At 72.0% G+C, this 57,175-nt stretch carries 49 protein-coding genes and 2 pseudogenes (1 of these 51 running past the window's edge); 28 read left to right on the top strand and 23 right to left on the bottom strand.

Translation table 11 applies throughout. The annotated features are described in order from the left end of the window. The 3 genes in view from F9C41_RS40790 to F9C41_RS23720 are tightly spaced (at most 52 nt apart) and all read left to right on the top strand, a layout consistent with a single transcriptional unit that may run on beyond the window. On the top strand, positions 1-150 hold the 3' portion of the coding sequence (locus F9C41_RS40790) for a DUF6104 family protein (protein WP_196279910.1). 27 nt of this gene lie to the left of the window's left edge; the window shows 150 of its 177 coding nt (coding positions 28-177); the start codon falls outside the window, past its left edge; its stop codon occupies positions 148-150. 52 nt (positions 151-202) lie between these two features. Then, a complete protein-coding gene (gene pta, locus F9C41_RS23725; protein ID WP_155389012.1) occupies positions 203-2,281 on the top strand; it encodes a phosphate acetyltransferase in 2,079 nt (692 codons plus the stop codon). After that, on the top strand, positions 2,278-3,372 hold the full coding sequence (locus F9C41_RS23720) for an acetate kinase (protein WP_155389011.1): 1,095 nt from the start codon (positions 2,278-2,280) through the stop codon (positions 3,370-3,372). The genes pta and F9C41_RS23720 overlap by 4 nt, the downstream gene beginning before the upstream one ends. Before the next feature lie 70 nt (positions 3,373-3,442). Here F9C41_RS23720 and F9C41_RS23715 read toward each other — a convergent pair whose 3' ends face one another. Further along, positions 3,443-3,883: a LysM peptidoglycan-binding domain-containing protein gene (locus F9C41_RS23715; protein ID WP_155389010.1), complete on the bottom strand. Its 441-nt coding sequence runs from the start codon at positions 3,881-3,883 to the stop codon at positions 3,443-3,445. Positions 3,884-4,025: 142 nt separating this feature from the next. Between F9C41_RS23715 and F9C41_RS23710 the strand changes: the two genes are divergently transcribed. Both F9C41_RS23710 and F9C41_RS23705 read left to right on the top strand, forming a co-directional pair. After that, on the top strand, positions 4,026-4,571 hold the full coding sequence (locus F9C41_RS23710; protein WP_155389009.1) for a GNAT family N-acetyltransferase: 546 nt from the start codon (positions 4,026-4,028) through the stop codon (positions 4,569-4,571). Between the two features lie 83 nt (positions 4,572-4,654). Beyond that, positions 4,655-4,897, top strand: coding sequence for a hypothetical protein (locus tag F9C41_RS23705; protein ID WP_155389008.1), 243 nt, complete (start codon positions 4,655-4,657; stop codon positions 4,895-4,897). Positions 4,898-4,907: 10 nt separating this feature from the next. Here the strand turns inward: F9C41_RS23705 and F9C41_RS23700 are convergent, their stop codons facing one another. From F9C41_RS23700 to F9C41_RS23690, 3 genes are all read right to left on the bottom strand, one after another. Next, positions 4,908-5,879 (bottom strand): zinc-binding dehydrogenase, encoded by a 972-nt coding sequence (locus tag F9C41_RS23700; protein ID WP_155389007.1) that lies wholly within the window; start codon positions 5,877-5,879, stop codon positions 4,908-4,910. A gap of 54 nt (positions 5,880-5,933) precedes the next feature. Continuing rightward, entirely contained in the window at positions 5,934-7,058 is a 1,125-nt protein-coding gene (locus F9C41_RS23695; protein WP_155389047.1) for an NAD(P)-dependent malic enzyme, read from the bottom strand. A gap of 233 nt (positions 7,059-7,291) precedes the next feature. After that, complete coding sequence (locus tag F9C41_RS23690; RefSeq protein WP_269058963.1) at positions 7,292-7,651, bottom strand: S24/S26 family peptidase; 360 nt, start codon at positions 7,649-7,651, stop codon at positions 7,292-7,294. 46 nt (positions 7,652-7,697) lie between these two features. On the opposite strand from F9C41_RS23690, the gene sodN reads away from it, so the two are divergent. Together sodN and F9C41_RS23680 are read left to right on the top strand one after the other, a co-directional pair. Beyond that, positions 7,698-8,108, top strand: coding sequence for a superoxide dismutase, Ni (gene sodN / locus F9C41_RS23685; RefSeq protein WP_155389005.1), 411 nt, complete (start codon positions 7,698-7,700; stop codon positions 8,106-8,108). Positions 8,109-8,227: 119 nt separating this feature from the next. Beyond that, positions 8,228-8,638 (top strand): ATP-binding protein, encoded by a 411-nt coding sequence (locus tag F9C41_RS23680; RefSeq protein WP_407924731.1) that lies wholly within the window; start codon positions 8,228-8,230, stop codon positions 8,636-8,638. 64 nt (positions 8,639-8,702) lie between these two features. Here F9C41_RS23680 and F9C41_RS23675 read toward each other — a convergent pair whose 3' ends face one another. After that, a complete protein-coding gene (locus F9C41_RS23675; RefSeq protein ID WP_155389004.1) occupies positions 8,703-9,107 on the bottom strand; it encodes a hypothetical protein in 405 nt (134 codons plus the stop codon). Positions 9,108-9,198: 91 nt separating this feature from the next. On the opposite strand from F9C41_RS23675, the gene F9C41_RS23670 reads away from it, so the two are divergent. Beyond that, the gene (locus tag F9C41_RS23670; protein ID WP_155389003.1) at positions 9,199-10,140 is read left to right on the top strand and encodes a diacylglycerol/lipid kinase family protein; all 942 of its coding nucleotides are present in this window, start codon (positions 9,199-9,201) and stop codon (positions 10,138-10,140) included. A gap of 409 nt (positions 10,141-10,549) precedes the next feature. After that, the gene (locus F9C41_RS23665; RefSeq protein ID WP_120318209.1) at positions 10,550-10,804 is read left to right on the top strand and encodes a WhiB family transcriptional regulator; all 255 of its coding nucleotides are present in this window, start codon (positions 10,550-10,552) and stop codon (positions 10,802-10,804) included. Positions 10,805-10,958: 154 nt separating this feature from the next. On the opposite strand, the gene F9C41_RS23660 is transcribed toward F9C41_RS23665, so the two are convergent. From F9C41_RS23660 to F9C41_RS23640, 5 genes are all read right to left on the bottom strand, one after another. Then, complete coding sequence (locus tag F9C41_RS23660) at positions 10,959-11,702, bottom strand: sirohydrochlorin chelatase (RefSeq protein ID WP_155389002.1); 744 nt, start codon at positions 11,700-11,702, stop codon at positions 10,959-10,961. Next, positions 11,692-12,402: a phosphoadenylyl-sulfate reductase gene (locus F9C41_RS23655; RefSeq protein ID WP_155389001.1), complete on the bottom strand. Its 711-nt coding sequence runs from the start codon at positions 12,400-12,402 to the stop codon at positions 11,692-11,694. The genes F9C41_RS23660 and F9C41_RS23655 overlap by 11 nt, the downstream gene beginning before the upstream one ends. Before the next feature lie 311 nt (positions 12,403-12,713). Then, positions 12,714-14,417: a nitrite/sulfite reductase gene (locus tag F9C41_RS23650; RefSeq protein WP_155389000.1), complete on the bottom strand. Its 1,704-nt coding sequence runs from the start codon at positions 14,415-14,417 to the stop codon at positions 12,714-12,716. A gap of 341 nt (positions 14,418-14,758) precedes the next feature. Further along, a complete protein-coding gene (locus F9C41_RS23645; protein WP_155388999.1) occupies positions 14,759-16,285 on the bottom strand; it encodes a sensor histidine kinase in 1,527 nt (508 codons plus the stop codon). A gap of 24 nt (positions 16,286-16,309) precedes the next feature. Next, a complete protein-coding gene (locus tag F9C41_RS23640; protein ID WP_155389045.1) occupies positions 16,310-17,344 on the bottom strand; it encodes an SIS domain-containing protein in 1,035 nt (344 codons plus the stop codon). Positions 17,345-17,593: 249 nt separating this feature from the next. On the opposite strand from F9C41_RS23640, the gene F9C41_RS23635 reads away from it, so the two are divergent. Then, positions 17,594-19,426 carry a tetratricopeptide repeat protein gene (locus F9C41_RS23635; protein WP_155388998.1) on the top strand — a complete coding sequence of 611 codons (1,833 nt, stop codon included), beginning with the start codon at positions 17,594-17,596 and terminating at the stop codon, positions 19,424-19,426. Positions 19,427-19,517: 91 nt separating this feature from the next. On the opposite strand, the gene F9C41_RS23630 is transcribed toward F9C41_RS23635, so the two are convergent. Further along, positions 19,518-21,032, bottom strand: a complete 1,515-nt coding sequence (locus F9C41_RS23630; protein WP_155389044.1) for an MDR family MFS transporter — start codon at positions 21,030-21,032, stop codon at positions 19,518-19,520. Between the two features lie 218 nt (positions 21,033-21,250). Here F9C41_RS23630 and F9C41_RS23625 point away from each other — a divergent pair, with 218 nt between their 5' ends. Next, the gene (locus F9C41_RS23625) at positions 21,251-21,829 is read left to right on the top strand and encodes a TetR/AcrR family transcriptional regulator (protein WP_155388997.1); all 579 of its coding nucleotides are present in this window, start codon (positions 21,251-21,253) and stop codon (positions 21,827-21,829) included. On the opposite strand, the gene F9C41_RS23620 is transcribed toward F9C41_RS23625, so the two are convergent. Together F9C41_RS23620 and F9C41_RS23615 are read right to left on the bottom strand one after the other, a co-directional pair. Beyond that, complete coding sequence (locus tag F9C41_RS23620; protein WP_155388996.1) at positions 21,826-22,326, bottom strand: GNAT family N-acetyltransferase; 501 nt, start codon at positions 22,324-22,326, stop codon at positions 21,826-21,828. The genes F9C41_RS23625 and F9C41_RS23620 overlap by 4 nt on opposite strands. A 14-nt stretch (positions 22,327-22,340) precedes the next feature. Continuing rightward, positions 22,341-22,556, bottom strand: coding sequence for a biotin/lipoyl-binding carrier protein (locus F9C41_RS23615; RefSeq protein ID WP_120318199.1), 216 nt, complete (start codon positions 22,554-22,556; stop codon positions 22,341-22,343). Positions 22,557-22,685: 129 nt separating this feature from the next. On the opposite strand from F9C41_RS23615, the gene F9C41_RS42205 reads away from it, so the two are divergent. From F9C41_RS42205 to F9C41_RS23600, 3 genes are read left to right on the top strand one after another with little or no spacing between them, the layout of a single operon-like run. After that, a complete protein-coding gene (locus tag F9C41_RS42205; protein ID WP_120321693.1) occupies positions 22,686-22,760 on the top strand; it encodes a 50S ribosomal protein bL37 in 75 nt (24 codons plus the stop codon). Between the two features lie 42 nt (positions 22,761-22,802). Further along, complete coding sequence (locus F9C41_RS23605; protein ID WP_155388995.1) at positions 22,803-23,864, top strand: ATP-binding protein; 1,062 nt, start codon at positions 22,803-22,805, stop codon at positions 23,862-23,864. Next, positions 23,861-25,708 (top strand): vWA domain-containing protein, encoded by a 1,848-nt coding sequence (locus tag F9C41_RS23600; RefSeq protein WP_407924730.1) that lies wholly within the window; start codon positions 23,861-23,863, stop codon positions 25,706-25,708. The genes F9C41_RS23605 and F9C41_RS23600 overlap by 4 nt, the downstream gene beginning before the upstream one ends. Before the next feature lie 53 nt (positions 25,709-25,761). On the opposite strand, the gene rsrA is transcribed toward F9C41_RS23600, so the two are convergent. The 5 genes and pseudogenes from rsrA to F9C41_RS23575 all read right to left on the bottom strand — a co-directional run bounded on the left by rsrA (position 25,762) and on the right by F9C41_RS23575 (position 29,055). Then, positions 25,762-26,040, bottom strand: a complete 279-nt coding sequence (gene rsrA, locus F9C41_RS23595) for a mycothiol system anti-sigma-R factor (RefSeq protein WP_155388994.1) — start codon at positions 26,038-26,040, stop codon at positions 25,762-25,764. Further along, entirely contained in the window at positions 26,037-26,873 is an 837-nt protein-coding gene (locus F9C41_RS23590; protein ID WP_155388993.1) for a sigma-70 family RNA polymerase sigma factor, read from the bottom strand. Before F9C41_RS23590 ends, rsrA begins: the two co-directional genes overlap by 4 nt. A gap of 104 nt (positions 26,874-26,977) precedes the next feature. Further along, positions 26,978-27,643 (bottom strand): alpha/beta hydrolase family protein, encoded by a 666-nt coding sequence (locus tag F9C41_RS23585; protein ID WP_407924729.1) that lies wholly within the window; start codon positions 27,641-27,643, stop codon positions 26,978-26,980. A gap of 199 nt (positions 27,644-27,842) precedes the next feature. After that, positions 27,843-28,190 (bottom strand): annotated as a pseudogene (locus tag F9C41_RS23580) (WhiB family transcriptional regulator); the annotation flags it as partial. Between the two features lie 178 nt (positions 28,191-28,368). Then, the gene (locus F9C41_RS23575; RefSeq protein ID WP_155388992.1) at positions 28,369-29,055 is read right to left on the bottom strand and encodes an SOS response-associated peptidase; all 687 of its coding nucleotides are present in this window, start codon (positions 29,053-29,055) and stop codon (positions 28,369-28,371) included. A gap of 176 nt (positions 29,056-29,231) precedes the next feature. On the opposite strand from F9C41_RS23575, the gene aroA reads away from it, so the two are divergent. Together aroA and rsgA are read left to right on the top strand one after the other, a co-directional pair. Next, positions 29,232-30,518 (top strand): 3-phosphoshikimate 1-carboxyvinyltransferase, encoded by a 1,287-nt coding sequence (gene aroA, locus F9C41_RS23570; protein WP_155388991.1) that lies wholly within the window; start codon positions 29,232-29,234, stop codon positions 30,516-30,518. A gap of 10 nt (positions 30,519-30,528) precedes the next feature. Then, positions 30,529-31,563: a ribosome small subunit-dependent GTPase A gene (gene rsgA, locus F9C41_RS23565; RefSeq protein ID WP_155388990.1), complete on the top strand. Its 1,035-nt coding sequence runs from the start codon at positions 30,529-30,531 to the stop codon at positions 31,561-31,563. On the opposite strand, the gene F9C41_RS23560 is transcribed toward rsgA, so the two are convergent. Further along, positions 31,548-31,820 (bottom strand): DUF2087 domain-containing protein, encoded by a 273-nt coding sequence (locus F9C41_RS23560; RefSeq protein WP_155388989.1) that lies wholly within the window; start codon positions 31,818-31,820, stop codon positions 31,548-31,550. The genes rsgA and F9C41_RS23560 overlap by 16 nt on opposite strands. Before the next feature lie 172 nt (positions 31,821-31,992). On the opposite strand from F9C41_RS23560, the gene hisN reads away from it, so the two are divergent. The 4 genes and pseudogenes from hisN (at position 31,993) to F9C41_RS23540 (ending at position 36,161) form a co-directional block, all read left to right on the top strand. Then, complete coding sequence (gene hisN / locus F9C41_RS23555) at positions 31,993-32,796, top strand: histidinol-phosphatase (RefSeq protein ID WP_155388988.1); 804 nt, start codon at positions 31,993-31,995, stop codon at positions 32,794-32,796. A 105-nt stretch (positions 32,797-32,901) separates the two neighbouring features. After that, positions 32,902-33,732, top strand: a pseudogene (locus F9C41_RS23550) (hypothetical protein); the annotation flags it as partial. Positions 33,733-34,179: 447 nt separating this feature from the next. Next, a complete protein-coding gene (locus F9C41_RS23545; protein WP_230689931.1) occupies positions 34,180-35,589 on the top strand; it encodes a DUF1254 domain-containing protein in 1,410 nt (469 codons plus the stop codon). 65 nt (positions 35,590-35,654) lie between these two features. Then, positions 35,655-36,161, top strand: coding sequence for a hypothetical protein (locus F9C41_RS23540; protein WP_155388987.1), 507 nt, complete (start codon positions 35,655-35,657; stop codon positions 36,159-36,161). A gap of 88 nt (positions 36,162-36,249) precedes the next feature. Here F9C41_RS23540 and F9C41_RS23535 read toward each other — a convergent pair whose 3' ends face one another. Beyond that, positions 36,250-38,229 (bottom strand): beta-galactosidase, encoded by a 1,980-nt coding sequence (locus F9C41_RS23535; protein WP_230689930.1) that lies wholly within the window; start codon positions 38,227-38,229, stop codon positions 36,250-36,252. Between the two features lie 112 nt (positions 38,230-38,341). Here F9C41_RS23535 and F9C41_RS23530 point away from each other — a divergent pair, with 112 nt between their 5' ends. The 3 genes from F9C41_RS23530 (at position 38,342) to F9C41_RS23520 (ending at position 43,138) form a co-directional block, all read left to right on the top strand. Beyond that, the gene (locus F9C41_RS23530) at positions 38,342-40,702 is read left to right on the top strand and encodes a TIM-barrel domain-containing protein (protein WP_155388986.1); all 2,361 of its coding nucleotides are present in this window, start codon (positions 38,342-38,344) and stop codon (positions 40,700-40,702) included. Positions 40,703-40,707: 5 nt separating this feature from the next. Next, positions 40,708-42,099: a xylulokinase gene (gene xylB / locus F9C41_RS23525; RefSeq protein WP_155388985.1), complete on the top strand. Its 1,392-nt coding sequence runs from the start codon at positions 40,708-40,710 to the stop codon at positions 42,097-42,099. 277 nt (positions 42,100-42,376) lie between these two features. Next, positions 42,377-43,138: an alpha/beta fold hydrolase gene (locus tag F9C41_RS23520; protein ID WP_155388984.1), complete on the top strand. Its 762-nt coding sequence runs from the start codon at positions 42,377-42,379 to the stop codon at positions 43,136-43,138. 93 nt (positions 43,139-43,231) lie between these two features. Here F9C41_RS23520 and F9C41_RS23515 read toward each other — a convergent pair whose 3' ends face one another. From F9C41_RS23515 to F9C41_RS23505, 3 genes are all read right to left on the bottom strand, one after another. After that, a complete protein-coding gene (locus F9C41_RS23515) occupies positions 43,232-44,164 on the bottom strand; it encodes a carbohydrate ABC transporter permease (RefSeq protein WP_155388983.1) in 933 nt (310 codons plus the stop codon). A gap of 55 nt (positions 44,165-44,219) precedes the next feature. After that, positions 44,220-45,233, bottom strand: a complete 1,014-nt coding sequence (locus tag F9C41_RS23510; RefSeq protein WP_155389040.1) for an ABC transporter permease — start codon at positions 45,231-45,233, stop codon at positions 44,220-44,222. 85 nt (positions 45,234-45,318) lie between these two features. Beyond that, positions 45,319-46,989, bottom strand: a complete 1,671-nt coding sequence (locus F9C41_RS23505) for an extracellular solute-binding protein (RefSeq protein ID WP_155388982.1) — start codon at positions 46,987-46,989, stop codon at positions 45,319-45,321. Between the two features lie 241 nt (positions 46,990-47,230). Here F9C41_RS23505 and F9C41_RS23500 point away from each other — a divergent pair, with 241 nt between their 5' ends. The 5 genes from F9C41_RS23500 to F9C41_RS23480 all read left to right on the top strand — a co-directional run bounded on the left by F9C41_RS23500 (position 47,231) and on the right by F9C41_RS23480 (position 57,119). Further along, the gene (locus F9C41_RS23500; protein ID WP_155388981.1) at positions 47,231-48,442 is read left to right on the top strand and encodes an ROK family transcriptional regulator; all 1,212 of its coding nucleotides are present in this window, start codon (positions 47,231-47,233) and stop codon (positions 48,440-48,442) included. 104 nt (positions 48,443-48,546) lie between these two features. Further along, positions 48,547-49,566 carry a sulfotransferase family protein gene (locus F9C41_RS23495; protein ID WP_155388980.1) on the top strand — a complete coding sequence of 340 codons (1,020 nt, stop codon included), beginning with the start codon at positions 48,547-48,549 and terminating at the stop codon, positions 49,564-49,566. Positions 49,567-49,863: 297 nt separating this feature from the next. Beyond that, a complete protein-coding gene (locus F9C41_RS23490) occupies positions 49,864-52,689 on the top strand; it encodes a glycoside hydrolase family 3 protein (RefSeq protein ID WP_155388979.1) in 2,826 nt (941 codons plus the stop codon). A 224-nt stretch (positions 52,690-52,913) separates the two neighbouring features. After that, on the top strand, positions 52,914-53,960 hold the full coding sequence (locus F9C41_RS23485) for a LacI family DNA-binding transcriptional regulator (protein ID WP_155388978.1): 1,047 nt from the start codon (positions 52,914-52,916) through the stop codon (positions 53,958-53,960). A 384-nt stretch (positions 53,961-54,344) separates the two neighbouring features. Next, positions 54,345-57,119 carry a glycoside hydrolase family 9 protein gene (locus F9C41_RS23480; RefSeq protein ID WP_230689927.1) on the top strand — a complete coding sequence of 925 codons (2,775 nt, stop codon included), beginning with the start codon at positions 54,345-54,347 and terminating at the stop codon, positions 57,117-57,119. The last annotated feature ends 56 nt before the right edge of the window (positions 57,120-57,175 follow it).

The raw sequence follows: 57,175 nt of genomic DNA, 5'->3' as shown, positions 1-57,175 counted from the left end.
GAGCTGGTCGAACGCCGGGGCGACGAGCAGGTCACCCTGGAGTGGCTGGCCGAGCGCCTGCGCGACTTCATCGACCTGAACCCCGAGTTCGAGACCCCCGTCGAGCGCTTCGCCACCTGGCTCGCCCGCCTCGACGAGGACGAGGAGTAGATCGCCGGTTAGCCCGGGTACGGCGCGTCGGACCGCAGCCACGCCGTACGGTATGACTGTGGCTCGTGGCGTATATGTGACCGGCGTCGAGGCGGGCGGCGGCAAGTCTGCCGTGGCGCTGGGCCTCGCGGAACTGCTCAGCAGACGGGTGCGCAGGCTGGGGGTGTTCCGCCCGCTGACCCGTGACGACGGCGAGACCGACCCGATCGTGGCGCTGCTGCGCAGCCGATACGGCACCGTCGGCGCGGCCGGGCCGAGCTACCAGCACGCGTCGGAGCTGCTGGGCGCGCACCGGGCCGACGACCTGGTCGGCGAGATCCTGGAGCACTACCACGCGCTGGAGCGCTCCTGCGACGCGGTGATCGTCGTGGGCACCGACTTCGGCCGCACCCTGGGCGAGGGACACGACGAGCCCGCCCTGCCCGAGGAGCTGCAGCTCAACCTGCGCATCGCGGGTGAGCTGGGGGCCTCGGTGCTGCCCGTGGTGAACGGGCACCGGCGCGACTCCGGCGACATCGCCGACGCCGTGCGCGCCGCCTATTACGCCTGCGACGAGCTGCCGGTGCTGGCGGTGATCGCCAACCGGGTCGCCCCGGGCGCGGACTCGCGGCTGCCGTCACTGCCGGTGCCGGTGTACGCCATCCCGCAGTTGCCCTCGATCGCCGCCCCGACGGTCGCCGAGGTGGCCGCCGCGTTGCAGGCCACGCCGGTGCACGGCGCGACCCCGGGCGCGATGGCCCGGGACGTGGTCAGCGCCGTGGTGGGCGCGGCGTCGGTGCCGACCTTCCTGGAGCACCTGCGGGACAACTGCCTGGTGGTGACGCCCGGCGACCGGGCCGACCTGATCGTGGCCACGTTCGCCGCGCACCTGGGCGGCCAGGCCGCGGTGTCGGGGCTGCTGCTGACGCTGGGCGTGGAACCCGACCCGCGGGTCGTGGCGCTGGTCAGCCGGTTCCGGGTGGAGTTGCCGATCTTCACGGTGCCCTCGGACAGCTATGACACGGTCGCCGCGCTGACCGGGCTGGAGGGCCGCCTGCGCGGCGACAACCAGCGCAAGGTCGACGCGGCGCTGGGCCTGTTCGAGTCGCACGTGGACTCGGTCGAGCTGGCCGGGCGGCTGGACCTGAGCCGGCCGGACCGGGTCACCCCGCTGATGTTCGAGTACGAACTGATCGAGCGGGCCCGTGCCGACCGCCGCCACGTGGTGCTGCCGGAGGGCGTCGAGGAGCGCATCCTGCGCGCCGCCGAGGCGCTGAACCGCCGTGGCGTGTGCGATCTGACCCTGCTCGGCCCGGTGGACGAGATCGAGCAGCGGGCCCGCGAGCTGGGCCTGGACCTGGGCGATGCGCGGCTGGTGAACCCGGCGGACGCCCGCTGGCGGTCGGAGTTCGCGACCGAGTACGCCCGGATGCGCGCGCACAAGGGCATGACCCGCGACATCGCGTACGACCTGATGACCAATGTGAACTACTTCGGCACGATGATGGTGCACACCGGCCGGGCCGACGCGATGGTCTCCGGCGCGGTGCATCCGACCGCGGACACCATCCGTCCCGCGTTCGAGATCATCAAGACGCAGCCGGGGGTGGGTGTCGCGTCCAGCGTGTTCTTCATGTGCCTGGCCGACCACGTGCTGGTGTACGGCGACTGCGCGATCAACCCGGATCCGACCCCGGAGCAGCTGGCCGACATCGCGCTGTCGTCGGCGGAGACGGCGGCCCGGTTCGGGGTGGAGCCGCGGGTGGCCATGCTGTCCTACTCGACCGGCGGCTCGGGGCAGGGCGCCGAGGTGGACAAGGTGGCGCTGGCGACCAAGCTGGTCCGCGAGCGCCGCCCGGACCTGCCGGTGGAGGGCCCGATCCAGTACGACGCCGCGGTCGACCCGAGCGTCGCCGCGACGAAGCTGCCGGGCAGCGAGGTGGCCGGGCGGGCCACGGTGCTGATCTTCCCGGACCTGAACACGGGCAACAACACGTACAAGGCCGTGCAGCGCTCGGCGGGCGCGGTCGCGGTGGGCCCGGTCATGCAGGGCCTGCGCAAGCCGGTCAACGACCTGTCCCGGGGCGCGACGGTGCGCGACATCATCTCCACGGTGGCCATCACCGCCATCCAGTCGCAGGTGGTCTCATGAAGATCCTGGTCCTGAACTGCGGCTCGGCCTCGGTGAAGTGGGGCCTCTACGTCGACGGCAAGTCCGTCGACGGCGGGCTGATCGAGCGGGTCACCGACTGCGCCCAGGCGGTGCGCGAGGTGATCTTCTCGGCGGACGTGTCCGACCTGGACGGCATCGGGCACCGGGTGGTGCACGGCGGGCTGCGCTTCACCACGCCCACGCTCATCGACGACGCCGTGCTGGAGGCGGTCACCCGGCTGGTCCCGCTGGCGCCGCTGCACAACCCGGTGAACCTGGAGGGCGTCCGGATCGCCCGGGAGATGCTGCCCGGGGTGCCCCAGGTCGCCGTCTTCGACACGGCGTTCCACCGGACCATCCCGCCGGCTCAGGCGATGTACGCCATCGACGTCGAGGTGGCCCAGGAGAACGGCATCGCCCGCTACGGCTTCCACGGCACGTCGCACGAGTACGTCTCGCGCCGCACCGCCGAGCTGCTCGGCCGGGACCCGGCCGAGGTCAACGTGATCACACTGCACCTGGGCAACGGAGCCAGCGCCTGCGCGGTGCGGGGCGGGCGCAGCGTCGCCACCAGCATGGGGCTGAGCCCGCTGGAGGGCCTGGTGATGGGCAGCCGCAGCGGCAACATCGACCCCGCCGTGGTGTTCCACCTGCACCGCGTCGCCGGGATGTCCTTCGAGGCCATCGACGACCTGCTGAACCAGCGCAGCGGCCTGAAGGGCCTGTGCGGCGACAACGACATGCGCGAGGTGCTGCGCCGTCGCGACGAGGGCGACGCCGCGGCCGAGCTGGCCTTCGACGTGTACTGCGAGCGCGTCAAGATGTACGTCGGCGGCTACTACGCGCTGCTGGGCCGGGTCGACGCGATCACCTTCACCGCGGGCGTGGGCGAGAACGCCGCCCCGGTCCGGGAGGCGTCGCTGTCGGGGCTCGGCACGCTGGGCATCGTGGTGGACGCCGACCGCAACGGGTCCGCCGCGCGCGGCGAGCGCCTCATCTCGCCCGACGGCGCGTTCCCGGCCGTCTGCGTCGTACCCACCGACGAGGAACTCGAGATCGCGAACCAGACCGCGGAGCTGCTGGCCCGCTGAGCCGCGGGCTCGTCACCGGACACGACGCGGCGGCGGGCCGGTCGGCCCGCCGCCGCGTGACGTGCGCTGCTCAGTCGGGGATCTTCAGGACCACGCCGACGTTGATCAGGTTCGGGTTGGCGATGTTGTTGGCCTTCGCGATCTTCATGTACTGCCGGCCGTCGCCGTAGTACTGCGCCGCGATGTCCCACAGCGTGTCGCCGGACTTCACCTTGTACGTGCGCTCGGCCTGCGGTGCGGGCGCCTTCGGCGTCGGGGCCGCGGGCTTGGGCGCCGCCGCTGCCGGGGGCGCGGGCTTGGGCGCGGCCGCCGGTTCGGTGATCGGCGGCGCGGCCGGCGGGGGCGCGGGGGCGGCCTGCGCCTGAGCCTGGGTCTGCGCCTGGGCTTCCTGCGCCTTCTTCGCCTCCTCCTCTTCCTTCTTCTTCTTGCCCCACTTGAACGGGTTCATGAAGCCCGCGGCCTCATGCTCCAGGTCGTCCAGGCGCCCCTCTTTGTCCTGCGGCTCGCTCATCAGTCCCCCCGTGTCTGTGATTGATCACGATGCCCGACGCCAGACTAGCGCCGTTTGAAACCGTTTCGGACTGGTTCGCCGGAACCGCGGATGGGGCAGAATGGCCTCCGTTCGTGATCACCGGTACGAAAAGAGGACCAGCATGTTCGCACTCCCCCTCGGCGACGGCGCAGAGCTGCGGCCGCTGGAGCCGTGGCAGGCCGAGGAGTTCCTGGCGCACATGGACCGCGCGCGGACCGACGTCGACCCGTGGATCCCGTGGGCGAGCCGCTCCACCGATCTGGACTCGGCTCGCGCCACCCTGCAGCGCTACGCCGACATGCAGGCCGCGGGCACCGGCCGCATCCTCGGCATCTGGCTGGACGGCACACTGGTGGGCGGCACCATGCTGTTCAGCGTCAACACCGAGTTCGGCAACGGCGAGATCGGGGTGTGGCTGGAGCCGGCAGGCCAGGGCCGGGGACTCATCACCCGGGCCTGCCGGGCGCTGCTCGACTGGGCGTTCCGGGAGCGCGGCCTGAGCCGCGTGGAGTGGCAGACCCGGCCCGACAACGCGCGCAGCCTGGCCGTGGCGGCCCGGCTGGGCATGACCCGGGAGGGCGTGCTGCGCGAGTCCTACCCCTACCGCGGCAAGCGGCACGACAGCGAGGTCTGGTCGGTGCTGGCCCACGAGTGGCCGCCCGCCTGAGGGCTTGCGTATCCTGATCGGACAGAGCATCATCGACAATGTCGATGATTTTCGCCGTCGACGAGCGAGTCTGGGGAGGATGCGTGCACGAGCCGACCACGCGGCCGGGCGCTGTCGGGCAGCGCGGCGAGCGAGCCGAGCAGAGTGCGGGTGGAGGCGGCCGGGGGGCGTACCCCCGGGTCTCGCCCTGCCTGCACTGCGCACGCCCGGTGCTGCGCGACAACGACGCCCGCTGGATCCACGCGGATCTCAGCTACGTCTGCCGCGACCCGTGGGGCGGGCTGACGGCGACCACCGCGGAGCCGGCGCCGACCCCGCGGGTCTGAGGCGGCGACCTCAGGCCTGGTGGTCGAGCACGATCTTGCCGAAGCCCGCGCCCGCGGCCAGCCGCTCGAACGCCCCGCGCGCGTCGGCGAAGTCGAAGACGGTGTCCACCACCGGCGCGATCTGCCGGGCGGCCATCAGCTCCAGCAGCGCCGCCAGCTCGTCGCGGGTGCCCATGGTCGAGCCGACGACCTCCTGCTGCAGGAAGAAGATCCGGCGCAGGTCGACCGTGGCCAGGTGCCCGGAGGTCGAACCGGACACCACGATGCGGCCACCCGGCTTCGTGCTCTTCACGGAGTGGTCGAAGGTGGCCTCGCCGACGGTCTCCACGACCACGTCGACGCGCTCGGGCAGCCGCTCGCCCGGGGCCAGCACGGTCGCGCCCAGCCCGGCGGCGCTCTCCCGCTTGGCGGCGTCCCGACTGGTCGCGTAGACCCGCGCACCGAGCGCCTGGGCCAACACCACGGCCGCGGTGGCCACGCCGCCGCCCGCGCCCTGCACCAGCACGCTGCCGCCGGCCTGCAGCCGTCCGCGCGTGGTGAGCATGCGGTACGCCGTGAGCCAGGCCGTCGGCAGGCACGCCGCGTCCGTCCAGGTCATGCCCTCGGGCTTGGGCACCAGGTTGCGCCGCGGCACGGTCACCAGGTCCGCGAGGGTGCCCTGGTGGCGCTCGGAGAGCAGCGAGCGCTTCGGGTCCAGCGTCTCGTCGCCGTCCCCGGCCGCCGGATCCCCGACCACCGCGTGCACGACGACCTCGTTGCCGTCCTCGTCGACCCCGGCGGCGTCGCAGCCCAGGATCATCGGCAGCTGCTCCGCGGACAGGCCCACGCCGCGCAGCGACCACAGGTCGTGGTGGTTGAGCGCGCTGGCCATCACCCGCACGGTGGTCCAGCCCTCGGCGGCCGGCGGGTCGGGCCGCTCGCCCACCACGAGTCCCGCCAGGGGATTGTCCGGATTGATCGAGTCGGCATAGACGGCACGCATGGCCCGACGCTAACAGCCGACCCTCCCCCGTGCCGGACCACCCTGAGGGTCCGTTCAGGCGCGTACCACGCCCTCGCGGCGCGCGGCGTCGGCCACGGCGGCGGCCACCGCGGGAGCGACCCGCGGGTCGAGCGCGCTGGGCACGATGGCGTCGGCGGAGAGTTCCCCGGCGACCACGTCGGCGATGGCGGTCGCGGCGGCCAGTTTCATGCCCTCGGTGATCCGGGTCGCGCGGGCATCGAGCGCGCCGCGGAAGATGCCCGGGAAGGCCAGCACGTTGTTGATCTGGTTCGGGAAGTCGCTGCGCCCGGTGGCCACCACCGCCGCGTACCGCCCGGCCACGTCCGGGTGCACCTCGGGCGTCGGGTTGGCCAGCGCGAAGATCATCGCGCCGGGGGCCATCCCGGCCACCGCCCGCTCGGGGATCTGCCCGCCCGAGACGCCGATGAGCACGTCCGCGCCGTCCAGCGCCGCCTCGATGCCGCCGCTGACGCCGCCCGCGTTGGTGCGCTCGGCCAGCTCGGCCTTCGCCGAACCGGGCACCAGGTCGGCCCGCCCGGCGTGGATCGCGCCGCGCGAGTCGCACACGATCACCGCGGACGCCTCGACCCCGCCCGCGATCAGCATCTTCGTGACCGCGACCCCGGCCGCACCGGCCCCGGAGACCACCACGCGCAGGTCGCACAGCTTGCGGTCGAGCAGTGTCGCCGCGTTGCGCAGGGCCGCGAACACGACCACGGCCGTGCCGTGCTGGTCGTCGTGGAACACCGGGATGTCCAGCGCCTCGACCAGCCGCCGCTCGATCTCGAAGCAGCGCGGCGCGGCGATGTCCTCCAGGTTGATCCCGCCGAAGCTGGGCGCGAGCGCCTTGACGATCGACACGATCTCGTCGGTGTCCTGGGTGTCCAGGCACACCGGCACCGCGTCCACGCCGCCGAACTGCTTGAACAGGACGGCCTTGCCCTCCATCACCGGCATCGCGGCACGCGGGCCGATGTTGCCCAGGCCGAGCACGGCCGAGCCGTCGGTCACCACCGCGACGGTGTGCCCGACCCAGGTGTAGTCGTCCATCAGGGCCGGGTTCTCCGCGATCGCCTCGCACACCAGCGCGACGCCGGGTGTGTAGGCGAGGGAGAGGTCTTCTCGGGTATTCAGGGGCACCGTACTGACGACGGCCATCTTGCCGCCCCGATGCCGCTCGAAAGCTGGATGATCCACTTTGGACTCCCACGATGACAACGCACACGAGCCGGTCGGTTCAACGACGGGTCAGCGTTGACACGGCGCGGCGAGGTCACGGGGTTCTCCCGAGGTCAGGAGTCTAGACCCGGGTCCACACTTGATCAACGATCGGGGCCGCCGGTCGTGGAGCATTTCACACCTGGTGGGGACCGTGTCCGGTTCATGTTCGGTCACTCGTCGGCCACCACGGCGCGGCGGCCCAGCCGACCCGGGCGCGGCCAGTACCGGCACACCACGCGGCCGAGCACGTCGGCCACGCCGTACGCCCGGGAGTCGTCGGCGATCAGGCCGTTGTCCCCGATCAGCCACCAACCGCCGTCCTGTGCCCGCCGGACCCGCTTGACCACCAGCAGGTCGGGTCGGGACCGGAAGCGCGCGACGACCACGTCGCCCGACCGCACCGGCCGGCCGCCGCGGCGCACCAGCAGCATGTCGCCGTGGCGCAGGGTCGGCGCCATGGACGGGCCGTGCACGAGTACGGGAAACAGCGGCCAGCGCAACAGAGCCTCCTCGGCGGAGTAGGGTCGCAAGGGGATCATTGTCCCGTTCAGACCACGTACCTCATGGAGGATCCCGATGCAGTTCTTGAAAGGACGCAGCCTGAAGCCGCGCACGGTGGTCAGTGCTCACTGCGACCTGCCGTGTGGCGTCTACGACCCGGCCCAGGCCCGGATCGAGGCCGAGTCGATCAAGGCCATCTGCGAGAAGTACCAGGCCAACACCGACCCGGAGTTCCGCACCCGGGCGCTGGTCATCAAGGAGCAGCGGGCCGAGCTGGTCAAGCACCACCTGTGGGTGCTGTGGACCGACTACTTCAAGGCTCCGCACTTCGAGAAGTACCCGAACCTGCACCAGCTGTTCAACGAGGCCACCAAGCTGGCCGGCGCCGGCGGCACCAAGGGTCAGGCCGACCCGGCGGTGGCCGAGCAGCTGCTGGGCAAGATCGAGGAGATCTCCAAGATCTTCTGGGAGACCAAGCAGGCCTGAGCCTGGACGTCAGCGCCGACGTATGCCGGGTGGCCCGGACGGCCACCCGGCATCACCGGACGACGAGCGCGCACAACCGCCCGGCTATGAGCTAGGCTCCGCGCGGGGGGTTGGGCCAGGTGAGTCAGATTCTGCAACCGGCGGCGACGGCGCTTACCGACAACGTCGTCGCTGTCACCGTGCCTGCCGACGGCGGCTGGCTGGGTGTGCTGCGCACGGCGACCGCGGGGCTGGCCGCCCGGCTGCGCTTCGCCGGCGACAAGATCGAGGACCTGCGCATCGCCGTGGACGAAGCCTGCGCGATGCTGCTGGTCATCGCCCCGCCCGGCGGGCAGTTGCACTGCCGCTTCGAGATCGGCGACACCGAGCTGACGGTGGCGATCTCCGCACCGGTCAACGGCAAGCGGAAACTCCCGGACAACTCCGCGTTCGCCTGGAAGGTCCTCAGCGGCCTGACCTCACGCGTCGACGCCGAGCAGACCGACGGCCGCGCCACCATCCGCCTGGTCACCGAACTCCCCACCGCCTGACCCGCCCCGAATCCCGCGCCGGGCCGGGCCGGCAGGGACCGGCGAGGCCCCGACCAGGAGTCGGTCAGCGGGGGTTCCAGCCGAGCCAGCGGGTGGTGGCGGGGGCAAGGATCAGGGCCATCACGGCCAGCGCGCCGAGCAGGACGGTCCAGCCGAGCTGGGGCATGCCACCGTTGATCATGAAGTAGGCCGGGGCGCAGAGCATCAGCTCCAGCGCGAGCGACGGCCCGCGGGCGCCGGGCCGGCGGCGGCTCAGCGCGCGGGCGAGGCCGCCCAGGCTGCCCGCGATGACCAGCGCGAACACCGTCACCCCGAGCGCCAGCCGGAGGTCGGCCGCGTCCGCGGTGAGGTCGGCGTAGATCAGCATCGCGCCCAGCACGGTGACCGCCAGCGTCTGCAGCCCCATCAGCGCCACCGCGCCGTACAGGGTGGCGGGCGGACGGGCGGCGGTCGTTTCGGCGGCGGACATGAATGACACCCTAGCGAATCGCCGGTGGCCACCGTCTCGCCGCGTGCGGGTGCCGTAACGCGAGGTCACCGCACCCGGTACATTCCCGGTCATGCGAGGTCTGCTCGTCGTCAACCCCAAGGCGACCACCACGTCCGCCCGAACCCGGGACGTGCTGGCCGGTGCCCTGCGCAGTGAGATGGAGCTGACCGTCGGCTTCACCCGCCGCCGCGGGCACGGCTTCGACCTCGCCCGCGACGCGGCCACGGGCGGCGTCGACGTGGTCGTCGCGCTGGGCGGCGACGGGACCGTCAACGAGGTCGTCAACGGCCTGATGGCGGCGCAGCGAGGCGCGGACACCCCGGCCCTGGCCGTGGTGCCCGGCGGCTCGACCAACGTCTTCGTGCGCGCCGTGGGCCTGCCCCGGTACGCGGTCGACGCCACCTCGGTGATCCTCAAGGCGCTCCGCCGCGGCACCAGCCGCCGGGTCAGCCTGGGCCTGGCCGACGACCGCTACTTCACCTTCTGCGCCGGCCTGGGCCTCGACGCCGCGGTGGTGCGCCGGGTGGAGCAGGCGCGGCGCAAGGGCCGCCGGTCCACCCCCGGCCTCTACCTGCGCTCCACCCTCGGGCAGTACTTCGTCGAGGGCCGGCGCGCGCCGGGCATCACCCTGGAGGAGGACGGCACGGAACCCGCCGAGGGCCTGGCGAACGTGATCGTGCAGAACACCGCGCCCTGGACCTATCTCGGGGACCGGCCGATCCACGCCAGCCCCCGCGCGTCGTTCGACAGCGGGCTCGATGTGCTTGCGCTGCAAGCCCTCCACCTGCCGAGCACCCTCCATACGGTCACGCAGATGTTGGCCCACCAGCCGGACGACCCCGACGAACGGGGCGATGTCACCGGAAAGAAGATCATGGTGCGCCACGATCTGGCGGAGTTCGTCGTCCGTTGCGCCACCCCGCAGGCGTTCCAACTAGACGGGGACTACCTAGGTGAACGCGAAAAGGTGAAATTCACCGCTGTGCCCGGGGCACTGCGCGTAATCTGCTAAGAGTCGCTGTCGAAAGGCAGCGCGACGCAGATCTGTGTCAATGGGCACACGTGACACACGCTGGAAATACTGGCGGCCTATTACGCCCCGTACTACATTGATCACTGACTGTCGGTTGGCGGGGGTCAGGGTAACGCCCGGTGATCCGGACAAAACGGTCGTGAGCTTGCTCACCCGTCTGTCCTAATTTCCGGCACCCCCCTTGACATCGCGGGAGTTCGTGAAAGCATTCACAAGCGTACCGAGCGCTGAACCTGTTGCTCCTACACGCGCTGCTGATTTCGGTAGCGGTCCGTAACCAAGTGGATCGCATCCAAATCGCTTCACGCGCGTTCGCATACAGAGAAGCCCGAACGTACCAAACCAAGCGTTAGCAATTTCCACTGCCATCACAAGGAGTGTTTCCGCCATGGACTGGCGCCACCATTCGGTCTGCCGCGACGAAGACCCGGAGCTGTTCTTCCCGATCGGGACGTCTGGCCCCGCACTGCTTCAGGTCGAGCAGGCCAAGAAGGTGTGCGGGCGGTGCCCCGTCTCCACCGAGTGCCTCAAGTGGGCGCTGGAGACCGGGCAGGACGCGGGTGTCTGGGGTGGGATGAGCGAAGAGGAGCGGCGCGCCGTCAAGCGCCGCGGCGGCCTTCGGGTCCGCGCACACTCGCTCTGAGCACCCGCGAAACCGCAACGCCTCACCGAAAACGTAGAAAGCCCCGAGCGCCGCTGCTCCGGGGCTTTTACGTTGTCCGGAACCCGACGCGCAGAGCGCTCTGAACGGTCTGTGAGCTGAGGCATACGCCCCGTGAAGACCTGCGGAAACCCGCTCAGACGGCCAGCAGGGCGCGCTGCGGCGCGACGGCGTCCACGCGATGCAGCACGAGCCGAACGAGCTCCCTCGACGCCCCCAGCGGGGCGGCCGCCCCGATCGCGCCCGCGGCACGGGCGTCTGCGACCACGGCTTCGTAGAGCCGGCCGGGCGCGAGGAAGTACGACGCCACCGCCACCCGGCGTGCCCCGCGGGCCCGCAGCGCCGCGACGGCCTCGCCGCCGGTGGGTGCGGCCGCGCTGGCGTACGCCGTGCCACACGGCACGCCCAGCCGCAGCGCGAGCGCCCCGGCGACCTCGTCGACCATGGCCCGGCCCGACGCCACGCTGGTGCCGGCCGCGGCGAGCACCACCGCGTCGTAGCCGGCCACCGACTCGTGCAGCCGGCGGATCAGACCCGCCAGCAGCGGCTCGGACACCTCGCCCAGGGTGTCGGCGATGACGCAGTCGAACCCGGCGACCTGGGCCGGCAGGTCCACCCGACCGTGGTAGGCCCGGGTCAGCAGCAGCGGGACCACCACGGGTGCGGGCTCCCCCGCCGCCCGCAGCGTGCCCAGCACGTCGGCCGGGCGCGGGTCGGCCAGTTCCAGGAACGCCACCCGCACGTCCAGGCCGGGGCGGGCGGCGGCGACCGCGCGGGCCAGGGCCCGGGTCGCCGCCTGCGCCCGCGGGTCGCGGGAGCCGTGCGCCACCAGCACCACGGGCGCTGCCGCGGTGCCGGCGGCCGCCGGATCAGGCCGCATGCAGACCGCACTCGGTCTTGTCGAACATGGCCCAGCGGCCGGCGCGGGCGTCCTCGCCGGGCTGGATGCGCCGGGTGCACGGCCAGCAGCCGACCGACCCGTAGCCCTGGTTCAGCAGCTGGTTGACCGGGATGTCGTAGCGGGCGATGTACTGGTCCACCTCGGGCTGGGTCCAGTTGGCCAGCGGGTTGACCTTCACCTTGCCGCGGGCCTGCTCGAAGTGGACCACGGGAGTGTTGGCGCGGGTCGGCGACTCGTCGCGGCGCAGGCCGGCGGCCCACGCGTCGTACCCGGACAGCGCGTCCTCCAGCGGCTTCACCTTGCGCAGGTAGCAGCACGAGTCCGGGTCACGGGAGTAGAGCCGCGGGCCGAAGCGCTCGTCCTGCTCCGCGACGCTGATCTCGGGGCGCACCGTCACCACGGTCACCGGGATGGTGCGGGCGACCTGGTCACGCACCCGCAGCGTCTCCGGGAAGTGCAGGCCGGTGTCGAGGAAGACGACCTCCACGCCGGGCACCACCCGCGCGGCCACGTGGGCCAGCACCGCGTCGGCCATGGAGCTGGTGACGCAGAAGCGGGGCCCGAACGTCTCGGCGGCCCAGCCGATGATCTCCTCGGCCGGCGCGCCCTCCAGCTCGGCTCCGGCACGGCTGGCCAGTGCCATCAGCTCGTCGGTGGAACGCCGCACGTCGACGGTCATTGCGTCACCCTCCCCAGCAGTCCGATCATCTTCAGCGCGAAAACCCTGCGACATGCTCGGCACTCCCACTGCCCGTGTGTGCTGGCGGGCTCTCCGTCCTCGTTCTCGGGACCCGCGTGCGGCCGGAGGAAGGCCTCCTCGCCGCAGAACGGGCAGTAGTACGGCACCGCACGTTGCGCACCCTCGCTCATCGCGCCGCCTCCGGCGTCGTGATGAGCCGAACGGCACCTACGCGCTCGCTCCGCTCGCTCATCGCGCCGCCTCCGGCGTCGTGATGAGCCGAACGACGCCCACGCGCCCGCTCCGCTCGCTCATCGGAGCTCGTCCTCGTCGACGCGGAGCACCCATTCCGCGAACGGCTCGGACGCGTCCTTGCGGCCGTCCAGGTAGCGGCGGGCGAGGCGCTCGGCGTACTCCGGCAGCTCCGCGGCGGTGGTCTTGAGGCCGCGCAGCTTGCGGCCGAAGTTCGGGTTCTGGCCCTGCGCCATGCTCAGGCCGCCGCCCAGGTGCACCTGGAAGCCCTCGACCATCTCGCCGTCCGGGCCGGGGACCAGCTGGCCCTTGAGCCCGATGTCGGCGACCTGGGTCCGCGCGCACGCGTTCGGGCAGCCGTTGACGTTGATCGAGATCGAGCCGTCGATCCGGCCGATCGTGCGCTCCAGGTGCTCGATGGTGCGCGCCGCGGTCGCCTTGGTCTCGACGATGGCGAGCTTGCAGTACTCGATGCCGGTGCAGGCCATCGTGTCGCGCCGCCACGACGACGGCCGGGCCTGCAGCCCGATCCCGTCCAGCGCCGCGATCAGCGACTCCACCTTGTCCTCGGCCACGTCGAGCACCAGCAGCTTCTGGTACGGCGTGAGCCGCACCCGGCCCGACCCGTGGGCCTCGGCGATGTCGGCGACCTGCGCCAGCACCGTGCCGCTGACCCGGCCCGCGACCGCCGCCGCGCCCACGTAGAACTTCCCGTCGCGCTGGCGGTGCACGCCGATGTGGTCGATGGGGTGCTCGGGCAGCTCCGGCGACGGGCCGTCGACCAGCTTGCGGCCGAGGAACTCGTCCTCCAGGATCTGCCGGAACTTCGCCACGCCCCAGTCCGCGACCAGGAACTTGATTCGCGCCCGAGCGCGCAGGCGGCGGTAGCCGTAGTCGCGGAACAGGCGCGCGACGGCGGCGTACACCTCGGCCACCTCGCCCAGCGGCACCCACGCGCCCAGGCGCTGGGCCAGCATCGGGTTGGTGGACAGGCCGCCGCCGACCCACAGGTCGAAGCCGGGCCCGTGCTCCGGGTGCACCACCCCGAGGAAGGAGATGTCGTTGGCCTCGTAAGGCACGTCGGCCAGCCAGGACACCACGGACTTGAACTTGCGCGGCAGATTGGACAGCGCCGGGTCGCCGATGTACTTCTCGACGATCTCGTCGATGGCCGGGGTCGCGTCGAGGACCTCGTGCTCGCTGATCCCGGCGACCGGGCTGCCGAGCACCACGCGCGGGGTGTCGCCGCAGGCCTCCGTGGTGGACAGGCCGACCGCCTCGATCTCGCGCCAGATCGCCGGCACGTCCTCGACCCGCACCCAGTGCAGCTGGATGTTCTGCCGGTCGGTGATGTCGGCGGTGTCCCGGCCGTACTTGGCCGACACGTTCGCGATCGCACGCAACTGGGCCAGGTCGAGCTGGCCCCCGTCGATGCGGATGCGGAGCATGAAGTACTCGTCGTCGAGCTCGTGCGGCTCCAGCACCGCGGTGCGGCCGCCGTCGATCCCGGGCTTGCGCTGGGTGTAGAGGCCCCACCAGCGCATCCGGCCGCGCAGGTCGGCGGGGTCGATCGAGTCGAAGCCGCGGTGGGCGTAGATGTTCTCGATCCGGGCGCGCACGTTCAGGCCGTTGTCGTCCTTCTTCGTGCGCTCGTTCGGGTTGAGGGGCTCGCGGTGCCCGAGCGCCCACTGACCCTCACCGCGCGGTTTGCGCGCGGCCCGGCCCGGGGTGGTGGCTGGCGTACTTGCCGCCGATGCTGCCATCGCAGCGTCCTCCTGTAGTCCAGTGAGCGAGGACGCGCCTATGCGCCAGCACCGCGGTCAGCGGTTGGGATTCAAAAGAATGAATGCTCCCGGCGCGTATGCGCGCCCGGGTTTCGAAAAAACGGACGGGCGCAGTCAGCCAGCCGGACAGATGGCGCTGCGCACGCGGCCGAAATCGATGTGGCGGCGGGCGGTGAGCCCGGGCCCCATCAGGCGGCGGTTCGCAGCGGCGGTCATGCAGTCACTTTCTCACGGCGGACAGTCCCGTGCCAATCACCGTTCGCGCAACGTCCCACATTCTGACCGGAGGGTGACGCAGATCGCTCTTTGTTAAAACGGGACTACCTGTCGCGTTTCGCCAGCGGCACGAACAGCAGGGCCTCCGTGCCGCCGCCGTCCCGGTTGCGCAGTTCGATGGTGCCGCGCAGCTCACCGGTGGTCAGGGTGCGGATGATCTGCAGGCCGAGCCGCTTGTTCGTGGTGGGGTCGAAGTCCTCGGGCAGGCCCCGGCCGTTGTCGGCGACGGTCACGTGCAGCTCCCGCTTGGCTCGGTTGACGTGCACGACCACCTCGGCCCCGTCGGCGACCTTGCCCTCCAGCGACTCGAAGCCGTGCTCGACGGCGTTGAGCAGAAGCTCGTTGAGCACCATGACCAGCGGCGTGGCGATCTCCGCGGGCAGCACCCCGAAGGTGCCCTCGCGGCGGGTGCGCACCGGGGACTCCGGCGAGGCGACCTCGGCGGCCGCGTTGGCGACCCGGTCCACGATGCCGTCGAACTCGACCGCCTCGTCGGCGGACATGGCCAGCGTCTCGTGCACCAGCGCAATGGAGGCGACCCGGCGCACCGACTCCTCCAGCGCGGCCCGCGCCTCCGGGTGGTTGACCCGGCGGGCCTGCAGGCGCAGCAGGGCCGCCACGGTCTGCAGGTTGTTCTTCACCCGGTGGTGGATCTCGCGGATGGTCGCGTCCTTGGTGATCAGCGCGCGGTCCCGGCGCTTGACCTCGGTGATGTCGCGGACCAGCACCAGCGCGCCGATCGGCACGCCCGCGGGCATCAGCGGCAGCGCCCGGCTGAGCACGGTGGCGGTGCGCGCCTCGATCTCCTTGCGCGGCGGCGCGTCCCCGCGCAGCGCGCCCAGGATGCGGTTGCTGGCCTCCGAGCCCTCCAGCGGGTCCTCGGCCAGCCGGTTGAACAGCGCGGCGAGGTCCTCGCCCACCAGGTGCGCGGAGAAGCCGAGCCGCCGGATGGCGGACTGCGCGTTGGGCGAGGCGTAGGTGACCTTGCCGCTGCCGTCCAGCCGGATCAGACCGTCGCCGACCCGCGGCGCGGACGTGGTCTCGCCCGGGTGGCGTACCGACGGGAAGGTGCCGTCGGCGATCATCTGGGCGAGGTCGTCGGCCGTGGTCAGGTAGTTCAGCTCCAGCTGGCTGGGCGTGCGCGCGGTGGACAGGTTGGTGTCCCGGCCCACCACCGCGATCACCGGGCCGGCCTCGCCGTCCTCGCCGCGCAGCCGGACCGGGATGGCCTCGTGCCGGGCGGGGGTGTCGCCGTACCAGACGGGGTCGCCCTCGCGCCAGATGCGGCCCTGCTCGCGCGCGACGCCCAGATGGGCCACCTCCGCGCCGCTGGAGATGCGCCCCACCTGGTCGTCCTGGTATGCCGTCGGCGCGGTGGTCGGCCGCACCTGCGCGACGCAGAGGAAGGACAGGCCGGCGCTCGGATCGCCCTCGACCGGCACCCACAGCAGCAGGTCGGCGAAGGAGAGATCGGAGATCATCTGCCAGTCGCCGGCGAGCCGGTGCAGGTGATCGATGTCGACCGGACCGAGCGAGGTGTGCTCCTCGACGAGTTCACGCAGCGTTGACACGCTGTCAGCCTCTCACGACGCGTGCTACAGCGTGGCGGTGACCTTCTTCAGGCCGCGGGGGGCGTCGGGGTCCTCGCCGCGGGCCAGTGCCAGCGACAGCGCGAGCTGCTGCAGCGGCAGGATCTCCAGCAGCGGGGCGTAGCGCTCGTCCACTGAGGGCACGTTCAGCAGCGCCTTCGCGCCGGGCACCGCCTCGGGGCCGACCGCGACGACGTCGGCGCGGCGCTCATCGAGGCGCGCCAGCACCTCGCGCATGGCCTGCCCGCCGAGCCCGGCACCCACCATGGCCAGCACCGGCACGTCCGGGTCGGTCATCGCGAGCGGCCCGTGCAGCAGGTCCGCCCCGGAGAACGCGAGCGCGGGCAGGTACGAGGTCTCCATCAGCTTGAGCGCGGCCTCGCGGGCCGACGGGTAGGCGTAGCCGCGGCCGGTGGTGACCATGCGCGCCGCGAACCGGTAGCGCGCGGCCAGCTCGGACGCGGTGGTGTCGGCCAGCGTGCGGGTGGCCAGCTCGGGCAGCTTGGCGAGGGCGGCCCGCTCGTCCGCGGGCAGCACGCCGTCGCCGGCGCGTACGCCCTCGATCAGCATCAGCAGCGCCATCAGCTCGGCGGTGTACGTCTTGGTGGCCGCGACCGCGCGTTCGTGCCCGGCGGCGACGTCCACGGACAGTTCCGCGGTCTGCGCCAGCACCGACTCGGGGTTGTTGGTCACCGCGAGGGTGAGCGCGCCGGACTCCCGGGCGACCCGCAGCACCTCGGCCAGGTCGGGCGAGCCGCCGCTCTGCGAGACGCCGATGACCAGGGCGTGCGACAGGTCGGGGCGGGCGCCGAAGACGGTGATCGCGCTCGGCGAGGCCAGCCCGGCGGGCAGGCCGAGGCGGATCTCGGTGAGGTAGGCCGCGTAGAGGGCGGCGTGGTCGGAGGTGCCGCGCGCGGTGAACACGACGTGCTGCGGGCGGCGCTCCGCGATCACCTTCGCCACCTGCGCGATGGCGCCGGCGTGCGCGGGCTCCAGCAGCGTCGCGTAAACCTCCGGCTGCTCGGCGATGTCGGCTGCCATTCCGGTGCCACGCTGGGCCATCTCTTTCTCCTACCACTTCGCCCTGGAGTGCTGCGCGAAATCGCGCGTTCGGTGCGCAGTCTTGCACGTTCATGCCCGCTGCGGCAACACAGTGCGCACTAATGAGCAGGGGCACACAGCTTGCCCGACCGGCTCTAGCCTGTCCGGGAACACGGCCCGTATCGGCGCCGCCGCTCAGGCGGTAGCGCCTGGGGGACCCCCACGTGTTCCGCGGACCGAGGAGATCACGTGGCCGACGGCGTCAACGACCCGCATCAGGAGGCGCTGGGCGAGCTCGCCCTGGCCGGCCTCGCGCTCGACGAGCACGACCTGGACCATGCGGTGAGCCACCTGTCCGTGGCGCTGGCCCACGAACCCGGCCTGCCCGAGGCGCACGAGCTGCTGGCGAAGCTGGCGGCGCGCTCCGACGACGGCGGCCTGGCCCTGTTCCGCCCCGGCGAGCGCGCGCCGGTGGGCCGGGTCGTCGCGTTCGCGCACGTGCTGGCCCGGCACGGCGGGTACGCCGACGCGCTCAGCCTGCTGGCGCAGGCGACCGTGCACAACCCTGGCCGGCCGTGGGCCGACGTCAGCTGGGTGCAGGCCCTGGACCCGCGGCTCGTCCCCGCCGACCGCCTGGTGCGGGTGCTGCTCGCGGTGCTGGGCGCGCTGCCCGATCCGGCTCCCGTGCCCATCGCCGCCGCCACCCGGCCGTACCTGGCCCTGGCCGAGCGGGCGCTGGCCGCATACCCGCAGGACGCGCTGCTGCACGGGGCGGCCTCCGGGGTGGCGCGGCGGCTGCGCGAGGTGCCGCTGGCGCTGCGCTGGGCACAGCGCGGGGTGGAGCTGGAGTCGACCAAGCTGACCGAGATGTGGTGGGGCAACGCGCTGCGCGCCGACGGCCAGCTGGCCGCCGCGGTGCGGGCGATGCGCGCGGCGCAGCGGCACGACCCCGACGACCTGTCGGTCACCTCGGATCTCGCGCTGTGGCTCACCGAGCTCGGCCACACCGCGGAGGCGCTGGAGCTGATCGAGCAGGCCCTGGTCAAGGACCCGTCGTACGACTGCGCCGTGCACACCGCGCACCGGCTGCGCTTCCAGTCCGACGGCGACCCGGACCACCTGGTCGCGCTGGCCGACTTCATGCGGGCCACCACAGACGCCAGCCACGAGCACCACGACCTGCAGCACTGCTGCGACGGGCTGCCCTGGCTGGGCTACGTGCCGGCGGCCGTCGAGGCGTGCGTCAACGCGCTGCGCCGGACCACCGACGAGCAGCGGACGCGCCCGGGCGAGCTGGGACTGTCCTCGATGGAGTCGCCCAGCGCGCTCGCCCTGCTGCGGCGGGCCTGGCCGGGCGTGGCCGTCTCGGCGAGCGAGCCCGGCCTGCCCGACCCGCGAGTGGCGCTGCGGCCGGGGATACGGCTGTGGGACTTCGACGGCACCCGGCCGACGCCCGCGCTGGACCCGCCGACGCCGACCGCCGGCCGGGAGGTCGCCGCCATGCTGCCGCTGGGCTGGGCGCCGCCGCCGATGGCGTACGACATGGCGGTGCGGCTGTCCGGGGTGCCGGTCGACGAGCTGCTCGCGGCGCTGGTGCACCCGCCGACCGCGACGGTCGAGACAGACCCCGACCAGGTCACCGTGCCGGAGCGGCGGCTGCAGGTGTGGGCCTGCCTCGGTCTGCTGCACCACCGCACCGGGGAGCCGTGGGCGACCTCGACCCGGCGGCGGCTGCTGGTGGAGATCGCCTTCGGCGCCGAGGACTGGACCACCGAGGCCGCCCTCTACGCGCTGGTCACCGCCGCCTGGGTGGACCCGTCCTGCCGGGCCGACGTGGCGGAACTGGTCGCGGCCAGGTTGCGGGCGCTGCTCGACGCCGGGCGCACCCGTGCGGTCACCATCGGGGCGTCGGTGGCCCAGCTCGCCTTCATCACTCCCGGCATGCCCGCCGCGGTGCGCACCCTCGCCCGGGAGCTGGCCCAGGACCAGTGGCCCGCGTCCACCGCGTACGCACCGGGCCCGGCGGTGCCCCTGCCCCGCCCCCGGCGGTCCTGGCTGGACCGGCTGCTCGGCCGCGGCTGAAGACGGCGAGGCCCCGTGCCGGCTGCAGATACAGCCGGGACGGGGCCTCGCGCAGGCGCGTGCGCGGTTCAGCTCGTCGCGCGTGCGCGGATCATTCGACGGCCACCAGCGGGCGGGCAGCCGGCTCGCCGTCGGTCATCGACTCGGAGCCGCGCAGCGGCACCTCCTTGATGAACCAGGCCGCGATCGGGACCAGGATCGCGAAGCCCAGCGCCCACCAGAACAGGCCCGAAGTGGCGTACGCGATGCCGTGCAGCACCGCCTCCTTGATCGGCCCGGGCAGCTGCTCCAGCTTGTCCGGCTGCAGGCCGCCCACGTCGAGCGACATGCCGCCGGCCGGCGCGCCCGCCGGCATCGCGCCGGACAGGTCGTCCTTGAGCCGGTTGACGAAGACGGCGCCGAAGATCGAGACACCGAACGAACCGCCGATGGAGCGCACGAACGTCGCGGTCGAGCTGGAGACGCCCAGGTCCTTCTGGTCCACGCTGTTCTGCGCGATCAGCATGGTGGTCTGCATCAGGAAGCCCATGCCCACACCGAGCACGACCATGTAGATCGAGGACTCGGTGATGGAGGTGTCGACGTCGAGGCGGGTCAGCAGCAGCATCGACAGCGCCAGCGTGATGCCGCCCAGGATGGGGAACATCCGGTACTTGCCGGTCTTGGTGATGGTGCGGCCGGCCACGATCGAGGTGACCATCATGCCCAGCATCATCGGCAGCAGCAGCAGGCCGCTGTTGGTGGCCGAGGCGCCCTGCACGGTCTGGATGTAGAGCGGCAGGAAGGAGATCGCGCCGAACATCGCGAAGCCGACCATGAAGCCGATGACCGAGACCAGGCTGAAGTTGCGGTTGCGGAAGATGCCCAGCGGCAGGATCGGCTCGGCGACCCGGGTCTGCGTCCACAGGAAGAGGCCGACCATGACCACGCCCAGGACGGCCATGCCGATGATCTCCTTCGAGCCCCAGGCGTACTTGTTGCCGCCCCAGGTCGTGATCAGCACCAGCGCGGTGACGCCGACGCTCAGCAGCGCCGCGCCCAGCCAGTCGATGCGGTGCTCGGTGCGGTACTTCGGCAGGTGCAGCGTGGTGGCCAGCACGAACAGCGCGATGCCGCCGATCGGCAGGTTCACGTAGAAGGCCCAGCGCCAGTCGAAGTGGTCGGTGATGACACCGCCGATGAGCGGGCCGCCGATCATCGCGACACCCATGATCGCGGCCATCATGCCCTGGTACTTGCCGCGCTCGCGGGGGGAGACCAGGTCACCGATGATCGCCATGGCGCCGACCATCAGACCGCCTGCGCCGAGGCCCTGCAGGGCACGGAAGGCGATGAGCTGGTTCATGCCCGAGGCGGGGTCGATCTCGCCGGCCGCGCCGGACAGCGCCGAGCCGACCAGGAAGATGACGATCGAGACCAGGAAGATGGTCTTGCGGCCGTAGAGGTCGCCCAGCTTGCCCCAGATCGGCGTCGAGATCGTGGTGCCCAGCACGTACGCCGTGACCACCCACGAGAGCTTGTCGAGGCCGCCCAGCTCGCCGACGATGCGGGGCATGGCCGTACCGATGATCATGTTGTCGAGCATCGCCAGGAGGATGGCCAGCATCAGACCGGGCAACACCACCCGGAGATTCGGCTTGGGGATTTCAGGGGAGGACGTCCGGTCCTGGACTGTGGTCACGGGGGCTCCACTCGTTCACCGGTACGCTTACCTGCCGCCCGGCTAGAATATTTACTAGCCGTACGGTAAGTTCCCTACTTGCCGGCCGTCAAGTTAGTTCGCGCGACCGGATGACAGTGTGGTCGACGTAACACGGAGCAGTGATGAACGAGCCCGTAGCCAGCCGTGCCGAGCCCCGGCCCGACACCCGTGCCCGCATCCAGACCGTCGCCCTCGACCTCTTCACCGAGCAGGGCTACGACGCCACCTCGCTGCGCGAGATCGCGGAGAGCCTGGGTGTCACCAAGGCCGCCCTCTACTACCACTTCAAGAGCAAAGAAGAGATCGTCGACAGCTTCAGCGCCGACCAGCTCGTCAAGCTCAACAAGATCGTGGAGTGGGCCCGCAGCCAGCCGGACCCGCGCTCGCCGGAGTTCCGGCGCGAGCTGCTGCGGCGCTACGCCGACGAGCTCTACACCGGCCGGTACTCGAAGGTGATGCAGTTCTTCCACCAGAACCAGCCGGCCTTCAAGAACGCGCCGGCCGGCGCGAAGATGCGCCAGGCGATGATGGACCTCATCGGCCTGCTGGTCGAGCCCGAGTCGACGCCGACCGCGAAACTGCGCGCGGGCATGGCCGTGCTGGCCATCAACACCAGCTGGTTCCTGCTCCGCGACGCCGACATCAGCGACGAGGACCTGCGCGAGGCGGCCATGGAGGTCGCCTACGACCTGCTTCGTTAGGCGACCGGGTGGCGCAGGCCCAGCAGGGTCACGCCGGGCAGGGGTGACCAGTCCAGCTCGGGGGCGCGCTCGAAACCCATCCGGGCGTACAGCCGACGGGCGCCGGCGGCGAAGTCGCGTACGCAGATGACTACGCTGCGGCAGCCCAGCTCGGCGGCGCGGTCCAGGCAGGCGCGGGCCAGCGCCTCGCCCACGCCCCGGCCCTGCGCCTGCGGCGACACGGCGAGCATGCGGAACTCCGCCTCGCCCTCGGTGGCCAGCTCGGCCAGCGGGCTGCCCGGCAGCACGAAGGTGACCGAGCCCAGCACCGCACCGGTCACCTCGTCGACGGCGGCCAGCACCTCGGCGACGGCCGCGCGGGCGGCCACGTCACGCAGGTGCGGCTCGTAGGGGTGGTCTTCGCGGGTCTGCCCGTCGCCACGGTAGGCGGCGACGGACAGCGCACCGATCGCGTCGTGGTCGGCCGGCGTGGCCGGACGGACGTGGATCTCGGTCATGCCCGGTGAGGCTACTACTCGATGACCGCGATGAGGTCGCCCTCCTGGACGACGTCACCCTCGTTCACGGCGATCTTGGAGACCACGCCGTCGGCTTCCGCGATGACGGGGATCTCCATCTTCATCGATTCGAGGATGACCAGGGTGTCGCCCTCGGAGACCTCGTCTCCCGCCGCCGCCACGACCTTCCACACGTTGGCCACCATCTCGGCCTTGATCTCCTCGGCCATCGCCGGGCCCCTTTCTTGGATCGCAAGCAGGACGTTCCGTATCCAATCACGGAGCGCCTGGACAGCGCCGTTCAACCTGCGCATAGGATCTGAGGCTGCGAACCGCCGAAGACGGAAGGGGTGTTCACCATGGGTAAGAAGGCCCGTAAGAAGAAGGCTCGTAAGGGCTCGAAGGCCAACCACGGCAAGCGACCCAACGCCTAATCACGTTGCCGGGGTGCACGGCGGGGCGGATCATTTCCCGCCGTGCACTCCGCGCTCACGCTCACCCCGGCCCAGCTGCCCGACCTGCTCCTGCACGTCGCGGTGGTCCGGCCTGTCTTCGTCTGGGGCGCGCCGGGCATCGGCAAGAGCTCCCTGGTCCGCGCCTTCGCCGACTCGCTCGGCCTGCCCTGCGTCACGCTCGTCGGCACCCAGCTCGCCGCCGAGGACCTGATCGGCGTGCCCGAGCTGCGCGACGGCCGCAGCCGCTTCGCGCCGCCGGAGAGCATCGCCCGCAGCGAGCCGTACTGCCTCTTCCTCGACGAGCTCAACGCCTCCAGCCCCGACGTGCAGAAGGCGTTCTACTCGCTCATCCTCGACCGCCGCATCGGCGAGTACGAGCTGCCCCCGGGCTCGATCGTGATCGGCGCCGGCAACCGGGCCACCGACAACGCGCTCGCCCGCCCGATGGCGTCCGCCCTGGTCAACCGCCTGCTGCACCTGCACCTGCGGGCGTCGGCGGTGGACTGGCTGGGCTGGGCGGCGGGCGCGGGCATCCACCCGTGGGTGCTCGACTACCTCACCCAGCGGCCCGACCAGCTGTGGGTGCAGCCGCCGAAGACCGAGGAGCCGTTCTCCACCCCCCGCGCCTGGCACATGCTGTCCGACGCGCTGCGCTCCTACGGCGACGACATCGTCGAGGACACGCTGCGCCTGCTGGCGGGCGGCACGCTCACCCCGGCACACGCGTCGGGCTTCTGCGCCTACGTCAAGACGGTGCGCCACCGTTACGGCCTGGATGCGATCGTGCGCGGCGACGCCTCCTGGCCGCGCGCCGTCACCGACCGCGACCTGCTGTTCTTCTTCGCCGAGGCGTTCCGGGCCCGGCTGGTCCGGGACCTGCCGGACAGCCGCGAGCACGCGAGCCGGGCCGTGCGCGACTTCGCCATGCGTGCCAAGGGCCTGCTGGTCGAGCTGGCCGAGATCTCGCTGGAGTGCGCGCAGCTCGTGGTCGCCGCCGACGCCGAGGGCCGCCCGGTGCTGCCCGCCTGGTTCCTGGTGGAGGTCACCCGCGACCTGCCGCGCCTGGTCGCGGCCCGCACGTGAGCCGCCGCCGGAGCGAGCGGCGCAAGGACCCGCGGCTGGAGGCCTTCCAGACCGCCGCGCGCGCTGTCTTCGCCCAGCGCATGTTCCGCACCATGGACGACTCCTCGCACCACGGCCGGGTGCTGCGCAGCACGTGGGCCGAGGACGCCGAGCTGGGCCGCGCCCGTGGCTGGGCGCGGGTGCGCCCCGACGGCCTCATCACCGTCAACCGCAACGCCCCGGCCGATCCCGCCGAGTGGATGTGGGTGCTCGCCCACTGCACGCTGCACCTCGGCTTCGGGCACCTGGAGCCGGGCCGGATCGCAGACCACGCCGCGCAGGCCGCGGCCTGCCTGGCGGTGACCCGGTTCCAGCAGCAGCTGCGGATCGGCACGCCGCCGTTCATGGTGCCCGCCGAGCTGCCCGGCACCGACGAGGAGCGGCTGGCGGCGCTGTGGCGCGACACCGGCGTGCCCACCGAGTACGCCGCGCTGGGCGGCGGCGGCGCGTCCCCCGACCAGGACCTGGGCTTCGCGCCGGAGCCGGAGCACGGGCGCTGGGCGCGGCAGGCCGCCGCCGCGACCCCGCCGCCGACCTGGTCGGAGCTGTTCGCCGTCGGGCTGGCCGCCGCCGCCACCGAGGCCGTCGAGGAGGCCGGGCAGCAGCGGCCGCGCGCCGACGGCGAGCTCGCCCCCGACCACCCGTGGGAGCAGGCGCGGCGCTGGTTCGTGTCGTCGTACCCACTGCTCGGCGCACTGGCCGCGGGATTCCGCATCGTCGCCGACGCCGAGCTGGCGCGCACCTGGCAGATCTCCGTCGCGGCCGTCGACGCCGAGGCGGGCGAGATCTACGTGAACCCGCTGCACCGCATGTCCGGGCCGGAGCGCCGGTTCGTGCTCGCGCACGAGATGCTGCACGCCGCGCTGCGCCACGGGCAGCGGGTCGGCCCGCGCGACCCGTACCTGTGGAACGTCGCCACCGACTTCGTCATCAACGGCTGGCTGGTGCAGATGGGCGTCGGCGAGATGCCCGACGACGTGCTCTACGACCCGGCGCTCAAGGACCACTCCAGCGAGGAGGTGTACGACCTGATCACCGGCAACCTGCGCCGTTACCGCAAGCTGGCCACGCTGCGCGGGCGCGGGCTGGGCGACATGCTCGACCGGCCGATCCCCGGGGCGGGCGAGGCGCGGCGGGCGGGCGACGTCGACGACTTCTGCCGCCGGGCGCTGCTCGGCGGGCTGGCACACCACGAGCAGACCGGCCGCGGCCTGCTGCCCGCCGGGCTGGTCGCCGAGATCCGGGTGCTGGACCACCCGCCGCCGCCCTGGGACGTGCAGCTGGCGCAGTGGTTCGACCGTTACTTCACGCCGCTGGAGCCGACCCGCTCGTACGCCCGCGCCTCGCGCCGCCAGGCGTCGACCCCGGACATCCCGCGGCCCGGCCGGGCCCGGCCCGAACTGGTCGAGCGGCAGCGCACCTTCGGCGTGGTGCTGGACACCTCGGGTTCGATGAGCACCGAGCTGATGGGCCGGGCGCTGGGCGCGATCGCGTCGTACGCGCTGGCCCGCGACGTGCCCGCGGCGCGGGTCGTGTTCTGCGACGCGGCCGCCTACGACGCGGGCTACCTGCCGGTCGAGGACATCGCGGGCCGGGTGAAGGTACGCGGCCGCGGCGGCACCGAGCTGCAGCCCGGCATCCGGCTGCTGGAACGGGCCGAGGACTTCCCCGCCGACGGGCCGATCCTGATCATCACCGACGGCGACTGCGACGTGCTGCGGGTACGCCGCGAGCACGCGTACCTGATGCCCGAGCGGGCACGGCTGCCGTTCACCCCGCGCGGTGAGGTCTTCCGCCTGCGCTGAAGACGAATCGAGGCCCCGCCGACGGCGGAGCCTCGATCATGAAATTCTGCCGATCAGCCCAGTTCGCGGCTGGCCTCGACCTCGACCACGAGCTCGGACAGCTTGGCCCGGAGGCGGTCCTTCAGCTCCGCGGGCGCCTGCTCCTGCCCGCAGCACCGGTTCACCAGCGCCTTGACCTCCTGCTCGATGCCGAACTCGCGAAGGCACGGCGAGCACTCGTCGAGATGCTGCTTGATCAGCGAGCGGCGGTCGTCGGAGCACTCGAGGTCCAGGTAGAGGTATACCTCGGTGAGCACCTCGCGGCAGTCGCCGTCCTCGTGTTCCGTGGTCATGACGCCTCCCGGGCGCTGGTCGTGCCCGAGAACCCGCGCTCCGCCGCATAGCCCTCCAGGAGCTTGCGCAGGTTGCGCCGGCCGCGGTGCAGCCTGGACATCACGGTGCCGATGGGCGTGTTCATGATGTCCGCGATCTCCTTGTAGGAGAAGCCTTCCACGTCGGCGAGGTAGACCGCCAACCGGAACTCCTCCGGCAACGTCTGCAGCGCGTCCTTGACGTCGCTGTCGGGCAGCCGGTCCAGCGCTTCGGTCTCGGCCGAGCGCAGCCCCGAGGAGGTGTGCGACTCCGCCTCCGCCAGCTGCCAGTCGGTGATCTCGTCCGTCGGCGCCTGGATGGGCTGGCGTTGCCTCTTGCGGTACGAGTTGATGAAGGTGTTCGTGAGGATGCGGTAGAGCCAGGCCTTGAGGTTCGTGCCGTCCTCGAACTGGTGGAAGGCGGCATACGCCTTCAGGAAGGTCTCCTGCAGGAGGTCCTCGGCGTCAGCCGGGTTACGCGTCATCCGCAGTGCGGCCGCGTAGAGCTGGTCGAGGAAGGGCATCGCGTCCCGCTCGAAGCGGGAACGACGCTCTTCGACGCTGTCGGTGCTGGTCAACCGCGAGACCACCCTCGGAGTACGCTCTTGCCGCGGCTCCTTGACAGCGGACCGCAGCGCTGAGGCTGACTCTACCGATGCCAGGTGCACCCGCGGGGCGGGCACCGCGGTAATGCCCGAGGCCGCGTCGCCGTCCAGCGCCGCCGGCCACTCGGGAGCCGACAGCAGCCGCTCCACGGTCTTCAGCACCGGATCGTCGCCCGACCGCAGCAGGCAGCGCGTTCCCGTCCGCACCATGGACTCACCTCTCGCCGGGGCCGGAGGCTTCCGGCCTACCCGCGGTCTGTAACGCCACGCGACGGCTGTCGCATTCCGCGGGACACGCCGGGCAGTGGCGACCGTCACGCCCGATCGCCGCCACCCGCCCAGCCGCGGGCGCGCAGCCACGTGACCACGGCCCGGCCGACGGTGTCCGGCGCTTTGCGCAGGTCGTGTCGCTCCCCCTGGAGGACAACGATCTCGACCCCCGGTGCGGCATCGGGCACGCCGAACGGATCGGCGGAGCCGTTGACGACGAGCGTGGGCAGCCCGGTGAGCAGCTCCTCGGCCCGGCTGCGCGCCGGCTTGCCGGGCGGGTGCAGCGGGAACGCCAGCGCCACGATGCCGGCCGCGCCCACCGCGGCGGCGGTGCGGCAGGCGACCCGCGCCCCGCTGGAGCGGCCGCCGACGATCAGCGGCAGCCCCGGCAGGCGTTCGGCCAGCGCGTCCACGACCGTCCGCCACGCCTCGTCGAGGTGCGTCGCGGGCGCGGGCGCACGCCGACCGGCGACCCGGTAGGGCTGGGTGACCAGGGCCACCGCCACTCCGGAGGCGACCGCCGCGTCGTGCACGGCGACCAGGTCGGGCGCGTCCACGCTGCCGCCCGCCCCGTGCCCGAGCACGAGCAGCGCGACCGGGGCGGCGACTTCGCCTGCCCCGGCCGCACCGCCGGGCATCGTGACGGTTACCCCTGCCGGGCCGCGCCCGGTGTCGACCGTTTCCTTGTTGAACACCGTCTGACCTTGCATACCGCGATCATGCGGCGTGCGCGTGCTCTCTGGTCAGCAGGGGCACGGTTTGCAGCGCGGTGTCGCGTTCCGCCTCGCCGAGCGTGCACAGGGCGAGCTCGGCACGGGACTGCGTGGGGATCCGCGGCAGCTGCCGCGTCACCCCGGCCGCCCGTTGCGGCGGCGTGAGCTGACCGGCCGAGACCACCAGGTCCGGCTGGGGCCCGTACGCCGTGTACGGCAGTTCCTCCTGCTGTTCCTCGGTGCGCCAGGCGACGAGCATGGCCCGCCGCTCGCGTGCCGTCGTGCCACCCCAGACACCGTGGCAGTCGCCGACACTGAGCGCCCAGGCCAGGCAGGCCCCCGACACCGGGCATCTTCCGCACAGCTGGACGGCCGTGTCGGCCGGCTCCAGCGGCGCCGGAAAGAACGTCTCCGGGTCGACGGCCTGGCAGGCACCTCTGGTGCGCCAGGCGTTGTCATGCCGCTCCCGCACGGCCCGCACCAAACGCGGGTCCCTGCGAGCAGCGGCGACTTCGTGCGGGCGTGGAATACGCGCGCGGGTCATCCACCCACCTCCCCCGTGGGTCGGTCCCCCCGCCCCGGCGGGAGGATCCGGCTCAGACAGACGGTGACGCGCGGCACTGCCGCTTACCACCGACGCTGTGTCTTACCGCACGGTAGAAGGAACGGGCAAGGGTTTACCCGCAAACTGGTGACGCAAACTGTCACGATCCAGCGCAAAATCAGAACAGACTGATCTGAACTTCCGGCTCGGCGAGCCGCCTCGTCAATTCAGGGCCGTCATTGCGTACGTTGCCGACCGCCGCGCCCACCGGACGGATCTCCAGACCGGACAGGTACCCGGGCCCCGGCGGCGCGAGCAGTTCCGCGTCGGCCGGGCCGGTCAGCCACGCCTCCCACAGCTCCGGCTCCAGCAGCAGCGGCATGCGGTCGTGCACCCGGGCCAGCTCGCCCTGCGCCGCCGTGGTGATGATGGTGCAGCTCAGACCGAACTTCGACGCCGTCCACAGCCCGGCGAAGGCCAGCCCGCGCCCGGCGACCGGGTCGGTCATGTAGTAGGCCTGCTTGCCGTTCTCGGTGCGCACCCACTCGTACCAGCCGTCGGCCGGCACGATGCAGCGCCTGCCCGCGAACGACGGTGCGAACACACGCGAGGTGGCCAGCGTCTCGGCCCGCGCGTTGATCAGCTTCAGCCCGGTGCGCGGATCGTCTGCCCACGGCGGGACCAGGCCCCACCGCGCCAGGCTCAGCACCCGGGCCTCCCGTGTCGCGCAGACGCGAACGATCGGGGCCGGGTCGGTGGGCGCGAGGTTGTAGTCGGGGGCCAGCGACTCGGCGGTCTCGTCCTCGGCCGTGAACAGCGCGGTCAGATCCGCCGCCGTACGTGTCGTCGCGTACCGCCCACACATGGCGCCCACCCTACGCCAGCTCGCGCTGCCGGCTCGGCCCGGCGTTCCGCCTGGAACGGCGCACCACCGAGGATTGCTCACCAGCGGTCATCAGGCAGACTGTGAGGCGTAACCGAACGCACTGAGCAGACCGGGTGCGGCCGACCCGACGCCGACGAGCGCAGCGAGGAGCAGGTGTGAGCAGAGCACTCGTGCCATGGACCGCACCGACCGCGGTCGATGCGACCGACGCTGTCGTGCGCCTGCCGGGTTCGAAGTCCATCACCGCCCGGGCCCTCGTGCTGTCCGCGCTCGGCATGGGGCCGTCGACGCTGCTGGCCCCGCTGCGCGCCCGCGACACCGAGCTGATGGCGGCCGGGCTGCGCGCACTGGGTGCGCACGTGTCCACCTCCGACGACGAGCGCTGGGAGATTCGGCCCCGGCCGCCGGTCGGGCCCGCCCACGTCGACGTCGGCCTGGCCGGCACGGTGATGCGCTTCCTGCCGCCGGTGGCCACGCTGGCCAACGGCCCGATCACCTTCGACGGCGACCCCCGGGCCCGCCAGCGCCCGCTCGGGCCGCTGCTCAAGGCGCTGCGCGAGCTGGGCGCGACGATCGACGCGTCGAGCATCGACGGCCTGCCGCTGACCGTGCACGGCAAGGGCGGGCTGCGCGGCGGCGAGGTCGCCGTGGACGCCTCGCTGTCCAGCCAGCTGATCTCCGGCCTGCTGCTCGCGGCGGCCGACTTCGACGAGGGCATCACCGTGCGCCACGTCGGCGACAACCCGGTGCCCAGCGCGCCGCACCTGCGGATGACGGTGCAGATGCTGCGCGCCGCGGGCGCGGCGGTCGACGACTCGGTCCGCGACGTCTGGCACGTGGCGCCGGGCCGGCTGTCCGGGCGGGCCTGGCAGATCGAGCCGGACCTGTCCGGCGCGGCCCCGTTCTTCGGCGCGGCACTGGTCACCGGCGGCAGCGTCACCCTGGCCGGCTGGCCGCGCAGCAGCGTGCAGCCGGTGGACAAGGTCCGGCAGCTGCTCGGCGCGCTGGGTGGCACGGTCACGCTCTCCGAGCGCGGCCTCACCGTCACCGGCACGGGTGCCATCAGCGGCATCGACGCCGACCTGTCCGACGTGGGCGAGCTGACCCCGGTCGTCGCCGCGCTGGCCGCGCTGGCCGACGGCCCGTCGACGCTGCGCGGCGTCGGGCACATCCGCACCCACGAGACCGACCGGCTGGCCGCGCTGGCCCGCGAGCTGACCGCGCTCGGCGCACGGGTCGAGGAGACCCGGGACGGGCTGACCATCACGCCCGGCCCGCTGACCGGCTCGGTCTTCGAGACCTACGACGACCACCGGATGGCGCACGCCGCCGCCGTCATCGGGCTGCGGGTGCCCGGGGTCCAGCTCACCGACGTGGCGTGTACCGCCAAGACCCTGCCCGAATTCCCGGCACTATGGAGCGCGGTGGTCGCCGGACGATGAGAGGCCAGCCGTGAAGAAGAAGCGGGAGTACGACGAGGACGACGTGAAGGTGCGGGCCACCAAGTCGTCGCGTTCGCGTCCCCGCACCCGCACCCGGCCCAAGCACGACGACGCGGTGACCGGGTTCGTGGTCGCCGTCGACCGGGGCCGCTACACCTGCGTGGTGCACGAGGGCAAGAAGGTCTTCGAGGTCACCTGCATGCGGGCGCGCGAGCTCGGCCGCAAGTCCGTCGTGGTGGGCGACGAGGTGGGCCTGGTCGGCGACGTTACCGGCGACGTGGGCAGCCTGGCCCGGATCGTACGGATCGAGGAGCGGCGCTCGGTGCTGCGGCGCACCGCCGACGACGACGACACCACCGCCGAGGGCCGCATCGAGCGGGTGGTCGTCGCCAACGCCGACCAGCTCGTCATCGTCAGCGCGCTGGCCGATCCGCCGCCGCGCGAGGGCTTCATCGACCGTTGCCTGGTCGCCGCGTACGCCGCCGACATCGAGCCGCTGCTGTGCCTGACCAAGGCCGACCTGGCCGGGCCGGAGCAGGTGCTGAGCTACTACGCCGAGCTGGACCTCGACCACGTGCTGACCCGCCCCGACGGCGACCTCGACGAGCTGCGCGAGCGGCTGTCCGGCCGGCGGTCGGTGCTGGTCGGGCACTCCGGCGTGGGCAAGTCGACGCTGGTCAACCGGCTCATCCCGGATGCGCGCCGGGCGGTCGGCGTGGTCAGCGCCATCGGCAAGGGGCGGCACACCTCGACCAGCGCGGTCGCGCTGCGGCTGCCCGACAAGCGGGAATCGTGGATCATCGACACCCCGGGCGTACGCAGCTTCGGCCTGGCCCTGGTCTCCTCCGACGACCTGCTGCACGGCTTCCCCGACCTGGTCGAGGGCACCGTCGACTGCCCGCCGAACTGCGAGCACAACGGCGGCGAGTGCGCCCTGGACGCGTGGGTGGCCCAGGGCAAGGCCGACGCGCGGCGGCTGGCGTCATACCGCCGCCTGCTGTCGTCCCGGGCGGGCGACACCGAAACGGGTCAGACCTCGACGTAACCACCGGTGCGCCAGTAGAGGCCGTCGGCGCGCGCCATCAGGCCGGTGTCGATCAGGTAGCGGCGCAGCGACACCCAGTCGGTCTCGTAGAAGGCCCGCAGCACCGCGTCGACCTCGCGCTCGGGCATCTTCACCCCCGGCTCGAAGGCCGCCACGATGTGCTCCAGCAGCACCCGCCGCTTGCCCGCCTTCGCGGGCATCGAGGTCAGCCGCCCGTGCTCGTCGAGGAACGTCCGGAGCACCTTTTCCGGAGTCATGACTCCTCCTCGCTGCGCTCGTCGTCCTCATGAGCCACCGCGCCCATGATTCGCTCGCGCTGCTCGCTCATACCGTGAAATTACCCGCCCCGGCGCGGTCCACGCGTTCTCATTTACGGCGGGTCCGCCAACCCGATACCTCGCCGGTGCGGAGATCCGATAAGTTCTCGCCATGGCCCGCTACTCGGACGACCTTGGGCTTGCCCACGTGCTGGCGGACACCGCCGACTCCATCTCCATGTCCCGGTTCAAGGCGCTCGACCTCTACGTGGAGAGCAAGCCCGACCTGACGCCCGTCTCCGACGCGGACACGGCGGTGGAGAAGGCGCTGCGCTCGACCCTGGCCCGGACCCGGTCGCGGGACGGGGTGCTGGGCGAGGAGTTCGGGGTCGCCGGTGGCAGCGGCAACCGGCAGTGGGTCATCGACCCGATCGACGGCACCAAGAACTTCATCCGCGGGGTGCCGATCTGGGGCACGCTGATCGCGCTGATGGAGGGCGACGAGCCGGTCGTCGGCATGGTCTCCGCGCCCGCGCTGGGCCGCCGCTGGTGGGCCGCGCGCGGGCTGGGCGCGTTCGCGGGCCGCCACCAGGCCGCCGCGCAGCCGATCCGGGTCTCCGGCGTGCGCCGCCTGGCCGACGCGAGCTTCTGCTACTCGTCCCTGGACGGCTGGGAGCAGACCGGCCGGCTGGCCTCGGTGCTCGACCTGATGCGCAAGACCTGGCGCAGCCGGGCGTACGGCGACTTCTACGGCTACATGCTGCTGGCCGAGGGCGCGCTCGACATCATGATCGAGCCGGAGTTGATGCTCTGGGACATGGCCGCGCTGGTGCCGATCGTCACCGAGGCGGGCGGCAACTTCACCGACCTGTCCGGCCGGACCGGTGCCGGCGGCGGCTCCGCGGTGGCCACCAACGGGCAGCTGCACGACGACGTGCTGGAGCGGCTGAGCCCGGCCGGACTTCGCGCCCTGTAGTCACTCTCATTCACTCGGTGAAGTCGCCGCCGGGTAGGGCGCAGCCGACCCCTAAGGGTCTAAGCTGCGTGGGTGGTGTCCTCTGGCTGGTGGTTCCTGGTGGCGATGATCGCCGCATACGGCATCGCCAACCTGCTGCAGTCCATCGCGGCGACACGCACAGCGACGACGGACACCCTTGATCCAGGCCTGCTGCTGCGCCTGTTCGGCAACTCGACGTATCTGCTCGGGCTCGGCTGCCAGATCCTCGGTTTCTTCCTCGCCCTCGGCGCGCGGCGCGACCTTCCGCTGTTCCTCGTGCAGTCCGCGGTGACCGCGGGCCTGTGCGTCACCGCGTTCGCCGGGGTCGTGGTGCTCAAGTGGAAGCTGCCGCTGGCCGAGGTGCTGCTGCTGCTCGGGGTCATGGCGGGCATCGGCATGCTGGCCGTGTCGGCCGAGCCCGGCCACGCCGAGCCGCTGGACACCAAGGGCGTGATCTCGCTGGTGTTCGCGCTGGTCGCGATAGCCGGGGTGAGCGCGTTCGCGGGCAAGGTCAAGGGCGTGCTCGGCTCGGTGGTGCTCGGCTCGCTGGCCGGGCTCTGCTTCGCCTCGGCCGCCATCGCGGCCCGGCCGCTCGCCTCGGCGCAGACCATCGTCGAGTTCGGCCTGAACCCGCTGCTCTACCTGGTGATCGCGCACTCGCTCACCGGTCAGCTGCTGCTCGGCCTGGCCATGCAGCGCGGCTCCACCAACGCCGCGGTCGCCGCCATGGACGCCGCGGGCGCGGTGCCCGCCGCAGTGATCGGCATGCTGCTGCTGGGCGACAAGATCCGCCCTGGCATGTCGTGGGTCGCGGCGCTCGGCTTCGTGATCACGCTGGGCGCGGTCATCGCGCTCACCCGATATGCCGAACCACAGCACGACCTGGTCGCCGAGCCGGTGCCGCTGCCGGTGCGGTTCAGCTCCGCCTCCGTGCCGGGCCTGCCACCACATCCCGCGCGCGGCGTGTTCCAGGTGCCCGGCGTGGGCCCATCGCGGACCAGTGCGATCCCAGTGCCCGCCCGGACCCCCGACCCGGAGCCGGCGGCCGGCGGATATGTGCCGGTCATGGTGCCTCTCTCGACGACCACCGCCCCGGGCAACGGCCACGCGACAGGCAACGGCCACCCGCCCGCGAACGGCCACGCGACAGGCAACGGCCACGCGACGGGCAACGGCCACGGCCAGGCCGAGCCGGGCCACTCGCACCACCCCGGCGGACACCCGCCGATGACGCTGCCCGGCCCGACGCGCCGCCCGCTGCCCGTCAACGCCGACTGACCTCGGGATAACCGGGACATATCGCATCATCTCTGCGTACGGTGCGGTAAGGCGCGGCACGCGGCCGCGCGAGAGGTGCGCGCCATGTCCATTCCGAAGGAGATCCTGGCCGCCATCGGCATGCCGGAGACGCTGGACACCCCGCTCGGCCGGTTCGCCTTCCACGACGGACTGCCCGCGCAGGAGAGCGTCGACGGGCTCTTCGACGCGCTCGACCTGGTCCGCGCGGTCGAGGCGTTCCTCGTGGCCATGCCGGGCGCGTCGCTCGCGGCGATGCGGACCGGCCTGCGCAGCGTGGGCGTCACCTCGGCCCGCCAGATCGGCGTCACCGACCCGCGGTCGAACTCCGCCAGCCTCTACCTGACCCCCGACACCGACACCACGTACGGCCACACGTTCCTGGATCTGGACACCGACGGGCCGACGGTGGTCGAGGTGCCGCCGAACTCGCTGTGCGTCGTCGACGACTTCTGGTTCCGCCACGTCACCGACCTGGGGCTGGCCGGGCCCGACCAGGGCAGGGGCGGCAAGTACCTGTTCCTGCCCCCGGACCACGAGGACGAGGTGCCCGACGGCTACTTCACCTTCCGCAGCCCGACCTTCGCCAACTGGGCGATGTTCCGGGCGCTCGACGGGGTCGACGCGGTCAGGAACGTTCGGATTTACCCGTTGGCCCAGGCCGCCTACCCGCCGCCGAACGAGTTCGTCGACCTCGCCGACCGACCCCACAACACCGTGCACGCCAACGACGCCACCTTCTACGACGAGGTCGACGTCGTGGTCCAGGAGGAGCCGCTGGAGTCGCTCGACCCCGAACGGCGCGGCATCCTGGCGAGCATCGGCCTCGTCAAGGGCGACCTGTTCGCCCCCGACCAGCGCCTGCGCGCCATCCTCGCCAAGGCCGCCCCGCTCGGTGCGGGCATCGCGCGGGCGCTGGCGTTCCGCCCGCGCGATCCCGAGGCCTACTACTACCCCGACTCCTCGTGGAAGCGTGCCTTCGTCGGCGACAGCCACGAGTTCCTGCGCGAAGGCGCCCGGCTGCTCGACGCCCGCGCGATGTTCCACTACCTCGCCACGGTGGTCACGCCCGCGATGGCGGCGTCACCCGTGGGCACCGGCTCCGCCTACGCCTACACCGCCGAGGACGCCGACGGACGGTGGCTCGACGGCGGGCGCTCGTACCGGCTGCACCTGCCGCGGCACATCCCGGCGAAGACGTTCTGGTCGGTGTGCGGGTACGACTGCCAGACCCGCTCGCTGCTCGTCACCGACACCCCGTACCCGAGCGTGACCAGCCTGTCCGGCACGGTCGAGGCCAACGCCGACGGCACCACCGACGTGTACTTCGGCCCGACGCCGCCGCCCGGCCGGGAGTCGAACTGGATCCAGACCGTGCCCGGCAAGCACTGGTTCGCCATGCTGCGCCTGTACGGCCCGCTCCAGCCCTGGTACGACCAGACCTGGCGCCCCGGCGAGATCGAGCGCACCGGCTGACTCCGTCGGCTCCGTCCCCTAACATGTGCCCGACGGACGGCGGGGCGGGGGGAACCGGAGCATTCATGAGGCGGCTCAGGAAGTACTGGCGCTGGGGCATCTCCCCCGTCTGGGCCCTGCTCGCCGCCTGGCAACTCGGCGAGTCCGTACTCGGCGATCATCCCTGGTGGGGACGCATCGTCCGGCTGGTCCTCGCCGCCGGACTCCTGCATCTGGCAATCGGTCCCCTGCGCCGGAGCCGGCCGCACGGCTTCCGGGTCGATGCGCACGGTCTGTCGCTGACCCGGGGTGACTGGGCGACGGAGGTGCTCTGGTCACAGGTGGCATCCGTGATCCTGTACCGGGGACCGGCTGCCGTCGGCGACCGCCGCCGCATCGTCTGCCGGCTCCTGCTCGTGCCGGTCGCTGGCGCCATGCTCGACCGGGCGCTGGTGCACGCACCCAACCCGGTCGACGGCCGCCCCTGCCGGGTGCTGCTCGATCTGGCCCAGGTGAAGGACACACCGGACCAGATCGCCGCGATGCTCGCCACGTTCGGCGGCGATCGTTTCCTCGACCACCGCACTGCGTAGTCCCCGGTCCGTATCGCCCGAGGACACCGCCGCGCAGGATCTGACGTCGCCGACCTGACAGCAGCGATTCTTCAGGAGATGGCTGTCATCAGTCAGCGAGCCTGGCGACAGCGCCCGGGGGGAGTTGACGGCCTGCGACCTCGTGCGGTTCGTCGGTGTGGTTGAAGAGCCAGACGCCGTCCGGCGTGTGCACCGCTTCCACGCCGTCGGGCAGGCCGGGCACGATCGGCGAAGCCCCTGCGGCGGCACAGATCCCTTCGAGCAGGCGGGCGGTCGAAGCTTCGTCCAGGGCGCATGACACGTAGTACGCGACGCCCGCACCGTACTCGCGCCGGGTCACGGCCGGGCGGCCGTCCGGGTAGCGGGCGAGCACCGCCGCCCTCGGCGCGGTCAGGTGCTCCGTCCAGCCCGTGGCGACGTCGCCGGTGTCGAGGGTGACCACCGCGCCGGGCGGCAGCGGATCGAACTCCTCGACCCGGATCCCGAGCAGGTCGCGCAGCGCGCCCGGATAACCGCCGCCGCGCACCCGCAGGTGCTCGTCCACGATCCCGGACAGGTAGGTCACCACCAGGTGCCCGCCCTCGTGCACGTACTCGTCCAGGCTGCGCGCCGACTCGTCGGAGAGCAGGTACGCCGCGGGCACGACCAGCACGCGGTACCCGGCGAGCGTCGCCGCGGGCGGCACCACGTCCACGTGGTGACCACGCAGCCACAGCGCCCGGTGCCAATCCTCGACGATGCCCTGGTAGTCAACGGGTGCGGGCAGGTGCGACGCACCGACCCCCCACCCGCACACCTCGTCGAACCACACCGCCACGTCACCGCACCCGGCCTCGTGCACCTCCGCATCTCCCGCCGCGCAAGCATCGTCGGTTGGGAAGGGCACCTTCCTATACGCGGAGCGATAAGAAGGTGCCCTGCCTTCGGTTGCCAGGTTTTCGCCGAGGGCGCGGAATTCGCGGTAGGTGCGGGTGTCGGGGCCGGCGTGGCCGACGAGCGCGCTGTGCCACTGCTCTGCGCCGCCGGCGCTGGCACGCCACTGGAAGTACATGGCGCCCGCCGAGCCGCGGGCGATGTGGGCGAGGGCGATGCGGGCGAGCATGCCGGGAGGTTTGCGGCGCTGTACGCCGTCTTCGGTGACGTGCGCGGGGGCGTGCTCCATCAGCAGCCAGCGGCCGCCGCGACCGGCCGCGGCCGACCAGCCCCGCGCGGCGTCGGCCGCGAACGCGCTCTGCGCGGGCGCTCCGTCGAGCGAGGACGGGTAGTGGTCGATGGCGACCAGGTCGACCTCGGTCGACCAGCGGGCGTGGTCGACCGGCACCCAGCCGCCGAGCACGAAGTTCGTGGTGACCTGCGCCTGCGGCGCGACCTGCTTGATCGCGTCGCGCTGCGCGGTGTACGCGGCGAGCATGCGGTCGGACAGGAAGCGCCGGTAGTCCAGCTCCTGTGCGGGGTTGCCGAGATACTGCGTGGCGCGTGGCGGGAGCACCTGCGCCCAGTCGGCGTACCGCTGGCTCCAGAAGTCCGTGGTCCAGGCGTCGTTGAGCGCGTCGAGGGTGCCGTGGCGCTCGCGCAGCCAGCCCCGGAAGGCGCGGGCGCAGTGGTCGCAGAAGCACCAGGTGCCGTACTCGTTGTGCACGTGCCACAGCCGCACGGCCGGGTGCCGGGCGTAGCGCTCCGCCAGCGCGGACGCGATGCCCAGGCTCGCGGCACGGTAGGCGGGGGCGTTGACGCAGTAGGTGTCACGGGAGCCGTGGACCAGGCGGACGCCGTCACGGCGCAGCGCCAGCGCGTCGGGGTGGGCCTGGGTGAACCAGGGCGGCGGGGAGGCGGTCGGGGTGGCGAGCACCGCGTCGATCCCGTGCGCGTGCAGGCCGTCGAGGACGCGGTCGAGCCAGCCGAAGTCGTACACCCCCGGGCTCGGCTCCAGGCGTGACCAGCTGAACACGCCGACGGTGGCCGCAGTGACGCGGGCCTCGCGCATGAGGGCGAGGTCCTGCGCCCAGACCGGCTCGGGCCACTGCTCCGGGTTCCAGTCCGCACCGTGGAAGAACGACTTTGTTGGCACCTCGGCCAAATTAGAGGGAGGCGGACGGGCCGTCAACCGTTGACGTTTGTTTGGCTACACGGAAAACTAAAAGGTGTTGTACCTGCAGTAGACGCCGCACTGGGAGCCGATCATGCCGTTCCGTCCGCCACTGGTGGCCCACGAGTACTTCTCCGCCGACCCGCCGGAACTGCCCCGCCGCGCCTACGGCGAGCCCGGCCCGGAGACCGTCGTGTGGGCCGAGCTGACCGGCAAGGACTCCGTCGGCGCGACCTTCGACGCGCACACCGACGCCGGCACCACGCTGCAGCTGCACATCGGCGCGGCCGGTGACGGCATGCTGCGGGTGCGCCTGTCCGAGGAGGCCGGCGCGCGCAGCCGCAGCGCCCGGCTGCTCCCGCTCACCCAGCCCGACCCGGGCGCCGTGGCCACCGTGGTGACCGGCGAGAACACCGTCTCTGTCACGGCCGGCCCGCTGACCGCCGAGGTCACGCTGAGCCCGTGGCGGCTGTCCTTCCACGACGCCGACGGCCGCCGCCTGCTGGGCGCGGACCCCGGGCTCACCGACATCTCCGGCCGCATGCGCACCCTGCCCCTGGGCTGCTCCCGGGTGGACGGGCAGATCGTGGCGTACCACGAGAGCTTCACCATGCCCGCCGACGAGGTGCTGTCCGGCACCGGCGAGCGCTTCACCGCCCTGAACCTGCGCGGCCAGCGGCCGGTGATGTGGAACTTCGACGCCTTCGGCAGCGAGTCCGACCGGGCGTACAAGAACGTGCCGTTCTACCAGTCCAGCATGGGCTACGGCATCGTGGTCGACTCCGGCCTGCCGGTCGAGTTCGACTTCGGCGCGTCCACCGGCAGCGTCACCCAGGTGATCGTGCCCGACGACCTGATCGACTACTACGTGCTCGCCGGGCCTGCCCCGGCCGACGTGCTGGCCCGCTACAACGCGCTCACCGGCCGCCCCACCTGCCCGCCGAAGTGGGCGTTCGGCTCCTGGATCTCGTCGGGCTTCTGCCGCGACACGCAGGAGCAGGTGCTGGCCCGCGCGGCCACCATCCGCGCGCACGGCATCCCCTGCGACGTGCTGCACCTGGACACCTACTGGCAGGCCGAGGGCACCTGGTCGCACCTGCTGTGGGACCCGGTGGCGTTCCCCGACCCGGACGCCATGCTGGCCACCCTGCACGAGCAGGGCTTCCGGGTGTGCGTGTGGATGAACTCCTACCTGTCGCACCGCACCGACCGCTTCGCCGACGCCGCCGAGCGGGGCTTCCTGCTGCGCCGAGCCGACGGCGCGGTGTACGTCGCCGACTCCTGGCACGGCTCGTTCCCGGCGGGCGGCATCGTCGACTTCACCAACCCCGAGGCGACCGCCTGGTTCCAGGACCTGCTGCGGCCGCTGGCCCGGCAGGGCGTGGACGTGTTCAAGACAGACTTCGCCGAGGGCGTGCCCGCCGACGCGGTCGCCTTCAACGGCATGACCGGCACCGAGCTGCACAACGTGTACGCCCTGCTGTTCAACGACGCGGTCGCCGAGGTCACCCGCGAGGTGCACGGGCACTCCATGGTCTGGGCACGTTCCTCCTACCTGGGCGGGCAGCGTCACGCCGCGCAGTGGGGCGGCGACACCATGTGCTCATACGAGGCGCTGGCGTCGTCCATGAACGGCGGTCTCGCGCACGGGCTGTCCGGCGTGCCGTACTGGTCGCACGACAGTGGCGGCTTCTGCGGCGTGCCCAGCGACGACCTCTACCTGCGCTGGGCCCAGTTCGGGGCGCTGTCGCCGCTGGTGCGTTTCCACGGCACCACCACCCGCGAACCGTGGCGCTTCCCGGCGGTCGAAGCGGATGTGATCGAGGCGCTGCGGCTGCGCTACCGGCTGCTGCCGTACCTCTACTCGGCCGCGCTGCGCTCGGCGGAGACCGGCGAGCCGATGATGCGCGCGCTGGCCGTGGACTCGCCGGCCGACGCGGCCTCGTGGCGGGCCGAGCACGTCTACCGGCTCGGGCAGGATCTGCTCGTCGCACCGATGATCAGCGCGAGCCAGCAGCGGGACGTCTACCTGCCGCCGGGCGAGTGGGTCGACTGGTGGAGCGGCGACGTGGTCGGCGGCGGCGTCACGCTGCGGGTCGCGCCCCCGCTGACGCAGCTGCCGCTGTGGGTGCGCCGCGACGCCCTGCTGCCGGTGACCGCGCCCGCCGAGCACCTGGCCGACGGGCCGTGGGCGCAGCTCACGCTGCTGAGCTTCGGGGGCGGCGACGGCTCGTGCGTGATCCGTGACGACGGTCACGCAAGCACTGTCGCAGCGCGGCGGGACGGGGATACGCTCTCGGTGACCATCGCCGGGCCGGCCCGGGTCACGGCGATCGCGTTCCCCACCGTCGCCGGCGGCACCCCTCCGGCCACCGTGCTGATCAACGGCGTGCGGGCCACGCTGGGCCCGGTGGACGGCCTGCTCACGGCGACCTGGCAGGCACCAGGAGACTGAACCTCATGACACTCGTCGCCGGCATCGACTCCTCCACCCAATCGTGCAAGGTGGTGGTCCGCGACGCCGACACCGGTGCGCTGGTCCGCCAGGGTCGGGCGAGCCACCCCGACGGCACGTCCTGCCCGCCCGAGGCCTGGTGGCAGGCCCTCCAGACGGCGATTGCCGCGGCGGGCGGGCTGGACGACGTCGCCGCGATCTCGGTCGGCGGCCAGCAGCACGGCATGGTCTGCCTCGACGGCGACGGCCAGGTCGTCCGCGACGCCCTGCTCTGGAACGACACCCGCTCCGCGCAGGCCGCCACCGACCTGGTCGGCGAACTCGGCGGTCCGCGCGCCTGGGCCGACGCGGTCGGCAGCGTGCCGGTCGCCTCGTTCACCGTCACCAAGCTGCGCTGGCTCGCCCGGCACGAGCCGGACAACGCGGCCCGCACCGAAGCGGTCTGCCTGCCGCACGACTGGCTCACCTGGCGCCTGGGCGGCACCGGCGACCTCGCCGCGCTGGCCACCGACCGCAGTGACGCCTCCGGCACCGGCTACTGGTCCCCCAGCACCGGCGAATACCGCCGCGACCTGCTCAAGCTGGCCTTCGGCCGCGACCTGCTGCTGCCCACCGTGCTCGGCCCCGACGGCTCCCCCGGCCGCACCCCCGGCGATGCGCTGCTCGGGCCTGGTGCGGGCGACAACGCCGCCGCCGCCCTGGGCGTCGGCGCACGACCCGGTGACGTGATCGTCTCCATCGGCACCTCGGGCACCGTCTTCAGCGTCGCCACCACCCCCGCCGCCGACGACACCGGCACCGTCGCCGGCTTCGCCGACGCCACCGGCCACTACCTGCCCCTGGTCTGCACCCTCAACGCCGCCCGCGTCCTCGACGCCGCCGCGACCATGCTGGGCGTCGACCACGCCGAACTGTCCCGCCTGGCCCTGTCTGCCCCGGCGGGCAGCGACGGCCTGGTGCTGGTCCCCTACCTGGAGGGCGAGCGCACGCCCAACAAGCCCGACGCCACCGGCTCCCTGCACGGCCTGACCCTGGGGACCTCCACCGCGGCCCACCTGGCCCGCGCCGCCGTCGAAGGCATGCTCTGCGCCCTCGCCGACGGCCTCGACGCGCTGCGCGCCCAGGGCGCGACCGTCAACCGGGTCGTCCTGGTCGGCGGCGGCGCCCGCGCCGAGGCGGTCCGCCGCATCGCCCCCTCGGTCTTCGGCTGCCCCGTCGTCGTCCCCCCGCCCGGCGAGTACGTCGCCGACGGCGCCGCCCGCCAGGCCGCCTGGATCGCCACCGGCGCCGCCCCCGACTGGACCCTCGACGGTCTCGAAACCTTCGAAGCCGCACCCGCCCCCGCCATCCGCGCCCGCTACACCGAAGCCCGCGACCTCACCCTCCCCCGCCTGTGAGCAAGGAAGGGCACCTTCTTATCGCTATGCGTTGTAGAAGGTGCCCTTCTTCACGCTCGACTGCGTCTGCGCAGGTTGGGTGAGGGTCGGTCGCTTCGGGGCAGTGGGCGGGGCGGCAGGGGACAGGCGGACCGGTGAAATCGCCGATGCCGGTGTGGCGGGCCGATGCGCAGACTGATCAAGGAGCGCCGGCGGCACGTGCGCCCTGGCATCGCGTGCCCAGCGGCATAACGGCCGGGTGCGGCGGCTCACTGCCCTGACCTGATCGGAGAGCCGCATGCAGACCTTCACGTCGTTCGACGGCACCACACTCGCGTACTACACCTGGGGCGACGCCGGCGAGCTGCCGCCCGTGGCGCTGCACCACGGGTTCAGCACCTACGCGGCGGCCAACTGGCAGGCTCCCGGCATCGTCGACGCACTGGTCGCCGCGGGCCGCCGGGTGGTCGCGATCGACGCCCGCGGCCACGGCGCGTCCGAGAAGCCCCACGACCCCGCGCGGTACGGCGAGGACAAGATGGCCCGCGACCTCGCCGCTCTCTTCGACGTGCTGGAGCTGGACCGGGTGGACCTGGTCGGCTACTCGATGGGCGGCGTCGTCGCCCTGCTCGCGGCCGCCGCCGACCCGCGCGTCCGGCGGCTGGTCACCGGTGGCATCGGCGCGGGCGCGGCGGAACAGGGCGGCGTGGACCGGGCGGCGCTGCCGGGCCGGGCGCTGGTCGACGGGCTGCTCGCGGACGACCCGGCCACCATCACCGACGAGCGGGTCATGGGCTTCCGGCTGTTCGCCGACGCGTCCGGCGCGGACCGCCAGGCACTCGCGGCCCAGGCCCGGGCGAGCCACCGCACCCCGATCGCGCTGGACCGGATCACGATCCCCGCCCTGGTCCTCGCGGGCACGGACGACTGGCTGGCCACCCGCCCGGAGGTGCTGGCCGCGGCCCTGCCCGACGCCCGCTGGAAGGTCCTGGCCGGCGACCACCTCACCGTGGTCCGCAACCCCGAGTTCGCCGCCGCCATCGTCAGCTTCCTCGCCTGAGCAGCGGAACGGGTGGAGATCGCCGCGGCGAAGGGAGGGCCGCGGCGATCAGTCTTGGGAGCGCGGCGGCCGCCGGTGGGCCGCCGCGACGGGTCAGCCCTTGAGGGCGCCGGAGATGACGCCCTTGGTGAAGTGGCGCTGGATGAAGGGGTACACGGCCACGACGGGGATGAGGACCACCACGACCACGGCCATCTTGACGGCCAGGCTGGGCGGGGCGTTGAAGCCGAGCGCGGGCGGGGAGCCGATGCCCGCGGGGCTCTGCCCGGCGATGATGTACGCCTGCAGCACCTGCTGCACCACCCGGTCCTCGGCGTTGTTGAGGTAGAGGACGGCGTTGAAGTAGATGTTCCAGTAGCCGACCGCGTAGAACAGGCCCACCACGGCCACCACGGCCTTGGACAGCGGCAGCACGATCCGGGTCAGAATGGTCCACTCGCCCGCGCCGTCGATCCGGGCGCTGTCGACCAGCTCCGCCGGGATGCCCATGAAGAACTGGCGCACCACTATCAGGTTGAACGCGTTGACCGCCGTGGGCAGGATCAGCGCCCAGTGCGAGTTCTTGAGCCCGAGGCTCGTCACCACCACGTAGGTGGGCACCAGGCCGGGCCCGACCAGGAACGTGATCAGGAAGAACATCAGCAGCGGGCGGTGCCACAGGCTGCCCGGGCGCGACAGCCCGTATGCGGCGAGCACGGTGCAGACCAGGCTCAGCGCGGTGCCGACGACGGTGACGAACATGCTGTTCCACACCGCCTGCGACACCTCGCCCCGGGTGAAGATCAGCACGTACGCCGAGATGTCGAAGTCACGCGGCAGGAACACCATGCCGCCGGCGTCGGCGATCGCCTTCTGCGACGAGAAGCTGGTCACGAGCACCGACCACATGGGTATCAGCACGGCCAGCACCACGGCGGTGAGCAGCACGCCCTTGGCGAACCGCCCGGGGACCGTGGGCGGCTCCTCCCACGCCGGCCGCTGGGCGCGCCGACGGCGGGCCCTCATGGCAGGGGTCACGGTGGTCATGCCTTCTCCTCGCTGCGCTCGTCGGCGGCAGGTCCGAGCCCCCTGATTAGCTCGCTCATGTGCGGACGAACACCCCCTCCTCGCCGAACCGGCGGGCCACCCGGTTCGCGACCAGGATCAGGACCAGGCCGATCACGGCCTTGAACAGCCCGGCCGCCGCGCCGACCCCGTAGTCCTGGGTGAGCAGACCGAGGTAGTAGACGTAGGTGTCGAGCACCTCGGCGGCCTGCCGACCGACCGCGTCACGCTGCAGGATGAACTGTTCGAAGCCGACGGACAGCGCGTTGCCCAGTTGCAGGATGAGCAGCAGCACCACGACCGGGCGCAGGCCGGGCAGGGTGACGTGCCACAGCCGCCGCCACCGGTTCGCGCCGTCGGAGGCCGCCGCCTCGTACAGGCTCTGGTCGATCGCGGTCAGCGCGGCCAGGAAGATGATCGTGCCCCAGCCGACGTCCTTCCACAGCGACTCCGAGCTCACCAGCAGGATGAACGTGTCCGGATTGGTCATGATGTTCCACGGTTCGAGCCCGTTGTCCCGAAGCACCTGGGCCAGCAGGCCGGAGCCGCCGAGCATCTGCAGGAAGAACGTGACGACCAGCACCCAGCTGAAGAAGTGGGGCAGGTAGACCACGGTCTGGATGAAGCCGCGCAGCCGGGTCGAGACCACGCTGTTGAGCAGGATCGCCAGCGCGATCGGCAGTGGGAAGAAGAAGACCAGCTGGAACGCGGTGATGAGCAGGGTGTTGCGCAGCGCGTCCCAGAACTGGGAGTCCGCGAACAGCTCCGCGAAGTTCGTGAAGCCGATCCAGCGGCTGTTGATGATCGCCTCGACGGCGGTGTCGCCGGACCACTGGTCGTAGTCCTTGAACGCCACCACGTTGCCCAGTGTCGGCACGTAGTGGAAGACCAGCAGCAGCAGCGCGGCGGGCAGGGCCATCAGCAGCAGCGGCCAGTCCCGCCGCCAGCGCGCGGCGAACGAGGCGCGCCGCCGGGAATGCGGCGCGCCGGACCCGCCGATCGCGGGCGCAGGCAGTGGCCGGGCCGCCGAAGACCCGGCCACTGCGCTCATGGGCTGCCCCGGCGGCCCGTCCTGGAGACGGACCGCCGACGACTCCCCACCAGCGTCGGTGGTGCCTTTCACAGCAACTCCCTGTTCATCGGCCGGCGTCGCTCAGCGCCTTCGCCATGTGCGCGCGGCCGGCCTCGCCGCCCCCGTCACGCCACTCCTTGAGCACCGTGTCCAGGTCGGACAGCGGACGGCGCCCGCGGGCGATGTCCTTGACCTTGTCCTCGGTGGGCTGCTTGACCTTCACGTACTCCGCCGGCATCTCGAGCTTCATCCCCAGCCACGGGTCGACTTCGAGGTGCTTGACCGCGGCGTTCTCCCAGTTGATCAGATCGTTCACGTAGTTGGGAACCCGCGCGTCGTACTTGATCGTGGGAGCGGTGCCGGCGATGAAGCGGAACTGGTCCGCCTTCTCCTTGCCCTGCAGGTCGGTGCCGGCCGGCCAGCCGTCGGCGCCCTTGGTGAAGTGCTTGCCCTCGACGCCGTACTCGATGAGCTCGAACTCCTTGGTGCCCAGCGGCGAGGCGACGAAGTTGAGGATGCGCAGGATCTCCTCGGTCTTCTCCTTGCCCAGGCCCTTCTTGACGAAGGTGTAGAAGACCGGGTCGCCCGAGCCCCAGACCAGCGGCGCGCCGCCGTCGGCGGCGAAGAACGGCACCGGCTGCATGTTGAAGCCGGCGGTGACCTTCTGCTGCTCGGCCTGCATGCCGAGCCAGGCGCCCACGCCGTCCTGGATCATCGCGATCTTGCCGCCGGAGAAGAGCAGCTTCGCGTCGGCGCCCTTGCTGGCCACGACCTCCGGGTGGATGAGACCGTCCTTGTACAGCTTGGCGAGGAACTCCAGCGCAGCCTTGAACTCGTCGGTCTCGTACTTGAACAGGACCTTGCCGTTCTTGGAGCCCCAGCCGTCCTTCGAGTTCGGCACCCGGAAGATCATTTCGACCATCGCCTGGACGTCGTTGAACGCCCACACCCCCTTGCCGGGGTTGGTCATCTTCTTGCCGAACTCGTACAGCTCGTCGGCGGTCTTCGGGATCGCGACACCGGCGGGGTCGACGAGATCCTTGCGGTAGAACAGCGCCCACGGGTACGGGCCGTCGGTCGGCCACGGCACCGCCATCAGCCGCTCGTTCCAGACGGCGTTGCCCCAGGCCACGGTCGGCAGGTTGGCCAGCATCTGGTACGGCTTGACCTTGTCCCCGGCCAGGTGGTCGCTGAGGTCCTCGAACAGGGCCTTCGCCGCCTCCGAGAAGTTGGGGATCTTGCTGATCTCCCAGCCCGGGATGCAGAGCACGTCCGGGATGTCGCGGGCGGGCAGGATGGCGTTCAGCTTGTCCGCGTACGTGTTGCCGTCCTGGATGCCCGGGGTGACCACGGCGCCCAGCTCCGCGTTGATCGCGTCGAGGTAGGCGTTCTGGCCCGGACCGGCCGGCACCTGCCCCCAGTACGGCGTCATGGTGGTGATGGTGCTGCCCCGGCCGGGCTTCTCGGTGATCGCGTCGACCAGCGAGGACGGATACTTCGTGAAGCCGTTGGCGACCGGCGAGAGGCCCTTGATGTCCGGCTGCACCAGTTCCAGCGGCTGGTACTTGGGCAGGACCGCCTGCAGTTTGTCGAGCTGCTGCGTCGTGCCCGAGTCCGCCGCCTTCTCGCCGCAGGCGGCGAGTGCGCCACTGCCTGCGACGGCGACCGCACCCAGGCCGAGCAGGCTCAGGAACGATCGGCGGTTCGCCGCCGCGCCCGCGAGGGGGTTGTCCACGGCGTGCTCCCTTCGTCATTTGTCTAGCTCAGGATCGGGGAAAGGGGTGTCTGTGGAACGGTTACGCGGTACAGTTAGTTCGTCTTCCGACTAAACAAACTAGCCGAAGGTCACGGCGACCACAAGGGAGCGTTCCCATGCCGAGGATCCATGTCGGGTCCACGGCGATGCTCACCGACGGCTCGATACGGCATGATGGTGCGACCAGTGCAGCCACACCGGAGGGCAGACGGTGATCACCATGCAGCGCGGCCCTCAACCGGCGGACTTCGCCGACGTCAGGGCCACGAACCTGGCCGTCGTGCTGCGCTACGTGCGCGGCCACGCGCCATGCTCCCGCGCGGAGATCGCCGCCGCCACCGGGCTCAACAAGGCGACCGTGTCCAGCCTCGTCGCCGATCTGATCGAGCGCCGCCTGCTGCGCGAGACCGGCCTCACCGAGCACCGGATCGGCCGCCCCGCGACCATGCTCGTGCTCGACGGCTCGCCGTACGCGGCGATCGGGATCGAGGTCAACGCCGACTACCTCACCGCGGTCGCCATCGACCTGGCCGGGCAGCAGGTGCTCTCCTGGCGGCGCTCGTTCGCCGGGCTCGCGTCCAGCCCCGCGCAGGCCGCGACGGCGATCGCGGCACTGGGCCGCCGGGCGGTGAACCGGGTGCTCAAGGAGGACCGCCGAGTGCTCGGGCTGACCGTCGGCGTGCCCGGCCTGGTCTCCCCCGACGGCGTCGTCATCATGGCCCCCAACCTGGGCTGGCGCGACGTCAACCTGCGCGACATCGTCAACCGCGCGCTCGGCGAGCCCGACTTCCCGGTCGCCGTCGACAACGACGCGAACCTCGCGGTGCTGGCCGAGTCGCGCTACGGGGCGTTCGCCGGGTCGCAGAACCTGATCTACCTGACCGGCGAGGTCGGCATCGGCGCGGGCATCATCAGCGACGGCCAGCCACTGCGCGGCCACCGCGGCTTCCCCGGCGAGATCGGGCACATCACCATCGACCCGCAGGGCCCGCCGTGCGCCTGCGGCCGCCGCGGCTGCCTGGAGGCGATCGCGGGCATCACCGCGATCATCGCGCGGGTGCTGCCCGAGGTGGCCGGCGACGGCGACATCACCGACCTGCAACCCGAGGTCGACGAGGTGGTACGCCGAGCGCGAGGCAACGACCCCGCGGCGCTGCGGGCGCTGGAGGACGTCGGCCGGGCGCTCGGCCAGGGCGTCTCCATCCTGGCCAACCTGCTCGACCCCGAGGTCGTGGTGCTCGGCGGCTACTTCGTGCCCCTCGCCCCCTGGCTGCTGCCACCTGTCGAAGCCGAACTCCGCGCCCGCCGCATCGGCCCCGAAGAAGGCGGCGCGAAGGTCGTCGCCTCCATCCTCGACCACGGCGCCGCCGCCACCGGCGGCGCCGCCACCGTCCTCGACCACGTGGACGCCGGCCGCCTCCCCCGCCTCTGACCTCCCGCCGAGCGGGGCGGGGCGAGGGTGCGCATCGTGGGTCGTTCACGGGTCGTTAATAAGGGTGTATTCCGGACAAGCCACCCTTATGGACGGAGCCACCCGTGGGCAGTGACCGGCCGGTGTTCGTCGTGGGCTGCCCGCGCTCGGGCACCACGATGCTTCAGCTCATGCTGCACGCGCACCCCCGCATCGCGATCCCGCCGGAGACGCGCTTCCTGCTGGGCGCGTATCTCGACCGGGCCAGCTTCGGCGACCTGCGCGAGCCGGCCAACCGCCGCGGCCTCGCCGAGTGGATCACCGGTGGGAAGACCGCCTTCGGCGATCTGGGCCTGGACCCGGACGCGGTGGTCGAGGAGATCGTGACCGGCCCGCCGACGCTCGGCTCCGCGCTCGGCATCGTGTTCCGCGCGTACGCCCGCCGCTTCGACAAACCCCGCTGGGGCGACAAGCGCCCGGCGTACCTGAACAATCTGGGCCCGCTGCTGCGCCTGTTCCCCGACGCGCAGATCGTCAACATCGTCCGGGACGGCCGCGACTGCGTCGCCTCGCTCGGCGAGACGCCCTGGCAGCAGGGCAAGGACGTGTGCCACGCGATCTCCGACTGGGCGCGCGCGATGGACTCCTCCGCGTGGGCCCGGCGCGTCCTGGACGCGCACTCCTACCACGAGGTGCGCTACGAGCGCCTGGTCGCCGAGCCCGAGCCCGAGCTGCGGGCGATCTGCCGGTTCCTGGGCGAGGAGTACGACCCGGCGATGGCCGAACCGGCGCGGCTGGCCGACGTCGCGGTGCCCAGCCGCAAGAGCTGGCACCGGCTCACCCACGAGCCGGTGACCACCGAGCGGGTCGGCAGCTGGCGGGACCGGCTGGAGCCCTGGCAGGTCACGCTGTGCGAGGCGAAGCTCGGCGGGCGGCTGCGGGAGCTGGACTACCCGGTGGCCGACGAGCGCTCGCCTTGGTGGCGCGGGCCGGGTCGGGTGCACCACCTGCACTACGCCCACGTCGACGGGCCGCGCCGCACCGTCGCGGCGCGCCGCGCGCTGACCCGCCTGCGCGACCGGATGCGCCCCGCCGAGACGCTGGCCTACCGCCCGGCCGAGCCCCGCGAACTTCTTCCGCGCTGACCGGCATCGGCGCTGCTGAGCCGCCCGTCGATGGACCGGGGCGGACCAGCCGTGGGAACGCTCCCTTGACGACGACCGGGCAGACACGGTAAATCTCTGGCGTACTCCGTAGCGAAATATGGCAGAAACACGTGCCAGGCGGAGTCTCTTTCAGACGATCGTCGAAGCGCTTCGAATCCGGATGAGGTTCCGGAAGTTTTGCGATCCACTATCGAAGCGCTTCGACTGCCAGCACCGCCGCACCGCCCACTCCACGACGCACCTTCCGACCGTCCGCCCAGACGAAGGAACCCGGCGATGAACTTCCGCGACCCCTCCTCCCCCGTCCCCGACCGCGTCGCCGACCTGCTCGGCCGGCTCACCCTCCCCGAGAAGATCGCCCTGCTGCACCAGCACCAGCCGCCCGTTCCCCGGCTGTCGGTGGGCGGGTTCCGCACCGGCACCGAGGCGCTGCACGGCCTCGCCTGGCTCGGCGAGGCGACGGTGTTCCCGCAGGCGGTCGGCCTCGGCGCGAGCTGGGATCCGGACCTGGTGCGCCGGGTCGGCTCCGCGGTCGGCGACGAGGTGCGGGCCAGCCACCACAAGGACCCGTCCGGGGCCGGGCTCAACGTGTGGGCGCCGGTGGTCAACCCGCTGCGCGACCCGCGCTGGGGCCGCAACGAGGAGGGCTACAGCGAGGACGCCGGGCTGACCGGGCTGATGGGGCAGGCGTACGCGCGCGGACTGCGCGGCGACCACCCCGTCTACCTGAAGACCGCCCCGACGCTGAAGCACTTCCTCGGCTACAACAACGAGAACGACCGCTGCGTCAGCTCCAGCAACCTCGGCCCCCGGGTGCTGCACGAGTACGAGCTGCCCGCGTACCGCCCGGCGATCGAGAGCGGCGCGGCGGTCGCCGTGATGGCGTCGTACAACCTGGTCAACGGCCGTCCGGCGCACGTCAGCCCGCACCTGAACGACGACCTGCGGTCCTGGACCGGCGACGAGGTGCTGGTGGTCTCCGACGCCTACGCGCCGAGCAACCTCGCCGACCCCGCCCAGCAGGCCTACTTCCCCGACCACGCGACCAGCCACGCCGCCTCGCTGAAGGCGGGGGTCGACAGCTTCACCGACGCCGACGCGAACTCGCACGTCACCATCGGGCGGCTGACCGAGGCCCTCGACCGCGGACTGATCGACGAGGCCGATGTGGACGCCGCGGTGCGCCGAGTGCTGACGGTCCGGATGCGGCTGGGCGAGTTCGACCCGGCCGAGGCCAACCCGTTCACCAGCCTCGACCCCGACACCGTGAACTGCCCCGTGCACCAGGCGCTGGCCCGCGAGGCCGCGACCCGCAGCATCGTGCTGCTCAAGCAGGAGTGCCGGCTGCTGCCCTTCGACCGCGCGCAGGTGCAGCGGGTCGCGGTGGTCGGGCCGCTCGGCGACCAGGTGATGGCCGACTGGTACAGCGGCACGCTGCCCTACCAGGTCACCGCGCGCGACGGGCTGGCCGCCCGGCTCGGCGCGGACCAGGTGACCTTCGCCGAGGGCGCGGACCGCGTCGCCCTGCGCCTGGTCGGCGGCGGCTACCTCGCGGTCGCCGACGCGGGCGAGGTGCGGCGGGCGTTCGCGGATCCGCACGGCTTCGACGTGTTCGACTGGGGCAGCCACCCCGGCCCGGCGGGGCACCACGGCACCAGCGTGCTGGCGCTGCGCTCGGCGGCCAACGGGCGGCACCTGACCGTACGCGACAACCTGCTGGTCGCGGACGCGCCCGGCCCGCACGGGTGGGACGTGCACGAGACGTTCCGGCTGGTCGAGCGGGCCGACGGGACGCTGTCGCTGCATCACGAGCTGAGCCGCAGCTACCTGGTCGTCGGCGAGGACGGGGTGGCCGCGGTCGGCGCGACCTTCGAGCAGGCCACCCGGCTCCAGGTCGAGGTGCGCCACAGCGGGGCCGAGCAGGTCGCCGCCGTGGCGGCGCAGGCGGACGCCGTGGTCGTGGTGCTCGGAAACCACCCGCTGGTCAACGGGCGCGAGACCGAGGACCGGGAGAACCTGTCCCTGCCGCCCGCACAGGAGGCGCTGCTGCGCGCGGTGTACGCCGCCAACCCGCGCACCGCCCTCGTGCTGACCAGCAGCTACCCGTACGCGATCAGCTGGGCCGACGTGCACCTGCCCGCGGTGCTGTGGAGCAGCCACGGTGGTCAGGAGTTCGGCCACGCGCTGGCCGACGTGCTGTTCGGCGACGCCGAGCCCGCCGGGCGCCTGCCGCAGACGTGGTACCGCAGCCACTGCGAGCTGCCCGACCTCTACGACTACGACATCATCACCAGCGACGCGACCTACCTGTACTACCGCGGCACCCCGCTGTACCCGTTCGGGCACGGCCTGAGCTGGGGCGAGTTCGAGTACGGTGCGGTCGGCCTGGACGCCGACGCGATCGACGCCGACGGCACGGTCACCGTCACCGTCGAGGTGACCAACGTCGGCGAGCGGGCGGGCGAGGAGGTCGTCCAGCTCTACACGCACCAGCAGCGTTCGCGGGTGAAGCAGCCGCTGCGGCGGTTGCGCGGGTTCCGCCGCATCCGGCTCGCCCCCGGCGAGCGGGCCGTGGTCAGCATCGAGCTGGCCGCCGCGGACCTGTCCTTCTGGGACGTGACCACGGGACGCCCCGTGGTCGAGGCAGCCCGGCACAAGGTGATGGTGGGCCGCTCGGCGACCGACATCCGCGGCTGCGCCACGCTGACCGTACGCGGCGAGCGCATCGGCGCCCGCCGGCTGCCCGGTCTGCTGCGCGCGATCGACCATGACGAGGCGTGTGGCGTGGTGCTGGTCGACACCGCCCCGGAGCGCGGCGACGCGGTGCGCGCCACCGACGCGGGCGCGTGGCTGTCGTTCGGCGCGACCGACCTGACCGGCTGCGACGAGGTCGTCTTCGCCGTCGCGGGCGGCGCGGGCCGGGTGGCACTGGTGGCCGACGACCCGCTCGACGGCGAGGTGCTGGCCGAGGCGGTCGGCGCGGGTGCGGGCCGGTACGCGTACCAGATGATCAGCTGCCCGCTGAGCACATCCGGCCGGACCGACCTATACCTGGTCTACGACGCACCGGGCATCATCGTCAGCGAACTCGCCTTCTCATGAGCGAGCTTCGCGAGCGAATCAACGGGCTCGGTGATGCGGCCGACGAGCGCAGCGAGGAGAAGGCATGAGCGAGCTTCGCGAGCGAATCAACGGGCTTGGTGATGCGGCCGACGAGCGCAGCGAGGAGAAGGCATGAGCGGACAGGTCATGATGTCGGTTCCCGGCGCGAGCGACGCGGGCGGAGCGGGGCGGGCGTGAACGGGAGCAGCGGGGAGGTGCCGCCGATGAGGAGCCGGCCGCGGCGATCGTCCCAGCGCGACAGTGTGGTGACCATCGCCGACGTGGCCCGGCACGCGGGCGTGTCGACCAGCACGGTGTCGTACGTGCTCAGCGGCAAGCGGGCCATCTCCGCCACGACCAGCGCCCGGGTGCACGCCAGCATCCGCGTGCTGGGCTTCCACCCGCACGCGGGCGCGCGTTCGCTGGCCAGCAAGCGGTCCAGCGTGATCGCCCTGGTGCTGCCACTGCGGCAGGGCATGCACCTGCCGGTGCTGATGCAGTTCGCCACCGCGGTGGTGACCAGCGCCCGGCAGTACCACCATGACGTGCTGCTGGTCACCGCCGACGAGGGGCCCGCCGGGCTGCGCCGGGTCGCCGCGGGCGCGATGGTGGACGGCCTGGTGCTGATGGACGTGGAGATGCACGACCCGCGGGTGCCGACGCTGCGGCTGCTGGAGCGGCCCAGCGTCCTGATCGGGCTGCCCGCCGACTCGGCCGGGCTGACCTGCGTCGACCTGGACTTCCACCGCGCGGGGGCGGTGTGCGTGGAGCACCTGGCCGCGCTGGGGCACCGGGAGGTGGCGCTGCTCGGCGCGCCGCGCGTGGTCTACGACCGGGACACCGGCTTCGCGCACCGCACCCGGGACGGGTTCGTGGAGGCCGCGAAGCGGCTGCGGCTGACGGCGTACGCGCAGCCGTTCGAGGAGCACCCGGAGGCGGTGCAGGAGTCGCTGGCTCAGCTGCTGGCCCACCATCCGGGGCTGACCGGCCTGGTGGTGCACAACGAGGCCGCGGTGGCGCACGTGCTGAGCTCGCTGCGCGCGCTGGGCCGCCGGGTGCCCGAGGACGTCTCCGTCGTCGCGATCTGCCCGGACGAGCTGGCGGAGCGCTCGTCACCGACGCTGAGCTCGGTGCAGATTCCGGCCGAGGACGTCGGCCGGCAGGCGGTGGAGCTGCTGATGCGCAAGCTCGACGAGCGCACGGTGCCGCCGACCACGCTGCTGCCGCCGATCCTCACCCATCGCGCCAGCACCGCGCGGGCCGCGGCCTGACGCAGTCCGGCAGCGTCCACAACGCACCTGGTCAGGCCATGACCGTTGGCGGGCAGGGACTTCCGCGAAATCGGGGCTTCACAAGACGGCAACCGCGCGGTTAAATCGAGCTTGACAGAGGTGGGAGCGCTTCCATCGATGTCGACCGAAACGTACAGGAAAGCCCTGACTAACCCACCGCACCGCGTACTGCGATAGCGGTGGGGCGGATGCGCCCACATCCGCCCCACCTGTGCCCTACCGCAGCGACTCGCGTCGCGCGGCTCCACGGACAGGAGAATCCTAGTGCCTACCCACAGTGACGGCATCCGCCCTCCGGGCCGGTGGCGTCGGTTGTTCGCCGGAGCCTGCGGCGCGCTGACCCTCAGTACGCTGGCCATCGGTGTGACCGCCGCTTCTGCCCAGGCGGCCGGCCCCTACAACTACGGCGAGGCGCTGCAGAAGTCCCTGTTCTTCTACGAGGCGCAGGCCTCCGGCCCCAAGCCGTCGTGGAACCGGGTCTCCTGGCGCGGCAACTCCGCCCTCAACGACGGCTCCGACGTCGGCGTGAACCTCACCGGCGGCTGGTTCGACGCGGGCGACCACGTCAAGTTCGGCTTCCCGATGGCGGCCACGGCCACCATGCTGGCCTGGGGCGCGGTCGAGTACCGGTCCGCCTACTCCGCGTCCGGGCAGCTCACGCCACTGCTGAACAACCTGCGCTTCGTCAACGACTACTTCATCAAGGCGCACCCGTCGGCCAACGTGCTCTACGGGCAGGTCGGCAACGGCGGCACGGACCACCAGTGGTGGGGTCCGGCCGAGGTGATGAAGATGGCACGGCCCGCGTACAAGATCGATGCGAGCTGCGGCGGCACGGATCTGGCGGCGGAGACGGCGGCCGCGATGGCGGCGGCCTCGATGGTCTTCCGGCCCACCGACCCGACGTACGCGAACACCCTGGTCAGCCACGCCCGCCAGCTGTACACCTTCGCCGACACGGTGCGCCGCAAGTACAGCGAGTGCATCACCGACGCGAGCAGCTACTACAACTCATGGAGCGGCTTCAACGACGAGCTGGTCTGGGGCGCGATCTGGCTGCACCGGGCCACCGGCGAGGCGGCCTACCTGAGCAAGGCCGAGTCCTACTACGCCAACCTGGGCACCGAGCCTCAGTCGAGCACCCACTCCTACAAGTGGACGCACGACTGGGACGACAAGACCTACGGCTCGTACGTGCTGCTGGCCAAGCTCACCGGAAAGCAGCAGTACGTCGACGACGCCAACCGGTGGCTCGACTACTGGACCGTCGGCGTCAACGGCCAGCGCATCACCTACTCCCCCGGCGGCCAGGCCTGGCTGCAGCAGTGGGGCTCGCTGCGCTACTCGGCGAACACCGCCTGGGTCGCGTTCGTGTACTCGGACTGGATCAGCGACGCGACCCGCAAGGCGCGCTACCACGACTTCGCGGCCCGGCAGATCAACTACATCCTCGGCGACAACCCGAACAACCGCAGCTACGTCAACGGCTTCGGGACCAACCCGCCGAAGAACCCGCACCACCGCACTGCGCACGGCTCGTGGACCGACAGCCTGACCAGCCCCGTCAACAACCGGCACGTGCTGTACGGCGCACTGGTCGGCGGGCCCGGCTCGGCCAACGACGCCTACACCGACGACCGGCAGAACTACCAGATGAACGAGGTCGCCACCGACTACAACGGCGGCTTCACCTCGGCCCTGGTCCGCATGTACAGCGAGTACGGCGGCACACCCCTGGCGAGCTTCCCGCCGGCGGAGACCCCCGACGACGCCGAGCTGTACGTCGAGTCCGGGCTGAACACCACCGGCACCACGTTCACCGAGGTCAAGGCGCTGGTCTACAACAAGTCGGCCTGGCCGGCGCGGGCGCTGAGCAGCGGTTCGTTCCGGTACTACTTCACCCTCGACGGGTCGACCACGCCGAGCCAGATCAGCACGTCGGTGGCGTACAGCCAGTGCTCGCCGCCGACCGGCCCGACCCAGCACAGCGGCAACGTGTACTACGTGACGATCTCCTGCGCCGGGCAGAACATCATCCCGGCCGGGCAGTCCGACTGGCGGCGCGAGGTGCAGTTCCGGATCACCAGCTCGGGCACCTGGGACGTCTCCAACGACTGGTCCTACCAGGCCACCATGGCCCGCAACAGCAAGATCACGCTGTACGACGGGACCACCAAGGTATGGGGCGACCCGCCCGGCGGCGGCACCCCGGACACCACCGCGCCGAGCATGCCCGGCACCCCCGCCGCGTCCTCGATCACGTCCACCTCGGCGACGCTGAGCTGGACCGCGTCGACCGACACCGGCGGCAGCGGCCTCGCGGGTTACCGCGTCTACCGCGAGGCGGGCACGACCGACGTGCTCGTCGGCTCACCGACCACGAACTCCTTCGCCCTCACCGGCCTGACCGCGTCGACCTCCTACACCTATTACATCGTCGCCGTCGACGGCGCGGGCAACACCTCGACCGCCTCGGCGCCGGTCACCTTCAGCACCACCGCGCCGCCGAACGACACCACCGCGCCGACGCAGCCGGGCACCCCGACGGCCTCGTCGATCACGCAGACCGGCGCGACGCTGAGCTGGACCGCCTCCACCGACACCGGCGGCAGCGGCCTCGCGGGCTACCGCGTCTACCGCGAGGCGGGCACGACCGACGTGCTGGCCGGGTCACCGACCACGAACTCCTTCGCCCTCACCGGCCTGACCGCGTCGACCTCCTACACCTACTACGTCGTCGCCGTCGACGGCGCGGGCAACACCTCGACCGCATCCTCACCCGTCACGTTCACCACCTCGGGCACGGGCGGCGGCGCGAGCTGCGACGTGGCGTACGTGATCGAAAGCCAATGGCCCGGAGGCTTCACCGCCAAGATCAATATCAAGAACACCGGCACCACGGCGATTAACGGCTGGACACTGACCTACACCTTCCCGGCCACCGGGCAGGCGGTCGGCAGCGGCCACAGCGCGACCTGGTCGCAGAGCGGCCTCAACGTCACCGCGACCAACCTGTCCTGGAACGCCAACCTGGCCCCGAACGCCTCCACCCAGATCGGCTACAACGGCGTCTGGACCACCAGCAACCCCGAACCGCCCGCGTTCAAACTCAACGGCTCCACCTGCACTGTCAGCTGAGAATAGGAGGGCGGGGTTGGCACACCACCCCCGGGGGGGGTAGGGCCCACCACCCC

The sequence above is a fragment of the Catellatospora paridis genome, from assembly GCF_009720365.1.
GTDB classification, from domain to species: Bacteria; Actinomycetota; Actinomycetes; order Mycobacteriales; family Micromonosporaceae; genus Catellatospora; species Catellatospora paridis.
The sequence above is the reverse complement of the archived record's forward strand: the minus strand, read 5'-3'. Positions and strand labels throughout refer to the sequence as shown.

Bases quoted from the DNA above. Each gene is read 5' to 3' on its own strand.
- F9C41_RS23585 (WP_407924729.1), bottom strand. From the start codon at position 27,643: ATGCAAGGTCAGACGGTGTTCAACAAGGAAACGGTCGACACCGGGCGC.
- F9C41_RS23500 (WP_155388981.1), top strand. From the start codon at position 47,231: ATGCAGCGCGGCCCTCAACCGGCGGACTTCGCCGACGTCAGGGCCACG.
- F9C41_RS23670 (WP_155389003.1), top strand. From the start codon at position 9,199: ATGCGAGGTCTGCTCGTCGTCAACCCCAAGGCGACCACCACGTCCGCC.
- F9C41_RS23665 (WP_120318209.1), top strand. From the start codon at position 10,550: ATGGACTGGCGCCACCATTCGGTCTGCCGCGACGAAGACCCGGAGCTG.
- F9C41_RS23720 (WP_155389011.1), top strand. From the start codon at position 2,278: ATGAAGATCCTGGTCCTGAACTGCGGCTCGGCCTCGGTGAAGTGGGGC.
- F9C41_RS23510 (WP_155389040.1), bottom strand. From the start codon at position 45,233: ATGAGCGCAGTGGCCGGGTCTTCGGCGGCCCGGCCACTGCCTGCGCCC.
- sodN (WP_155389005.1), top strand. From the start codon at position 7,698: ATGCAGTTCTTGAAAGGACGCAGCCTGAAGCCGCGCACGGTGGTCAGT.
- F9C41_RS23655 (WP_155389001.1), bottom strand. From the start codon at position 12,402: ATGACCGTCGACGTGCGGCGTTCCACCGACGAGCTGATGGCACTGGCC.
- F9C41_RS23615 (WP_120318199.1), bottom strand. From the start codon at position 22,556: ATGGCCGAGGAGATCAAGGCCGAGATGGTGGCCAACGTGTGGAAGGTC.
- F9C41_RS23625 (WP_155388997.1), top strand. From the start codon at position 21,251: ATGAACGAGCCCGTAGCCAGCCGTGCCGAGCCCCGGCCCGACACCCGT.
- F9C41_RS23620 (WP_155388996.1), bottom strand. From the start codon at position 22,326: ATGACCGAGATCCACGTCCGTCCGGCCACGCCGGCCGACCACGACGCG.
- F9C41_RS23530 (WP_155388986.1), top strand. From the start codon at position 38,342: ATGCCGTTCCGTCCGCCACTGGTGGCCCACGAGTACTTCTCCGCCGAC.
- F9C41_RS23650 (WP_155389000.1), bottom strand. From the start codon at position 14,417: ATGGCAGCATCGGCGGCAAGTACGCCAGCCACCACCCCGGGCCGGGCC.
- xylB (WP_155388985.1), top strand. From the start codon at position 40,708: ATGACACTCGTCGCCGGCATCGACTCCTCCACCCAATCGTGCAAGGTG.
- F9C41_RS23560 (WP_155388989.1), bottom strand. From the start codon at position 31,820: ATGACTCCGGAAAAGGTGCTCCGGACGTTCCTCGACGAGCACGGGCGG.
- F9C41_RS23710 (WP_155389009.1), top strand. From the start codon at position 4,026: ATGTTCGCACTCCCCCTCGGCGACGGCGCAGAGCTGCGGCCGCTGGAG.
- F9C41_RS23675 (WP_155389004.1), bottom strand. From the start codon at position 9,107: ATGTCCGCCGCCGAAACGACCGCCGCCCGTCCGCCCGCCACCCTGTAC.
- F9C41_RS23715 (WP_155389010.1), bottom strand. From the start codon at position 3,883: ATGAGCGAGCCGCAGGACAAAGAGGGGCGCCTGGACGACCTGGAGCAT.
- F9C41_RS23540 (WP_155388987.1), top strand. From the start codon at position 35,655: ATGAGGCGGCTCAGGAAGTACTGGCGCTGGGGCATCTCCCCCGTCTGG.
- F9C41_RS23700 (WP_155389007.1), bottom strand. From the start codon at position 5,879: ATGCGTGCCGTCTATGCCGACTCGATCAATCCGGACAATCCCCTGGCG.
- rsrA (WP_155388994.1), bottom strand. From the start codon at position 26,040: ATGACCACGGAACACGAGGACGGCGACTGCCGCGAGGTGCTCACCGAG.
- F9C41_RS23515 (WP_155388983.1), bottom strand. From the start codon at position 44,164: ATGACCACCGTGACCCCTGCCATGAGGGCCCGCCGTCGGCGCGCCCAG.
- F9C41_RS23485 (WP_155388978.1), top strand. From the start codon at position 52,914: ATGAGGAGCCGGCCGCGGCGATCGTCCCAGCGCGACAGTGTGGTGACC.
- F9C41_RS23575 (WP_155388992.1), bottom strand. From the start codon at position 29,055: ATGTGTGGGCGGTACGCGACGACACGTACGGCGGCGGATCTGACCGCG.
- F9C41_RS23640 (WP_155389045.1), bottom strand. From the start codon at position 17,344: ATGGCAGCCGACATCGCCGAGCAGCCGGAGGTTTACGCGACGCTGCTG.
- pta (WP_155389012.1), top strand. From the start codon at position 203: ATGACTGTGGCTCGTGGCGTATATGTGACCGGCGTCGAGGCGGGCGGC.
- F9C41_RS23590 (WP_155388993.1), bottom strand. From the start codon at position 26,873: ATGGTGCGGACGGGAACGCGCTGCCTGCTGCGGTCGGGCGACGATCCG.
- F9C41_RS23545 (WP_230689931.1), top strand. From the start codon at position 34,180: ATGTCCATTCCGAAGGAGATCCTGGCCGCCATCGGCATGCCGGAGACG.
- F9C41_RS23660 (WP_155389002.1), bottom strand. From the start codon at position 11,702: ATGCGGCCTGATCCGGCGGCCGCCGGCACCGCGGCAGCGCCCGTGGTG.
- hisN (WP_155388988.1), top strand. From the start codon at position 31,993: ATGGCCCGCTACTCGGACGACCTTGGGCTTGCCCACGTGCTGGCGGAC.
- F9C41_RS23695 (WP_155389047.1), bottom strand. From the start codon at position 7,058: ATGGCCGTCGTCAGTACGGTGCCCCTGAATACCCGAGAAGACCTCTCC.
- F9C41_RS23520 (WP_155388984.1), top strand. From the start codon at position 42,377: ATGCAGACCTTCACGTCGTTCGACGGCACCACACTCGCGTACTACACC.
- F9C41_RS23630 (WP_155389044.1), bottom strand. From the start codon at position 21,032: ATGCTGGCCATCCTCCTGGCGATGCTCGACAACATGATCATCGGTACG.
- F9C41_RS23490 (WP_155388979.1), top strand. From the start codon at position 49,864: ATGAACTTCCGCGACCCCTCCTCCCCCGTCCCCGACCGCGTCGCCGAC.